The organism is Pseudomonas sp. MF09150, from assembly GCF_059862355.1.
Window position 1 is genome coordinate 170,461 of sequence record NZ_JCBCUS010000003.1, and the last position, 57,671, is coordinate 228,131.

Below are 57,671 nucleotides of genomic sequence, written 5' to 3' on the forward strand. Positions count from 1 at the left end.
TGTTACTTGTCGCTTGAAACTTGCCGCTGCCCTTAAAGCACTACCGTGCGGTTGGCGTTCAAGAACACCCGTCTTTCGATGTGATAGCCCACTGCGCGGGCCAGGGTCAGGCCTTCGATGTCGCGCCCCTTGGCGATCAGGTCCTCGGGATAATGGCTGTGGTCCACCACTTCCACGCCCTGAGCGATGATCGGGCCTTCGTCCAGGTCGTTATTGATGTAATGCGCCGTGGCGCCCACCAGCTTCACGCCTTTGTTGTAGGCCTGGTGGTACGGCTTGGCGCCCTTGAAACCGGGCAGCAACGAGTGGTGGATATTGATCGCCTTGCCGTCGAGCTTGCGGCACAGCTCCGGCGACAGCACTTGCATGTAGCGCGCAAGGATCACCAGCTCGGCGCCCGACTCTTCTATCACCTGCCACACCTGGCGCTCCTGGGACGGTTTGTCGTTAGGGTCGAGGGGGAAATGGTAGTAGGGAATCTGGTGCCAGTCGGCCAAAGGTTTCAAATCGGGGTGATTGGACACCACCGCCACCACGTCCATCGACAGTTGGCCGATGCGCTGGCGGTAGAGCAGGTCGTTGAGGCAGTGATCGGCCTTGGAGACCATGATCACCACTTTGGGCCGGTAATTGGGCGCGGTCAGTTCGAAGACCATGCCGAAGGCCTCGCCCCTGGCGGCCAGGCCGGCGCGAAACCCCTGCTCGTCAAAGGACTCGGGCTGGCGAAATTCAACGCGAATAAAAAAACGGCCCGAAAGCCGGTCATCGAAGGAGTGGTGCTCGGTGACGTAGCAACCCTGCTCGAACAGAAAGCGGGTCACCGCGTCCACCGTGCCGAGCACACTGGGGCAATCGGCGGTCAAAATCCATGTGTCTGGGACGCGGCTCATCGTTGACGACTCCTGAGTAAAGAAAAAACTGGTCGTGGACCGGGCGCCCCCTGCGGCGGGGGCGCCTGCCACCACGGCGCAGCATTCAGGCCTGGACGCTCAAGCCGTACTCGGCGGCGGCATCCTGCAGCCACAACCACCAGTAATCGGAGAAGCTGCGGCGGATCAGCAGTTCCCAGGTGTCTTCAGCGGTATGGCGGATCACCAACTGCGACTTGGCGAACACCGTGCCGACCGCCTTGCCCACCGGGAAGCTGTCCGGGTGCACGTCGTAGCTGGTGGACTTCATCAGCACCTGGCGCACATTGGGCCCCGACAACTCGAGGATCTGCTGGCCGCCGCTGACGTTGACGATCTGGATATGCAACTCGCCCAGGGCTTCGCGCAGGCTCTTTTCCGCGGCGAACTCTTCACCACCAGGCACGATCAGCAGCCACTCATCCGGGCCGAGCCATTGCAGGCTGGTTTCACCCTTGACGATCACCGCCAGGGCGCCGGGCAATTCGATGCCCAGGGCCTTGTGCACGCCGGCAGCAAAGGCCGGGTCATGGCCATCGCCACGAATCGTCAGGTGGCCCAGGAGTTTCTTTTCGCGCACGGTCACGCCGGCATTCTTGCGGCCCTTGCCCACAAGGCTGGCGAGGTCGGCGTGATGCAGCGACGACTCGGCCTTGGCCCCGGTGGTCGGGCGTTGCTGGTAAACATTGGCAGCGGTCATATGGAGCACCTGTGTTGAATTCTGTTGGAGCCTTGCCCGGCGAACCGGGCAAGGCTCACGGCTACACGTTCTGGCGATCGCCCTTGGGGTCGAAGAACACCGAAGACACGATTTCCGCCTCGATCACGCGACCATCGGCCAGGGGCGCGAAGACCCGCTCGCCCAGGCGCTTGAGGCCGCCCTTGACCACACCCAGGGCAAACGAATACCCCAGGGAGTTGTGGGCGTAGCTGGAGGTGACGTGGCCGACCATGCTCATCGGGATCGCCTGCTTGGTGTTGAACACCAGTTGCGCGCCCTCCGGCAGCCATTGGGTCGGATCGATCGGCTTGAGGCCCACCAGTTGCTTGCGCTGATCGCGCACGCAGTCTTCACGGTTCATCCCGCGCCAGCCGATCCACGAGAACGGCTTGGTCCGCCCCACGCACCAGCCCATGTTCAGGTCGTCCGGGGTCATGGAGCCGTCGGTGTCCTGGCCGACAATGATGAAGCCCTTCTCGGCCCGCAGCACGTGCATGGTCTCGGTGCCGTAGGGGGTCAGGTTGTAGGCCTTGCCGGCCTCGACGATTTTCTCCAGCACGCCCATGGCGTAGTCGGCCTGGACGTTGACTTCGTACGACAGCTCGCCGGTGAACGAGATACGGAACACCCGCGCCGGCACACCGCCGACCAGGCCTTCCTTCCAGGTCATGAACGGGAAGGCTTCGTTGCCCAGGTCAATGTCGGTGACCTGGCTCAGCAGCTTGCGGCTGTTGGGCCCGGACAGGGTCATGGTCGCCCAGTGGTCGGTGACCGAGGTGAAGTACACCTTGAGCTCCGGCCATTCGGTCTGCTGGTAGATCTCCAGCCACTGCAACACGCGCGCCGCGCCGCCGGTGGTGGTGGTCATCAGGAAGTGGTTGTCGGCCAGGCAGGCGGTCACGCCGTCGTCGAAGACCATGCCGTCTTCCTTGCACATCAGGCCGTAGCGCGCCTTGCCCACATCGAGCTTGGTCCAGGCGTTGGTATAGATGCGGTTGAGAAACTCGCGGGCGTCCGGGCCCTGGATGTCGATCTTGCCCAGGGTCGAGGCGTCCAGCAGGCCGACGCTGTCGCGCACGGCCAGGCATTCGCGCTTGACGGCGGCGTGCAGGTCTTCGCCGTTTTTCGGGAAGTACCAGGGGCGCTTCCACTGCCCGACGTCTTCGAACTCGGCGCCGTTTTTCAGGTGCCAGTGATGCAGCGCGGTAAAGCGTACCGGCTCGAAAATGTGCCCGCAGTGCCGACCCGCCACAGCACCGAAGGTCACCGGCGTGTAGTTGGGACGGAACATGGTGGTGCCCATCTGCGGAATGCTGACGTTCAGCGAGCGCGCGGCAATCGCCAGGCCGTTGACGTTGCCGAGCTTGCCCTGGTCGGTGCCAAAACCGAGAGCGGTGTAGCGCTTGACGTGCTCCACCGACTCGAAGCCTTCGCGGGTGGCCAGTTCGATGGCGGCGGCGGTGACGTCGTTTTGCAGGTCGACAAATTGCTTGGGCGCCCGCGAGGTGCCTTTTTCATGGGGCACCTGGAACAGCGCCAGGGTCGCTTCTTCGAGACGGGTCAGGGTTTTGGGCAACACCCCTTCCACGGTCTTGAACCCGGCTTCGCTGGCGGCGCGCACGCCCCCTTCAAAACCGTCGGCCAGGGAATCGCCCAGGCCGTAGACGCCATTGATGCCACCGACGCACACGCGCTTTTGCGGTGCTTCGCCGGGTACGAAACCCAGGATGTCTTCACGCCAGGTCGGCTTGCCGCCCAAGTGCGAGGCCAGGTGCACCACCGGGCTGTAGCCACCGGAGCTGGCGATCAGGTCGCAATCGAGCCACTCGCCGGGGCTGGTCACGGTGTGCGCCTTGACATCAATTGCCGCCACTCGCGCGGCCGTCACGTGCTTGCTGCCACGGGCTTCGATCACCGCACTGCCGGTGAGGATGCGAATGCCCTTGGCCCGGGCCTCTTCCACCAGCGCGCCGCGCGGGTTGCTGCGGGCGTCGGCGATGGCCACCACCTGCAGGCTGGCGTCGAGCCAGTCCAGGGCCACGCGGTAGGCATGGTCGTTATTGGTGCTCAGCACCAGTTTCTTGCCCGGGGCCACGCCGTAACGGCGAACGTAGGTCGACACCGCGCCGGCCAGCATATTGCCCGGCACGTCGTTATTGCCGTAGACCAGCGGCCGCTCGCACGCGCCAGTGGCCAGCACCACGCGCTTGGCGCGCACACGGTGGATACGCTGGCGCACCTGGCCGATGGGCGCGCGATCACCGAGGTGGTCGGTGAGGCGCTCGTGAATGGTCAGGAAATTATGGTCGTGGTAGCCATTGACCGTGGCCCGTGGCAACAGCAGCACATCCGGCAGCGCCTTGAGTTCGGCGATCACCGTGGCCACCCAATCCACTGCGGGCTTGCCGTCCAGGCTTTCGCGGCTGTCGAGCAGGCTGCCGCCGAATTCTTCCTGTTCGTCCGCCAGGATCACCCGCGCCCCGCTGCGCGCCGCGGCCAGGGCTGCGGCCAGGCCGGCAGGGCCGGCGCCGACGATCAGCACGTCGCAGTGCTGGTTCATGTAGTCGTAGCTGTCCGGGTCGTTCTCGGTCGGCGAGCGGCCCAGGCCGGCAGCCTTGCGGATGTACTTCTCGTAGGTCATCCAGAACGATTGCGGGTACATGAAGGTTTTGTAGTAGAAGCCCGGCGGCATCAGCTTGCCGCCGACCTTGCCGAGAATCCCCATCATGTCGTTGTTGACGCTGGGCCAGCCGTTGGTGCTGGTGGCGACCAGGCCCTGGTACAGCGCCTGTTGCGTGGCGCGCACGTTAGGGATTTGCGTAGCTTCGGTGGCGCCGATCTGCAGCACCGCGTTCGGCTCTTCGGCACCGGCGGCGAAGATGCCCCGTGGCCGCGAATACTTGAAGCTGCGACCGATGATGTCCACGCCATTGGCCAGCAGCGCGGCGGCCAGGGTATCGCCTTCAAAGCCTTTGTAGGTCTGGCCGTTGAAGGTGAAGCTGAGGACTTTGTTGCGGTCGATGCGGCCACCGTTGGACAGCCGATTGGTCTGGCTCATACCTTCTCTCCAGCAGCCTTGGCGGTGAATTGCGGCTTGGTGCCGATCTTGTAGGTTTCAAGAATTTCGTAGGTCAGGGTGTCGCGGGTGGCGTTGAAATACTGGCGGCAACCGGCGGCGTGAATCCACAGTTCGTGGTGCAGGCCACGGGGGTTGTCGCGAAAGAACATGTAGTCGCCCCACTCGGCGTCGGTGCAGGCGTTGGGGTCCAGCGGACGCGGGATGTGGGCCTGGCCCGATGAGTGGAATTCCTCTTCGGAGCGCAGCTCGCCGCAATGAGGACAGAAGATATGCAACATAGGGATTTCTCCTGTTAGTGGGCGACGGCCGCGGCGCCGTGTTCATCGATCAGCGCACCGTTGTGGAAACGGTCGATGGAGAAAGGCGCAGCCAGCGGGTGCATTTCACCCTTGGCCAGGCTCGCGGCAAACACGTTGCCGGAGCCCGGGGTGGCCTTGAAGCCACCGGTGCCCCAACCGCAGTTGAAGAACATGTTCGGCACCGGGGTCTTGGAGATGATCGGGCAAGCATCCGGCGTGGTGTCGACGATGCCGCCCCATTGGCGGTTCATGCGCACCCGGGACAAGACCGGGAACATCTCGACGATGGCCTGGATGGTGTGCTCGATCACCGGGTACGAGCCGCGCTGGCCGTAGCCGACCCAGCCGTCGATGCCGGCGCCGATCACCAGGTCGCCCTTGTCGGACTGGCTGATGTAACCGTGCACGGCGTTGGACATGATCACGCTGTCGATGATTGGCTTGATCGGTTCCGACACCAGGGCTTGCAGCGGGTGGGACTCGATCGGCAGGCGAAAGCCCGCGAGCTTGGCCATGTGCCCGGAGTTACCGGCGGTGACCACGCCGACACGCTTGGCGCCGATAAAACCCTTGTTGGTTTCGACGCCGATGCACACGCCGTTTTCCTTGCGAAAACCGATGACTTCAGTCTGCTGGATCAAGTCCACGCCCAGGGCATCCGCTGCCCGGGCAAAACCCCAGGCCACCGCGTCGTGCCGAGCCACGCCGCCACGGCGCTGGACGGTAGCGCCGAGTACCGGGTAGCGGGTGTTTTTCGAGCAGTCGAGGTACGGAATCTCGTCTGCCACCTGCTGGGTGTTGAGCAGTTCGCCGTCCACGCCGTTGAGGCGGTTGGCGCTGACCCGGCGCTCGGAATCACGGATGTCCTGCAGGGTGTGGCACAGGTTGTAGACGCCGCGCTGGGAGAACATGACGTTGTAGTTGAGGTCCTGGGACAGGCCTTCCCAGAGTTTCATCGCGTGCTCGTAGAGGTGCGCCGACTCGTCCCACAGGTAGTTGGAGCGCACGATGGTGGTGTTGCGCGCCGTGTTGCCGCCGCCCAGCCAGCCCTTTTCAACCACCGCGACGTTGGTGATGCCGTGCTCCTTGGCCAGGTAGTAGGCAGTGGCGAGGCCATGCCCGCCGCCGCCGACGATGACCACGTCATAGACCTTTTTCGGGGTCGGCGTGCGCCACATGCGCTGCCAGTTTTCATGGTGGCTGAGGGAGTGCTTGAAGAGGCCGAAGCCCGAGTAGCGTTGCATAGTCATTACTCCAAAACGGCGCTCAGCGATAAACCGGGAAATCAGCGCACAAGGCCGCGACCTGGCGGGCAACATTGGCCTCGACATCGGCATCGCCGAGGTGGTCGAGGATGTCGCAGATCCAGCCGGCCAGCTCAGTGCATTGGCTGACCTTGAAGCCGCGGGTGGTGACCGCCGGGGTGCCGATACGCAGGCCGGAGGTGACAAACGGCGACTGCGGGTCGTTGGGCACGGCGTTCTTGTTCACGGTGATATGGGCCCGGCCCAGGGCGGCATCGGCTTCCTTGCCGGTCAGGCCCTGGCGAATCAGGCTGACCAGGAACAGGTGGTTATCGGTACCGCCGGACACTACATCGTAGCCACGTTTGATAAACACGCCGGCCATGGCCTGGGCGTTGTCGATCACTTGTTGCTGATAGGTCTTGAAGCCGGGCTCCAGGGCTTCCTTGAAGCACACCGCCTTGCCGGCGATCACGTGCATCAACGGGCCGCCCTGGCCGCCGGGGAATACCGCAGCGTTGAATTTCTTTTCCAACTCTTCGTTGGCCTTGGCCAGGATCAGGCCGCCACGGGGACCGCGCAGGGTCTTGTGGGTGGTGGTGGTGACCACATCGGCGTACGGCAGCGGGTTCGGGTACAGGCCGGCAGCAACCAGACCGGCGACGTGGGCCATGTCGACGAACAGGTAGGCCCCGACCTTGTCGGCGATCTGCCGGAAGCGTGGGAAATCCAGGGTCTTGGAGTAGGCGGAGAAGCCGGCAATGATCATTTTCGGCTGGTGCTCGACCGCCAGGCGCTCCACTTCGTCGTAGTCGATCAGGCCGGTGTCGGTGTCGATGCCGTACTGCACGGCGTTGTAGAGCTTGCCGGAAAAACTGACCTTGGCGCCGTGGGTCAAGTGTCCGCCGTGGGCCAGGCTCATGCCGAGCACGGTGTCACCGGCCTGCAACAGGGCGAGGAACACCGCGGCGTTGGCCTGGCTCCCGGAGTGCGGCTGGACGTTGGCGTAATCGGCGCCAAACAGCTGCTTGGCGCGCTCGATGGCCAGGGCCTCGACCTTGTCCACGTGCTCGCAGCCGCCGTAGTAGCGCTTGCCCGGGTAGCCTTCGGCGTATTTGTTGGTCAGGCCGCTGCCCTGGGCCTGCATGACGCGCTTGCTGGTGTAGTTTTCCGACGCGATCAGTTCGATATGGTCTTCCTGACGCTGCTCCTCGGCATTCATCGCCGCCAGCAGCGCATCGTCATAACCCTGGATCTGGTCTTGCTTGCTGAACATCGCGTCTCTCCCAGCGGCGGCGGTGCGCCTTTCGTCTCGGTGAGGCCTGCCTCACGACAGTGCCCTTTGGATGCGATGGTAGGGCCGGCGCTGCCCGGCCAAATGCCTATGGACGCCACGCAAAGGTGCGTTTACGACATGGGCCCACCCGCCCCTGTAGCCGCTGTCGCCAGGCTCGGTCTGCGTTCGGATGTTGGCAGGAACTGGCGCCGAGGATCTGCCGGAAGAGTCGCGGCGCAGCATAGGGCCAGCGCAGCCTGACGGCAGCGGCTACAGCGCTTGGCGCAACGCCAGCAACAGCAGGAAGTGCCCGGGATACAGCAGGTAGGCCCAACGCCGCATCGGCGGCACGGAATGCGGGTGTACGCCGCGCAACAGGCCGATGCCCAGCAACGGCGCCAGCAGGCAGCTGACAATGCCCAGGCTCGCCGCCTGATTGCCCAGCAGCGCCGCCGGGAACAGGGTCTGCCATTGATTGGCTGCCAGGCACACAAGCCCGGGCAACAGGCTCCAGTACCAGGGCCGGCCAATCACCAGCAGCAACGCCAGGGGCAACAGCACGCCAAACACACCGAACATCAGTCGCTCGGAGAACAGTCCCGCCAGCGCCAAAGCCGCCACCCCCAAGTACAACGCCGTCCCCCGGCGTTGCTGCCAGCCGCGGGCCACCAACAGCCCCAAGGCCAGGGTCGGCAGTACGTTCAAGGTGTCGGGGTCGGGGATAAACAAGCGGTAAGGAATCTCGCTGACCAGGCTGAACACCAGCAACCATCCCAGATACCGCCACTGCCCGGTCACCTCGCCCCGGACCACGCCAACCCGCGCCAGATTGGCCGCCATCGCCAGGCAAAACCAGGGGAACGCAAGGCGCCCGGGCACATAGAGAACATCCACCTGCCAGCCCACATAGCGCAGGTGGTCGAGCACCATGCTCAGCAGCGCCAGCCACTTGAGCAGGTCCAGGGCACCGTCACGTCGGCCGGCAGGTGTGATCAGCGTGGGCCCAGGCATAAATCTCCATGCAATGTGCATTTTTCATGCATAAACAGAACGTGTGCACCCTCGCCAATCTTGGGTAAAGTGCCCACCACCAGGCGCTCGATAGTGCGGCGCCCTCTACGCAATGTGTGTTTCAACCGATCTTCAGTGCAGCACTCCTTACCCAGGAACGCCTTACCCGAGGCCCTTTACCCAAGGCGCCTCATTACGGACACCTATCACGGAAGCAGGCTATGACCGACAAGAGCCAACAATTCGCCAGCGACAACTATTCCGGTATCTGCCCTGAAGCCTGGGCCGCCATGGAACAGGCCAATCACGGCCATGAACGTGCTTACGGCGATGACCAATGGACCGCACGGGCCTCGGATCATTTCCGCAAACTGTTTGAAACCGACTGCGAGGTGTTCTTCGCCTTCAACGGCACCGCCGCCAACTCCCTGGCCCTGTCGTCGCTGTGCCAGAGTTACCACAGCGTGATCTGCTCGGAAACCGCCCACGTCGAAACCGACGAATGCGGCGCTCCGGAATTTTTCTCCAACGGTTCCAAGCTGCTGATTGCCGGCACTGAAAACGGCAAGCTGAGCCCGGAATCGATCCGCGAAATCGCCCTCAAGCGCCAGGACATTCACTACCCGAAACCACGGGTGGTCACCCTGACCCAGGCCACTGAAGTCGGCAGCGTCTACACCCCGGAAGAAATCCGCGCCATCAGCGCCACCTGCAAGGAACTGGGGCTGAACCTGCACATGGACGGCGCGCGCTTCTCCAACGCCTGCGCCTTCCTCGGCTGCTCGCCGGCCGACCTGACCTGGAAAGCCGGGGTCGACGTGCTGTGCTTTGGTGGCACCAAGAACGGCATGGCGGTGGGCGAGGCGATCCTGTTCTTCAACCACAAGCTGGCCGAAGACTTCGACTATCGCTGCAAACAGGCAGGGCAACTGGCCTCGAAAATGCGCTTCCTCTCGGCGCCCTGGGTCGGCCTGCTGGAAAACGACGCCTGGCTCAAATACGCCCGCCACGCCAACCACTGCGCGCAGCTGCTGGCCAACCTGGTGGCCGACATCCCGGGGGTGGAACTGATGTTCCCGGTGCAGGCCAACGGCGTGTTCCTGCAACTCTCGGAACCGGCCATCGCCGCGCTGACGGCCAAGGGCTGGCGCTTCTACACCTTCATCGGCAAGGGCGGCGCACGCTTCATGTGCTCCTGGGACACCGAAGAAGAGCGCGTGCGCGAACTGGCGGCAGATATCCGCACGGTAATGAGCGCCTGATACAACGCCGGACGTGGCGAGGGAGCTTGCTCCCGCTGGGGCGCGTAGCGGCCCCAATGGCGGCCCCCCCCATTTCTCCAGGAAGATCGCGAGCTCTGCGTTTACGGCCGCCGCGCGACCGAGCGGGAGCAAGCTCCCTCGCCACAGGGGGCAAGCTCCCTCGCTCTGCAATCAGTTCACAGATTCGTGAACTGATTATTTGCCGCCGCTGATTCAACATCCCCGGCAGATCCCGGACACTTCAAGGTCGACCTATAAAAACAAGGCAGCGACCCCATGACGAGCCTGGCCTCGGCTTCCGACAAAGCCCCTGCGTCAACCCTCAAGATCGAAACCCGCTCCATCGACTACGTCCCCCGCAACGAGCGGCACGGCAAAGTCTGGCACCAGGGCCCCTTCTGGTTCACCGGCAACTTCGTCCTCACCACCATGGTCACCGGCTTCACCGGGGCCGCCCTCGGCTTGAGCCTGCACTACGCGATCCTGGCGATTGTCATCGGCGTGTGCCTGGGCACCTTCTGCATGGCCTTTCACGCCAACCAGGGTCCGCGCATGGGTTTGCCGCAGATGATTCAGTCCCGGGCGCAATTTGGCCTGCGCGGCGCCATCGTGCCGTTTATCGCAGTGGTGTTTGTCTACATCGGCTTCAACGTGTTCAACGTGATTCTCGCCACCGACGCCATCAACACCGTGCTGCCCGGCGCCCGCGCGCCCTGGTACACGCTGATGATCATCCTCGCGGTGATCATTGCGGTGATCGGCCACGACCTGCTGCACACCGTGCAGCGCTGGCTGACCTACGTGATGATCAGCGTGTTCGCGGTGCTGACCATCAGCGCCCTGATGACCCTGCAGGCCGACGCCGCCGTGGCCAACGCGCACTTTTCCTGGTCGGCGTTCCTGATCCAGCTGTCGGCCGCCGCCGGTTACCAGATCAGCTACTCGGTGTACGTCTCCGACTACTCGCGCTACCTGCCGCACAAGACGCCGTCGCGCCAGGTGATTTTCTGGACGTACCTCGGCGCTGCCGGTTCGGCGCTGTGGCTGATGTCCCTGGGGGCATTCCTGGCGTCCGCCCTGCCCTCGCCGGACGCCATCGGCAGCGTGCGTGAAGTCGGCAACCAGGTGATTCCGGGCTTCGGCACCTTTACCGTGTTGATCGCGGTGCCGGCGCTGATCGGCATCATGGCGGTCAACTGCTACGGCGCCATGCTCACCGGCATCAGTGCCATCGACGGCTTCCTGCAGATCAAACCCAACCTCAAGAGCCGGGTGGTGGGGATCTCGCTGGTGGCGGTGGTGATCTTCCTGATCGCCCTGAATATCCCCGAGAGCTACCTGGGCAGCTTCAACACCTTCGTGCTGCTGATGCTGTATTTCCTGGTGCCCTGGACCGCGGTCAACCTCGCCGATTTTTATGTGGTGCGCAAAGGGCGCTACGCCATCGGCGATATCTTCAACCCGGCCGGGATCTACGGCCAATGGTCCAGTGCCGGCCTGGTGGCGTACTTCCTCGGTCTGCTGGCGATGGTGCCGTTCATGTCCCTGAGTTTTTACCAGGGGCCGGTTTCCCGGGCCCTTGAAGGTGCCGACATTGCCTTTGTGATCGGTCTAGCCGTGGCCGGGGTGGCCTATTGGGCGATGACCCGGCGGCTTGATCTGGCTGCCGAGCAGCGGGCCATTGCCGCCAGCGAGCACCTGCTGGAGGGCCCGAGCGCATGAACCCGGTACACACCCTGAAAGTCGCCTGCCAGCAACTGGCGCCGCGTGTCGGCGAGCTGGCCCATAACCGCGAGCTCAGCGCCGCCGCCATCCGCCAGGCCGCGGCCCAGGGCGCCCAGGTGGTGGTGCTGCCGGAGCTGATGCAAAGCGGCTACGTGTTCCACGACCTGGCGGAAGCCCTGGCACTGGCGGAAACCCTCGACGGCCCGGCCCTGAGCCTGTGGAAAAGCCTGGCCGAAGAACTGCAGGTGGTGATTGTCGCCGGCTTCTGCGAGCGCCTGACAGAAGACCAGGTGGCCAACAGTGCGGTGCTGATCGAGCCCGAAGGCAACCTGACGGTGTACCGCAAGGCCCACCTGTGGGATCGGGAAAACCTGATCTTCACCCCTGGCAATGAACCGCCGCCGGTGGTGGCGACACGCTTCGGGCCGATTGCGCTGATGATCTGCTACGACCTGGAGTTTCCCGAATGGGTGCGCCTGCCGGCCCTGGCCGGGGCCGCCCTGCTCTGCGCCCCGGTGAACTGGCCGGACGGCCCGCGCCCGGTGGGCGAGCGGCCGGGGGAAATGGTTCGGGTACAGGCCAATGCGGCGGTCAACCGGATGTTTATTGCCGCCTGCGATCGCAGCGGCGAGGAGCGCGGGGTGAATTGGGTCGGCGGTTCGACCATCGTCGATGCCGACGGCTACCCCCTGGCGGGCAAAAACCGCCACACCGGGGAGCAACTGCTGCTGGCCGACCTGCCCCTGGCCGAGGCCTGGCACAAGTCCATCAGTGAACATAACCATGTGCACCTGGATCGGCGCCCGAGCTTGTATTAAACCTCTGCGTGGCGAGCGAGCTTGCTCGCGCTGGGTCGGCCGGCGCTCCGGGGCGTAGCCGCCCTAATGGCTGCGCCCCATTTATTCAGATAGACCGTGCACTCTGGGTTTGCGACCGCTGCGCGGCCGAGCGGGAGCAAGCGCCCTCGCCACGGGGGGAGTGCCTGATCGGGTCCTTGGGATCAGAACTCGATGCGTACGTCGCCTTTTGGCACGCTGCAGCAGGAGAGGATGTAGCCTTCGGCTTCGTCCTCTTCGGTGATGCCGCCGTTGTGTTCCATTTCCACTTCGCCGCCGAGCTTGAGCACTTTGCAGGTGCCGCAGATGCCCATGCCGCAGGCCTTGGGGATCATCAGGCCAAGCTTGGCCGCAGCCGCGTGCACGGTTTCACCCGGGGCCACGCGGATGCTCTTGCCCGAGGCGGTGAATTCCACCTGGTGCAGGTCGGCAACGTCGATTTCCGGCGCGTCGGCCGCTTGTTCGGCTTGTTCCACCGCGTCGGCACGGGCTTCGGGCGGGGTCGCGCCGAATGACTCCTCGTGGTAGCGGGTCATGTCGAAGCCCGAGGCCTCCAGCAGGCGCTTGACCGCGGTCATATAGGGCGTCGGCCCGCAGCAGAACACTTCGCGCTCAAGGAAGTCGGGCGCCATCAATTCCAGCATCTTGTGGTTCAGGTAGCCGCGATAACCGGCCCAGGGTTCGCCCAGGCCGTGTTTCTCGCAGATCAGGTGCAGGCTGAAGTTGTCGATGCGCGACGCCATGTGCTCCAGCTCGCGGTGGTAAATGATGTCCTTGGGCGAGCGGGCGCTGTGGATAAACACCATGTCGACATTGGCGTTGGTGTCGTAGAACCAGCGCGCCATGGACATCACCGGGGTAATGCCGACCCCGCCGCTGAGGTAAAGCACCTTGGGACTGGGGAAGTCGATGGCGTTGAACAGCCCCACCGGCCCGTGCACCGCCAGCTCCTGGCCTTCGTGCAGGGTGTCGTGCAACCAGTTGGAGACCTTGCCCCCCGGCACGCGCTTGATGGTCACCGAAAAGCTGTAGGGCACCGAAGGCGAGCTGGAAATGGTGTAGGAGCGCATGATCGGCTGGCCGTCGATTTCCAGCTCCAGGGTCACGAACTGCCCCGGCTTGAAGAAGAACAGGATCGGCTGGTCGGCCATGAAGCAGAAGGTGCGCACGTCCCAGGTTTCCTGGATGACTTTGACGCAACGGACGATATGCCGACCATTGGCCCAGGTCTGGGTCGTTACCGGATTCAGGAAGCTGTTGGACATGCTGTTCTCCATAGCCGTGTGCTCGGCTTCATGGTGGCGATTCTGCGTAACGCACGAAGCACCCATTTACCTATCTGCGACATTCACATGCTTATCGCGACCAGCCCCCAATCACCGGGGGTTGCGCGTCGGGAACAGGTTGGGCCATGTCGCCCATGGATAAGGTTCGGGGCGCTGGCGACCGCACACTCGGCGCAACGACAACAGCCGTATTTCGTGCCTTGCGTAGCACCAACCGTAGCCACTTTTCGCCGGCCGCACAGAACGGCCATGAGGACTTTAACGATGGACGTCACCGCAACCCTGAGCTTGGGCGATCCGCTGGAACCTGCACGCAAGGCCACTGCACAGATGCTGCAGGAGCGCGAGCGGACCTTTTCCCTGCCGCAGCCGTTTTACTCTGACGAGCGACTGTTCGATATCGACATGCAGGAGATCTTCCAGAAGGAGTGGTTGATCGCCGGCATGACTTGCGAGATCCCGACCAAAGGCAACTACCTCACGCTGCAGGTCGGCAAAAACCCGATCATCGTGATTCGCGGCGCCGAGGGCGTGGTGCACGCCTTCCACAACGTCTGCCGTCACCGTGGCTCGCGCTTGTGCACCAGCGAAAAGGGCAAGGTGGCCAAACTGGTGTGCCACTACCACCAGTGGACCTACGAGCTGGACGGCCGCCTGCTGTTCGCCGGCACCGAGATGGGCGCCGACTTCGACATGAAGCAGTACGGCCTAAAGCCGGTGAACGTGAAGACGGCCGGCGGCTACATCTTTATCTCGTTGTCGCAGAACCCGCCGGCGATCGATGACTTCCTGTCGACCCTGAGCCACTACATGGAGCCCTACGACATGGAGAACACTAAGGTGGCGGTGCAAACCACCTTGATGGAAAAGGCCAACTGGAAACTGGTGCTGGAAAACAACCGCGAGTGCTACCACTGCAACGCCTCGCACCCGGAGCTGCTGAAAACCCTGCTGGAATGGGACGACGTCACCGACCCTCGGGCCGATCAGGCGTTCAAGGACCACGTGGCCGCTTCGGCCGCCGCCTGGGATGCCGAGAAGATCCCCTACGCCCACGCCAGCTTCGGCCTGCGCAACCGTATCGTGCGCATGCCCCTGCTCAAGGGCACCGTGTCCATGACCATGGACGGCAAACAGGGCTGCGCCAAACTCATGGGCCGGATCAAGAACCCGGACCTGGGCTCGATGCGCATCCTGCACCTGCCGCACTCATGGAACCACTGCATGGGCGATCACATCATCGTGTTCACGGTCTGGCCGATCAGCGCCCAGGAAACCCTGGTCAGCACCAAGTGGATCGTGCACAAGGACGCGGTCGAAGGCGTGGACTATGACGTCGAGCGCATGCGCAAGGTGTGGGACGCCACCAACGACCAGGACCGGCGCCTGGCGGAAGAAAACCAGCGCGGCATCAACTCCACCGCCTACCAGCCCGGCCCGTACTCCAAGACCTACGAGTTTGGCGTGGTCAACTTCGTCGACTGGTACAGCGAGCGCATGTTGAGCAACCTGGGCGCGGAGCCTGCGCCTTACCTCAAGGGCGTGCCGGTCCAGGGCTGAACGTTGCCACTCGCCGCAAGCCGCAATACAAGAGCCCGGGGGCGAGGTAAGCCGGCCCCCGGGCTCTTGTATTGCAGCGGGTCCCATCAAGCAAGCGGCCAACTGACGGCGCCGTTCTCGCCCACAAACGCTTCGGTGATCGTTGCGCCCTGCAACGTCACTCTCACATAGCCATTGCGCACCCGCTGCGGGTAGTCAGGGTCGTCCGCGGACAGGGTTTCCGACCATTGCACGCGGGGGTTGCCTTTGACCTCGCGGGTGGGGCCATAGGGGATCGCCCCGTGGCCGATGCAGCGTCCGTACATGCCGCCCTGGGGCGCATAGCAGATGCCATTGTGCAGGTGCCCCCAATACCAGTAGTCCGGCGCACGGCCCAAGGCCGCAACCACTTGCTGATAGAGCGCGGTCTGGGTCTGGCCGGTGATGTCCAGCCCCTGGTGATGGCTGAGCAGCATGATCTTGCGTCCCTGCCCCTTGCTGGCGACCAGGTCCTGGAGCCATTGCTGCTGCGCCGGGGCCAGGTTGCCGTCCATATAGAGGCTCATCTCGTCAGCCGCATAGGCCGAGTCCAGGCCGACGATCAGCCAATGGGTATTGAACAGGGCGAAATAGCTGGTGCTCTGCTGCTTGGGAAACAGCGCGTCGATCTCGGCAAAATAGCCATGGGCGCCGCTGTACATCTCATGGTTGGAGTTGAGGCTGAACGAAGCCTGGGTGCCCTGGGGCCAGTTCTTGAGGTCAGCGCCCTCCTCGCTGCCGGTCCCGGCGTAATACACATCCCCCAGGTGGATGGTGTAGTCCGGCTTGTCCTGGAGCATCAGCTCCGCCACCCGCTGCGCCGCCGACGCACTGTCGAAATACCCGGTGCCCCAATCCCCGGCCATGTCCAGCAGCACGTCATCGGCCATTTCGATCAACGCCGGGGTCGTGCCGAAGGGTGCATGATTACGCAGGTTTTCGATCCAGTTGAGCAGGGCCTCGCTCCAGCGCAGGTCCAGCAACTCCCATTGGCGACAGCCCAGCAGGGTGCCGTCCTTCATCACCTGGGTCTGCAGCTCGGCCTCCGTTTGCGGCAGGCGCGCGGCGTTACCAAAGTGCAGCAACGACAGACCATGGGCCAGCTCCCACGGCACCGGCGCCTGGCCCGGCGGCAGCTCGCCGTGAATGATTGCGTACTGAGCCTGGTCGTGGGCGCGCTGCAACAGGTTGACCAGCGCCTGCAGTTGTTCGGCGTCGAGCTGATTGCTGAGTTTTTTCCAGGCCAGGTCGAGCCTGGCGAGCAGGCCGTCGACCCGGGTTTTCACGCGGTCGTACTCATGTTCCAGATGACTGACGAATGACATTCCGTTATCCCTCTTGATCGTCCATTGGGGCAGGCGCCTCACCGGGATCGGCCGTTGAGGCGCAAGTCGAATAGCCCGTGACGCGATTCGATGTGGCCTTGTGGTCAGGCAGTCGCAACTCGTCGGTGGTGCTGACCAGGGGGTTGGGGCGGTCGCCGGGGGAGAGAAACGCGGATCGGGGAACCCTGGGATAAACGACAATCCATTGTCTGCACTCCTGAAAGCAGGTGTGGATAAGTAATCATGCTGTCCTGGTGGCATCAGTGAAGACAGGCCCCTGATCCCTGTCAAGCAGGCCATTAGAACTGTACGAAGTTTGATCTATTGCCTTGTATGCTATGTATTACAAGGCGTCCAGGGTTCGGCCAACATCTTATCCACAGCTTGGCCCACAGCAATTGTGGGCAAGTGCGCCGGGTACCGGGACAGCTCAGCGGAATAAGGCGAGAAAAACCGTGACTTATGGAGAAACAGCGGTTTCAGCGGTAACTGATCAATTTTTGAACAAAACCCTGAAGCCCTTTAATTAAAAGGGCTGCAGGGTAAGGCAAACACCTTATCCACAGAACCGCCAACAGACTTTGGGGGCAACTTGCACACAGCCCGTGGCCGGTGTGGAAAACCCGCTCCACGCCGCGAAAATCGAGGCTTTGCGCAGGCACGTACGGGTAAAATCTCGAAATCGATCAATAATTGAACAACTCTCTGCAAGCAGCTAACGGCGTGGCCTACAGCCGACAGCAAACATCTTATCCACAGAAGCGCCAACAGAGATTGGGGGCAACTTCAGGGGATGAAGGAGCTCAAGGCCTGGGAAAAAGCTCGAAAAAACAACAGCTAACGCTGGTCATTTTTTATACAGGGGGCTGCAGGGCCTGCTGCACGTGGGCTGTAGCGAGGGGCGAACATGTTATCCACAGAAACGCTAACAGGGATTGTGGGTAACCTTATGCGGCAGCAACCCGGACCGGTCGCTGCCGCATGAAAGTCTGTCAGCGGACGACGCCTTCCTCGATCAACAGCTTGAGGATGGCGTCGGCGCCGGCCTCGGCCGTCACGCCCTTGAGCACCTGGCCGGTGCCACCGCTGGCCTTGGCCGTGGCGGCTTTCATGCGGTCGGCACCGCTCTTGGCCTTGATCACTTTCAGGCGCTTGGGCCGGGGCTTGGCCGGTTGCAGGGTCGAGGCTGTGAGTAACTCGTCGTCCACCACCGTGACCTGGTCTGCCTGCAACACGCCGCGCTGGGCCGGGCCGTAGGCGCTTTGTCGGGGTTTGGGCGCAGCGTTATCCACAGTGGCGAGAAATGGCAGGCGCACTTTCAGGCGCCGCCGCTGGCCACGGGGCAAGGCTTGCAGCACCAGGGCCACCCCAGCGTCGATGGACTCGACCTGGGCCAGCCCCACCACCAGCGGCCATCCCAGGTTCTCGGCCAGCAGAAACGGGAGCATGCCCGAGCCTTCGCCGGTTTCCGCCTGGCTCCCGGTCAGCACCACCTGGGCCCCGGCGTCGCGCAGGTAGTCGGTCAGCGCCGGCAAGGCATCGGCACCGGACGGCTGTTCCAAGACATGCAACTGTTCCAGGCCCATGCCCAGGTAGGCCCGCAGCGCCGGTTCGTGGATGTCGCCGGCGTGCAGCACCTGTAGTTTGTCCCCCGCCAGTTGCAGGCCCAGCTCCACTGCGCGCGCGTCTTGATCAGCGCGTCGTGGGCGGCCGGAAGTGGGGTGGGCGCCGATGGATACCAGGCTGATTACGTTACTGTTCATGGTCGTCCCCTTAAGCCGCGTCGCGCTTGGCGCCGTTGCGGTAAGCCGCTACCGCCGCGATCAAGGCTTGAAGAATCTCGGCGCTCTCGCCAATCACCGACAGGTCGGCACGCTTGATCATGTCGCAACCGGGGTCGAGGTTGATCGCCACCACCTTGTCGCAGGCACCGATGCCCTGCAGGTGCTGGATCGCCCCGGAAATCCCCACCGCGACATACACCCGCGCCGTGACCCAGGTGCCGGATGCCCCGACCTGCCGGTCCCGGGCCATGAAACCATCGTCCACCGCCACCCGCGACGCGCCTTCAGTGGCACCCAGGGCAGCAGCGGTCTGGTGAAACAGTGCCCAGTCCTTGACCCCGTTGCCGCCGGAGAAGATGAACTCGGCTTCAGCCATGGGAATGGCGGCCGGGTCCACCGCCACCGCGCCCAGGTCTTCGATCCGCGCCAGGCTGCGGGCAACGCTTGTGGATAACTCCACGGGCAGCGCTTCATGCCGGGTTTCGCTGACCGGCTCGGCGCATTCGACGGCGCCCAGGATCAGCCGTGCCAGAGGCCGGGCCAGATCCTGCAAGCCGGCACCGGCACGTCCAATACACTGCTCGTCCTTGACCTGCCAGACCCGGGTCGCCGGGCGCTCGCCCAGGGCCGCGGCAAAGCGCCGGCCCAATTCGGCGCCGCCACTGCGGCTGTCAGGCAGCAGCCAATGGCGCGGGCTGAACTGGTTATCCACAGCCCGCAGGCCCTGGACCCGTTGCTCCGGTGCATAACCTTCGAACTCATGGCCTTGCAGCACCAGCAGGCGATCGACGCCGGCCTGGGCGAAGGCGGTTTCCTTGTGCTCGCCAAACACCACCGTCAGCACCGCGCCGTCTTGGCCGGCCAACTGGCGGGCCAAGCCCAACAGGTCGCGGTCGTGGCTGCCGAGACGGCCACCGACCATGTCCGGCACCACGCCGATGTAAAACGCCGGTTGCGGCACCTGATGCAGCGGCAGTTGCACCTCGACCGCGGCGCTGCGCTTGCTCATGCCGCCCTGCTGGGCACCGCTGCGGTCGATGCGCTTGATCCCGTTGGGGCCGATAAAACCCTGGCCATGGGGATTCTTGCGCAGCAGGCCATTGGGCCCCATCCAGCTGTGGGTCAGCGGTTGCATGGCGGCATGCAGCGGGTGCAGGCGGTTACGGGCGATCCACTCGGCCCGTGGATCGCGGCGAATAATGTCGCTCATCAGTGCACCTCCGCAGGTTCGCGCTTGGCCGGAGCCTTGCCTGGCGCCGGTTCTTCGAGCAGGGCATCGGCCACCAACTCGGCAATGTCCTTGATCTGCGGCCGGGGCTCGACCACCCCTTCGAGCATCGCCGTGCACTGTGGACAACCCACCGCCACCAGCTCGGCGCCGGTTTCGCGGATGTCCTCCATGCGCATATCGGGGATACGCTGCTTGCCAGGGATGTCGGTAATCGGCGCACCGCCGCCGCCACCGCAGCAGCGGGAGCGGAAACCCGAGCGCTGCATCTCTTTGACCTCGATCCCCAGGGCACGCAGCACCTGGCGCGGAGCCTCGTATTCGCCGTTGTAGCGGCCCAGGTAGCACGGGTCGTGATAGGTCACGCTGCTACCCTTGTGCTGGCCGAGGTTCAAGGCCCCCTCGCCAATGATCTGAGCCAGATAAGTGCTGTGGTGCTGCACCTGATAGTTCCCGCCAAATGCGCCGTATTCGTTCTTCAGTACATGGAAGCTGTGGGGGTCGCAGGTGACGATGCGCTTGAAGCTGTACTGGGCCAGGGTCTGGATATTGCGCCTGGCCAGTAGCTGGAAGGTCGCCTCATCCCCCAGGCGCCGGGCCACGTCGCCGCTGTCCCGTTCTTCGAGGCCGAGCACGGCAAAGTCGACGCCGGCCGCCTTCAGCACTTTGACGAACGCACGCAGGGTGCGCTGGTTGCGCATGTCGAAGGCGCCGTCGCCGACCCAGAACAGCACGTCGGTGGTTTTCTTCTCGCCGAGCAGGGTCAGGTTCAGGTCCGCTGCCCAGTTCATCCGCCCACCGGGGTTGAAGCCGCCGGGGTTGTCGGTGGCGATCAGGTTTTCCAGGACTTCGGCGCCCTTGTTCGGGGTCGCGCCTTTTTCCAGGGTCAGGTGCCGCCGCATGTCGACGATGGCATCGACGTGCTCGATCATCATCGGGCATTCCTCGACACAGGCGCGGCAGGTGGTGCAGGACCACAGGGTCTCGGCGTCCACCAGGCCGTTGACGATCGGTTGATGGGGATTACCGCCATGCTCGCCAATCGGTTTGCCAGGGTAAGGGCTGCCGGCGAACTGGGCGTCGGTGCCTCCGGCGAGGCCGACCACCATGTCTTGAATCAGCTTTTTCGGGTTCAGCGGCTGGCCGGCGGCGAACGCCGGGCAGGCCGCTTCGCATTTGCCGCACTGCACGCAGGCGTCAAAACCCAGCAGTTGGTTCCAGGTGAAATCCTTGGGTTTTTCCACCCCCAAAGGCGCCGAGCGGTCGCTCAGGTTCAGGGGCTTGAGCCCGGTGGAGCGACCGCCGCCAAAACGCTCGGCGCGGCGATGCCAGGCCAGGTGCAGGGCACCGGCGAAGGCGTGCTTCATCGGCCCACCCCAGGTCATGCCGAAGAACAGCTCGGAAACGCCCCACAGCACACCGACCGCGAGGATCAGCGCCAGCACCCAGCCACCGAAATCTTCCGGCAGGATGCCCGCCACCGGCAGGGTCAGGACAAAGAACGAGGCCGAGAACGCCAGCAGGCTTTTCGGCAGGCGCATCCACGGGCCTTTGGACAAGCGCGCGGGCGGGTTGCGCCGGCGCAGGAAGACAAAGACCGCGCCGACGAACATCACCGCCGTCATCAACAGCAAGGCGTAGCCGAGGATGCGGTTGTGCAGGCCGAAACCGTGCACCAGCAGCGCCAGCACAATCGACGCCACCGCGCCGCCGGCCGTGGCCACGTGGGTATTGGCGATGTATTTGTCCCGCGCCACCACGTGGTGCAGGTCGACCATATAGCGCCTGGGCATGGCCAGCAGGCCGCCGAGCAGGTCAACCTTGGAGGCTCGCCCCCGGCGCCACAGGGATGCACGCCGCAGCGCGCCGAGGACTGCAAGGCCCAGGGCGGAGAAGAGCAGGATGGGAATAATGACGTTGAGCATGGTGAAGCTCCCGCAAGGATCTTGTCGGAGCTGGCGGGTGTGGCGAGGGAGCTGGCTCCCTCGCCACAACAAGCCGGCTCCTATCAGCAACTGTTGTTAAAAATCCTTGCACAAGCGCAGGGCGTCATAGATGGCGGCATGGGTATTGCGCTGAGCCACGCAGTCGCCGATCCGGAACAGCAGGAAACCCTCGCCCGGCTCGCCCAGGCACGGCTGCGGCTTGATCGCGAACAGCGCCTCGACATCGATCTGGCCCTTGTTGCGCGAGTCTTGCTTGAGCCCGTAATACAGCTCTTCATCCGGGCGCACGCCGTTCTCCACCACCACCTGGTCCACCACCCGCTCTTCCTTGGCCCCTGTGTATTCGTTTTCCAGCACGGCAATCAGCTTGTCGCCCTCGCGGTAGACCTTCTCCAGCATCATGTCGCCGGTCATGATCACTTCCTTGGGGTACATGCTGCGGTAGTAGGTCGGGAACGACGTCCCGCCAATCGCCACCCCAGGCTTGATGTCATCGGTGACGATTTCGACCTGACTGCCTTTGTCAGCCAGGAAATCGGCCACCGACATACCGGTGAATTCGCAGATGGTGTCGTAGACCAGCACATTCTTGCCCGGCGCCACCTTGCCATCGAGCACGTCCCAACTGCTGACCACCAGGCCTTCGGCAGCGCCCCAGTGTTCGTTCTGCTCCAGGTTCGGGTGCCCGCCCACGGCCAGTACCACGATGTCCGGACGCAGGTCGAGGATGGTGGCGATATCGGCAGCGGTGCCCAGGCGCAGGTCGACTTTCAGTCGTGCCAGCTCCAGCTGATACCAGCGGGTGATACCGGCGATCTGATCCCGTTGCGGTGCCTTGGAGGCCGTGGTGATCTGCCCGCCGATGGCGTCCTTTTTCTCGATCAGGGTCACGTCATGCCCGCGCTCGGCGGCCACGCGTGCGGCTTCCATCCCCGCCGGGCCGGCTCCGACCACCACCACCTTGCGCTTGACCCCGGTGCTCTTCTCGATGATGTGCGGCACGCCCATGTATTCACGGGAGGTCGCGGCGTTCTGGATGCACAGCACATCCAGCCCCTGGTACTGGCGGTCGATGCAGTAGTTGGCGCCGACGCACTGCTTGATCTGGTCGATCTGGCCCATCTTGATCTTGGCGATCAGGTGCGGGTCAGCGATGTGCGCACGGGTCATGCCGACCATGTCGACGTAACCGCCTTCGAGAATGCGCGTGGCCTGGTTCGGGTCCTTGATGTTCTGCGCGTGCAGCACCGGGACCTTGACCACTTCCTTGATCCCGGCCGCCAGGTGCAGGAACGGCTCCGGTGGGTAACTCATGTTGGGAATGACGTTGGCCAGGGTGTTGTGGGTGTCGCACCCCGAGCCCACCACACCGATAAAGTCGAGCATGCCGGTGTCGTCGTAGTACTTGGCGATCTGCTTCATGTCCTCGTGGGACAGGCCGTCCGGGTGGAATTCATCACCGCACAGGCGTATGCCGACGCAGAAATCGTCACCGACTTCGGCACGCACCGCCTTGAGCACTTCCAGGCCGAACTTCATCCGGCCCTCAAAACTGCCGCCCCATTCGTCGGTGCGCTTGTTGACGCGCGGGCTCCAGAACTGGTCGATCATGTGCTGGTGCACCGCCGACAGCTCGACGCCATCCAGGCCACCGGCCTTGGCCCGGCGCGCGGCCTGGGCGTAGTTGCCGATCACGCGCCAGATTTCTTCCGGCTCAATGGTCTTGCAGGTGGCGCGGTGCACCGGCTCGCGCACACCGGATGGCGACATCAGGGTCGGCCAGTTGAAGCCATCCCAGCGTGAGCGACGACCCATGTGGGTAATCTGGATCATGATCTTGGCGCCATGCTTGTGCATGGCATCGGCCAGGTTCTGGAAGTGCGGAATGATGCGGTCGGTGGCCAGGTTGACCGAGGCCCACCACTCCTGCGGGCTGTCGATGGCCACCACCGAGGAGCCGCCGCAGATCGCCAGGCCGATGCCGCCCTTGGCTTTCTCTTCGTAGTACTTCACATAACGGTCGGTAGTCATGCCGCCATCGGTGGCATAGACCTCGGCGTGCGCGGTGCTCAGCACACGGTTGCGGATGGTCAGTTTGCCGATCTGGATCGGCTGGAACATCGCTTCGAAAGCCATTTTCTAAACTCCGCCTACAACGGTTTGACGATGAACAGGCCGTCGTCGTGGCCTTCTTCGGAGCCACCGTAGACCTGCTCAGCCACGGTCCGAATCGAACTGCCCCGGGCTTGGAGGATCTGGTCCATGGCGCCGGCGAACCAGCCGGTGAACATGTAGTCGACCTTGCGCCCGACCTTGCCGTAGACGTAGACGAACGCCGAGTGCTCGAGCTTGACGCTGGCGGTGCCTTGATCCAGGTCGATGTCCTGGATCTTGAACAGGCCCCAGCCGCGCTGCGACAGGCGCTTCATGTAGTGCTCGAACACCGCCACGCCTTCCAGGCCGTGGCATTCGGCTTCTTTCTCGCACCAGTGCCAGGCGGATTTGTAGCCGGCCTTGTACAGGATCTCGGCGTAGGCCTCGGCCCCCAGCACGTCTTCGATGCCCATGTGGTTGTTGACGAAAAAGTGCCGTGGCACGTAGAGCATCGGCAGGGCATCGGAGGTCCAGACACCGGTCTCGCTGTCGACTTCGATGGGCAATTGCGGGGCGATTTTGGCCATGGAAACTTAACTCCAGAAAATTCGTTTTCAGTGCTTAGCAAAGCTTTTGCCTTGCTCTAATAAACAAGCCGTGTGAATGACTTTGGAGCCGTAGCGAGCACGTCGAGGACGTGACGCAGCTATCGGCGAGCGGAGTAGGCTCCGCAGGCATTCATTCGCCCCAGACGTCCTTCAGGACATTGACCCAGTTCTCGCCCATGATCTTGCGCACCACACGCTCGGGGTGGCCGCGCTTGAGCAGGGTCTCGGTGAGGTTGGGAAACTCGCCCACGGTGCGGATCCCCAGGGGGTTGATGATCTTGCCGAAGCTGGTCAGGCGGCGGGCGTAGCCCTTGTCGTGGGTCAGGTACTCGAAGAAGTCCTGGCCATGGCCCTGGGTGAAGTCGGTGCCGATACCGATGGCGTCTTCGCCCACCAGGTTCATGGTGTATTCGATGGCTTCGGCGTAGTCGTCGATGGTCGAGTCGATGCCCTTGGCCAGGAACGGTGCAAACATGGTCACGCCGACGAAACCACCGTGATCGGCGATGAACTTCAGCTCCGCATCGGACTTGTTGCGCGGGTGTTCCTTGAGGCCCGACGGCAGGCAGTGGGAGTAGCAGACGGGTTTCTTCGATTCGAGGATGACTTCCTCGGACGTCTTGGAACCGACGTGGGACAGGTCGCACATGACCCCGACGCGATTCATCTCGGCCACGATTTCGCGACCGAAACCCGAGAGCCCGCCATCACGCTCATAACAGCCGGTGCCCACTAGGTTCTGGGTGTTGTAGCACATCTGCACAATGCCCACGCCCAGCTGCTTGAACACCTCGACATAGCCGATCTGGTCTTCATAGGCATGGGCATTCTGGAAACCGAAGAGGATGCCGGTCTTGCCCTGTTCCTTGGCCTTGCGGATATCGGCGGTGCTGCGGACCGGCATTACCAGGTCGCTGTTTTCGCGCATCAGCTTCTGGCTTTTGCAGATGCTGTCGATGGTGGCCTGGAAGCCTTCCCACACCGACACAGTGCAGTTGGCTGCGGTCAGGCCGCCCTTGCGCATGTCCTCAAACAGCTCGCGGTTCCACTTGGCAATGATCAGCCCGTCGATAACGATGCTGTCGGCGTGCAGTTCGGCTGGGCTCATCAGGCTGTCCCCTTATTGGCGATTCATGCGCCGAATCGTCTGCCGGCGCTTTGGGGCCAGCATATGCCGCGTGGGCAAGGGAGCCGGATGCAAAAGCGACAGGGGAATTGCCGAAAGCGTCAAGGCGCGACAAAGGGTCGGCAGCCGGGCATCGGCGTCATCTGTTCTTTGCCCGGCGCTTGCGCCAGAATCCGCCGCTTTACTGGATGCTTCACTGGATTTAGGGGCGGCGACGCAATGAAATCGATCTTCCTCGCTTTGGCACTGATGGCGACCGGCGTACAGGCGGCTGAAGAAGCCGACAACTCGCCTTGCGATGCCGTCGAAAACGACGTGCAGACCCTGGAATGCGCGACCTACAACCGCACCACCGCCGAACAGTTGCTCAAGGACAACGTCCAGGGCCTGCTGGAACGCTTCGCCAACCTGTACGGCAGCGACAAGGCCAAGCTCGCCGACATCACCGGCAAGCTCAACAACGCCCAGCAACTGTGGCAAAAACAGCGCGAAGCCGATTGCGCCGTGGAAAGCTTCCCCGCCAAGCCGGGCAGCAAGGCCTACACCATTGCCCAGAACGACTGCATGGCGCGCATGAGCGATGAACGGTCGGAGTTTCTGGAGTCGATTGCACAGGAGTGAACCGCGACGACAAAGCCCTGCGGGCGGCAACATTCAGTGAAGGTTCAAGGCTTGGCGACACAGCTTTTATAAGCAAATATCGAGTTACCTTATAAAAAGCTTATTTTCACCATGAACAGTATCCAGTGGACCCGCTAGGCCGTGAAGCAGCTGCTCAGGCTGCAACGCGAACATCAGGTTCAAGTCCGCGATGCCATCAGCCTGTTGGCCGACATGCCCGATGTGGCTCAGGTCAGGGCATTGACCGGTCACGGCTACGCCTATCGACTGCGCGTCGGTCATTACCGAGTGTTGTTCGATTGGGACGGCGCGATTCACGTGATCAGTATCCAAGAGGTCAAAAGACGTGACGAACGCACCTACTGATATTCAGATCATCAACGACACGGACGGCAAGCCGGCGTTCGTGGTCATTCCCTATGCCCAGTACCTGGCCCGGTACAACAGCGCCGAGCTGATTCCCCATGATGTGGTCAGCCGTATCGTCGACGGCGCCACGCCGATCCGGGCCTGGCGCGAACACCTGCACCTGACCCAGGGTGAAGTCGCCCAGCGCCTGGGCATTTCCCAGCCGGCCTTCGCCCAGCAGGAAAGCGTCGCCAAGCCGCGCCGCGCCACCCGCGAGAAAATTGCCCGGGCGTTTGGCATTCGCGCCGACCAGCTGGAGCTGTAAGCTGCACGCCATTACCGGATCAAAGGAACGCTCATGAGCATCTGTGGCATCGAAATCAAAGGCAGCGAAGCCATCTTCGCCATCGCCTCCCTGCAGGGCGACGCCCTGCAGCACGTGGCCATCGCCACCAAGAAAATCGCCCTCGAAGACGACGATGAAGCGGCCAACGTCAAAGCCTTTGCTGCCCAGGTGGCGGCCTTTGTCCGTGACAACGGCATCAGCCGCATCGCCATCAAGAAGCGCAGCAAAAAAGGCGAATTCGCCGGCGGCCCGACCACCTTCAAGATCGAAGGCGTGTTTCAGCTGCTGGAAAACTGCGACGTGACCCTGCTCTCGCCGCAGACCATCAACGCGCAGAACAAGAAGCACAGCTTCGAGCTGCCAGGCACCCTCAACAAATACCAGCACGAGGCCTACAAAGCCGCCTGCTCGGCCCTCCTGAAAAAATAAAGGTTTGGCGTATTGGCGTTATGCGCTCTGGTGTTGTCGCCGATCCTCACGCGGGCACTTGGCAAACCTGGCGCGGTAACTGCGGGTGAAGTAGGACGGGGATTCAAAACCGCAGGCGATGCTGACTTCCAGCACGCTGAGGTCGGTCTGGCGCAGCAGTTGCCGCGCCTTATCCAGGCGCAGGCCGAGGTAGAAGTTGCTCGGTGTGTCGTTGAGGTGCAGGCGAAACAGGCGCTCCAGTTGCCTGCGGGTGACGTTGATTGATTCAGCCAGGGCCAGGGTGCTCAGCGGCGGTTCGCTGTGCTGTTCCATCTCGCCAATCACCTGCACCAGCTTCCGATTGCTGATGCCGTAGCGGCTGGCGACCTCCATGCGCTGGTGATCCTGGCGCGGGCGGATGCGGCCAAGCACGAACTGCTCACTGACCTGGACCGCCAGCGGCGCGCCATGGGCCTGGCCAATCAGGTCGAGCATCATGTCGATGGACGCGGTGCCGCCCGCCGAGGTGATGCGCCGTCGGTCGATTTCGAACAGCTCCTGGGTCACCCACAGCTGTGGATAAGACTCCTTGAACGCCTCGATGGCTTCCCAATGCAGGGTCAGGCGATGGCCTTCCAGCAGGCCGGCTTCGGCCAGGACCACGCTGCCGGTATCGATCCCGCCCAACGTCACGCCTTCCAGGTCGAGACGGCGCAACCAGTGCACCAGAGGCGCGGTCAGCGACTTCAACGGCTCGAAACCGGCCACCACCCATAGCGTTGCGCCCTTTTTCAAGGGTTCCAGCGCCGCATCGGCATTGACCGACATGCCATTGCTGGCCAGCACCGCCCCGCCGTCTGCGCTCAGCACGTGCCAGCGATACAGCTCGCCGCGAAAGCGGTTGGCCACCCGCAGCGGCTCGATGGCGGAAATAAAGCCAATGGCGGAGAAGCCCGGCATCAGCAGAAAGTAAAACTCCTGGGACATGAAACGCACTCGCAAGACGGGTGGCGTGGGGGCCTGTGATACGCCAATTGCCGGCTCCCGACAAGGGTCCAGGTCGCTGCAGTGCAAGAGCGGGTCGCCGCTGTGCGCTTTCCCTGGGCAGCAGCTGCGTACCTTGGCATTACCGGCGCACAAAGACCCCGGAACCCACAATAACGACCTGCCGAGGGAACCTCCATGAAACGACTGATCAGCAGCTGTGTTCTTGCACTCAGCGGTACCGCTTTCCTGAGTTCCGGCGCCATTGCCGCGGACGCCGCCAGTTGCCAGAACGTGCGCCTGGGCGTGGTCAACTGGACCGACGTCATCGCCACCAGCGCCATGACCCAAGTGCTGCTCGACGGCCTCGGCTACAAGACCAAACAGACCAGCGCCTCCCAGCAAATCATCTTCGCCGGCATCCGCGACCAGCGCCTGGATCTGTTCCTCGGCTACTGGAACCCGCTGATGACCCAGACCATCGCCCCCTTCGTCGAGGCCAAGCAGGTCAAGGTCCTGGCCGAACCCAGCCTCAAGGACGCCCGCGCGACCCTGGCGGTGCCCACTTACCTGGCGGACAAGGGGCTGAAAACCTTCGCCGACATCGCCCGTTTCGAAAAAGAGCTGGGCGGCAAGATCTACGGCATCGAGCCCGGCTCGGGGGCCAATACCCAGATCAAGGACATGATTGCCAAGAATCAGTTCGGCCTCGGCAAGTTCCAACTGGTGGAGTCCAGTGAAGCCGGGATGCTGTCGGCGGTGACCCGTGCGGTCAAACGCAACGAAGCCATCGTCTTCTTCGGCTGGGCGCCGCACCCGATGAACGTCAACCAGAAGATGACCTACCTCAGCGGCAGCGACGATGCCCTGGGCCCGAACGAAGGCATGGCCACGGTCTGGACCGTGACCGCGCCGAACTACGCCGAACAATGCCCGAACGTCAGCCGGCTGCTGAGCAACCTGACCTTCAGCGCCGAAGACGAGAGCCGCATGATGCAACCGCTGCTCGACCACAAGGACGCCCTGGAATCGGCCAAGCAATGGCTCAAGGACCATCCGCAGGACCAGCAACGCTGGCTTGAAGGCGTCACCACCTTCGATGGCAAGCCCGCCGACCAGCACCTGCAACTGACCAGTCAATAACCCCGATGCCCCGCTGCCTCGCAGCCGCTTCCCGGCTGCGAACGGCAGCGTCACGCCCACACATCACGCCTGCAAGGAACCCGCACCATGAACCACGACGTCATCATCACCTGCGCACTCACCGGTGCTGGCGACACGACCGCCAGGAGCCCCCACGTCCCGGTCACCCCCAAGCAGATCGCCGCCGCGGCGGTGGAGGCGGCCAAGGCCGGCGCCACCGTGGTCCATTGCCACGTGCGCGACCCACAGAGCGGCAAGTTCAGCCGTAACGTGGCGCTGTACCGCGAAGTCATGGAGCGCATTCGCGAGGCGGACATCGACATCATCGTCAACCTCACCGCCGGCATGGGCGGCGACCTGGAGATCGGCGCCGGGGAAAACCCCATGGAGTTCGGCCCTAACACCGACCTGGTGGGCCCACTGACGCGCCTGGCCCACGTCGAGGCGCTGCTGCCGGAAATCTGCACCCTGGACTGCGGCACCCTGAACTTCGGCGACGGCGACACCATTTACGTTTCCACCCCGGCGCAGCTGCGGGCCGGCGCCAGGCGCATCCAGGAACTGGGGGTGAAGGCCGAACTGGAAATCTTCGACACCGGGCACCTGTGGTTCGCCAAGCAGATGATCAAGGAAGGCCTGCTGGACAACCCGCTGTTCCAGCTGTGCCTGGGCATCCCCTGGGGCGCCCCGGCCGACACCACCACCATGAAGGCCATGGTCGACAACCTGCCGGCCGATGCGGTGTGGGCAGGTTTCGGCATCGGCCGCATGCAAATGCCAATGGCCGCGCAGGCGGTGTTGCTGGGCGGCAATGTGCGGGTCGGGCTGGAGGACAACCTCTGGCTGGACAAAGGCGTGCTGGCGACCAACGGCCAACTGGTGGAGCGCGCCACGCAAATCCTCAGCCGCCTCGGCGCGCGGGTCCTGACCCCGGCCGAAGGGCGGGCCAAGATGGGCCTGCCCCAGCGCCGCTGACCCGCCTCCCGACAAAACCGGCTTGCACAGCCCCTCGCACCCTTTTTTCAGGAATTTGCCATGCGTTTTATCACCGACATCAAAACCTTCGCCGCCCTGGGCAGCGGTGTCATCGGCAGCGGCTGGGTGGCTCGCGCCCTGGCCCACGGCCTGGACGTGGTGGCCTGGGACCCGGCCCCCGGCGCCGAAGCAGCCCTGCGGCAACGGGTGGCCAATGCCTGGGGCGCCCTGGAGCAACAAGGCCTGGCACCGGGCGCCGCGCAACAGCGCCTGCGTTTTGTCGCCACCATTGAGGAGTGCGTGAAGGACGCCGACTTCATCCAGGAAAGCGCCCCGGAGCGCCTGGAGCTGAAGTTGCAGTTGCATAGCCAGATCAGCGCCGCAGCCAAGCCCGATGCACTGATCGGCTCCAGCACCTCGGGGCTGCTGCCCAGCGAATTCTACGAAGGCGCGACCCACCCGGAACGCTGCGTGGTCGGCCACCCCTTCAACCCGGTGTACCTGCTGCCGCTGGTGGAAGTGGTGGGCGGCAAACACACTGCGCCCGAGGCGGTGCAGGCGGCAATGCGGGTCTATGAATCCCTGGGCATGCGCCCGCTGCATGTGCGCAAGGAGGTCCCGGGATTTATCGCCGACCGCCTGTTGGAAGCCCTGTGGCGCGAGGCGCTGCACCTGGTCAATGACGGCGTGGCCACCACGGGTGAAATCGACGACGCGATCCGCTTCGGCGCCGGCCTGCGCTGGTCGTTCATGGGCACCTTCCTCACCTATACCCTGGCGGGTGGCGATGCCGGCATGCGCCACTTCATGGCCCAGTTCGGGCCGGCGCTGCAACTGCCCTGGACCTACCTGCCCGCCCCGCCACTGACCGACAAGTTGATTGACAACGTGGTGCAAGGCACCAGTGAGCAGTTGGGCGAACGCAGCATTTCGGCCCTGGAGCGCTATCGTGATGATTGCCTGCTGGCGGTACTCGATGCGGTCAAGACCACCAAGGCCAAGCACGGCATGAACTTCAGCGACTGACCCGACGTGGCGAGGCCGCTGCGCCTCGCCCGATTTTCTTCGCCCCCTGGAACCCAGCCCATGCCCGCACTGCTCACCTACAGCACCCCCGTCCTGCCTGAGTGGGTCGACTACAACGGCCATCTGCGCGACGCCTTTTACCTGCTGATTTTCAGCTACGCCACCGACGCCCTGATGGACCGCCTGGGCCTGGACAGCGAGAACCGCGAAACCAGCGGCCACTCGCTGTTCACCCTGGAGCTGCATCTGAATTACCTGCATGAAGTGAAACTCGGCACCCAGGTCGAGGTGCACACCCAACTGATCGCTCACGATCGCAAACGCCTGCACCTCTACCACAGCCTGCATCAGGTCGGTGACCCGCAGATGCTGGCCGGCAACGAGCAGATGCTGCTGCATGTCGACCTGGCCGGCCCACGCTCGACACCGTTCAGCGAGGCTGTACTGGAACGCCTGCAAGCCATTGCTGCCGAGCAGTTGGAACTGCCGGCCCCGGCGTATCTGGGGCGGGTCATGGCCTTGCCGGCGGAAAAATGAACCCGGGCGAAGGATCGCCCGCCGCTCAAGCCACGCCTTTTCGCGCAGACAAAAAAAGCCCCGATCAAGCCGTGACAGGATCGAGGCAGGGAGTGCTTTGCCAAGGAGCTGTAGTAAGAGGGTGACCAAACCGTCGTGACATCAGCTGGGGTTCAGTCTGCCTGCTCGGCCCTGGCGCTGGTTAGCTGAATGCGACCTGTTCATAGGTAAACGGGCCACTGGGCGACCTTCAGACGTCCTCGGTGTACAGCACCACCGTCACATAGAAATAGCCGATCTTGTGCCACCGCTCCCGGCGGTTATGGGGCGTCTCTTCGGACCCCATGCTGAGTTGATAGGTGCGGCCGGCTCTTCGATCCAGGTAGTAGGTCATACGCGTTGTTTCCCAGCCACAGCAGACAAACTTCAAGTAATTTGTCTCCCCCGAGATGAGCCGCAAATAGCTCTCCACCTCTTGGGCATGCCGGCCTTCGACGCGATAGGTCGCGGTCAGCGGCGCGCCTTGCTGCTGCGGCGTGTATTTACACTCGACAAACTCGAGGACCTGGGGTGGATCGGCGCTGGCCCGAAGAAAGTCGGCACACTCCGGAGCAGCCCAGGCTCCGCTGGAAAACAGCCACAACACACCGGCCAGGGTCCCTCTGAACAGCACTTTCATCGACTACAGCTCCTTGGTTTCCAAGTGGGCGGCCGTCCCTGTCGAACACCGACCGCCGGCGCAGAATACCTTGGGCGCCAGGACCGGTGATGCGTTATCTGCGACGCAGGCGGCGCCCTGGAAAGCAGGCCCGGGGACTGCACTTAGTCGAAAACGACCTGTTCATAGGTAAACGGGCCATGGCGACGATTTGCCCTTGCCGACTCCCGGGCGGCCTACCAGAATCGATCCACCACCCCGCTCCCTGAATAAGGATAAGAGTCATGATGCACGCGGATCTGATTGATCAGGATGACCTGCTCGGCCAACTCCGGGCCCTGGGTTTCGAGATGCCGGCTGGCGCCACCGCCGACCAGGCGTGTGAGTACGCGGTGCGCGGCTTGAGCGATGCGCGGGTCCGGGCGCTCAAGGGCATGGTCGAGCAGATGCTGACCGGCAACGCGACCATTCTTCCGGCCGTGCGCCAGGCCATCGACCAACAGTTGCTGCCGGCCCTGGCCCAGTACCGCAACAGCCACGCCTGAGCCGTCGCCGGCAAAGGATCCGAGGGTGTAGAGTGCGGGTCCTTTCAGCCCTCTGGAACCCGCCCCATGCCGCGAATCGAACACTGTCAGTCAGCCCGACAACCGGGCTGGCTGGAGTTGCGCCAGGCGCTCTGGCCGGACAGTTCGCGCCAGGAGCACCTGGACGAAATCACTGATTTGCTGAGTGACCCGCGGCGCTATATCAACCTGCTCGCCTACACCGCCGATGGCCAACCCGCGGGCCTGGCCGAAGCCTCGCTGCGCCGCGATTACGTGAATGGCACCGAACATTCGCCGGTGGTGTTTCTGGAAGGCTTGTATGTGGTCGCCGAACAGCGGCGCCAGGGGATTGCCGAGCAATTGATCAACGCCGTCGCCCAATGGGGACGAGATCAGGGCTGCGGGGAAATGGCGTCGGATACCGGCCTGGAAAACCTGTTGAGCCAGACCGTGCACAAGGCGCTCGGTTTCGAGGAAACCGAGCGCGTCGTGTACTTCAAGAAAACGCTGTGACTACAGGCGCACGCTGGCGAATGTCGACTCGTTGCGCGCCTGGCTCAGGGCCGACAGCGGGCCCGAGAGTGGCGCCAGCACCAGCGCCTGGGGGATCGGCATCATCGCTACCTGCTGGGTGGTGTTGGAACCGACGCGCTCATCCCGCGGCGGAATGCCGAAGTATTCGCGGTAGCACTTGGAGAAATGCGGCGTGGAGACAAAACCGCAGACCGACGCCACTTCGATGATCGACATCGGCGTCTGCTTGAGCAGTTGCCGGGCGCGGATCAGCCGCAGCTTGAGGTAATAGCGCGACGGCGAACAGTGCAGGTACTTCTGGAACAGCCGCTCCAGCTGACGCCGCGAAACAGCGACGTACACTGCCAGCTCGTCGAGATCGATCGGCTCTTCGAGGTTGGCTTCCATCAACGCAACGATTTCCTGGAGCTTCGGCTGGTTGGTGCCGAGCATGTGCTTGAGCGGCACGCGCTGGTGATCCTGCTCGTTGCGGATACGTTCGTAGACGAACATTTCCGAGATCGCGGCGGACAGTTCACGGCCGTGATCGCGGCTGATCAAGTGCAGCATCATGTCCAGCGGCGCAGTGCCACCGGAGCTGGTGAAGCGGTTGCGGTCGAGGGTAAACAGGCGGGTGCTCATGGCGACCCGGGGAAAGGCTTCCTGCATCGACGCCAGGCATTCCCAGTGCACGCTGCAATCGAAACCGTCGAGCAGGCCGGCGCACGCCAGGGCCCAGCTGCCGGTGCACACGGCACCCAGGCGTCGTGACTGGCGGGCCTGGCTTTGCAGCCAGGACACGTGTTCACGGGTTACGGTGCGCTGGATACCAATGCCGCCGCAGACAATCACGGTGTCGAGGACGGGCGCTTTGTGCATGGAGGCGTCGGGGGTGATCTGCAGGCCATCGCTGGCCCAGACTTGCCCGCCATCGACGCTGAGGGTGGTCCAGCGATACAGCTCGCGACCGGACAGCTGGTTGGCCATGCGCAGCGGTTCGACTGCGGAGGCCAGAGAAATCAGCGTGAAATTGTCCAGCAGCAAAAAGCCGATGGATTGAGGCGCACGGTTCTGGGGTTGAGCCCCGGAGTTGAACGACGTCATCGCGGTATCTCCTCACACAAAGCGGGTGATGGCCTCAGGCGGAGGCTCTTGTTATTGCCATCATTCTCTTGCAGAGAAGGGCTTTGTCATGACAGAGCAATTGCCATGCCTAAAGTTGAATGGCCATTCAATAACTCCTGAAAACGACATCGCGGGGTGTCTATATAAGCCACGCGCGCAGTGGGGGTTATAAGCACCGGCAATTGCCCCCAGCGCCCTCGCCCGGGGCCTGTGAGCAGTTCGGTAGCACTTGTGGGAACTGCGTCGCGGGGCCCTGGCGGGGAGTGTCACCACAAGCACGGGTGACAGGCGGTCAGGGCCGGATTGGATTCCGGCCCCGGGAAAGGGGCTTATCTGTTTGCGACGCGCTAAAAGGTGGCGCGGTGTGGGTGGCGTGTTCCTTTAGCGCGCAGCGGCGAGCGGCGGAAAAATGAGCATGTGCCTGACTCAGCACTCCACCGCACTCACCGCCAGGCCACCGCGCGAGGTCTCCTTGTATTTGTCGTGCATGTCGGCGCCGGTATCGCGCATGGTGCGGATCACCCGGTCCAGGGAGATAAAGTGCTGGCCGTCGCCGCGCAGGGCCATTTGCGCGGCATTGATCGCCTTGACCGCGGCAATCGCGTTGCGCTCGATGCACGGCACCTGCACCAGGCCGCCGACCGGGTCGCAGGTCAGGCCGAGGTTGTGCTCCAGGCCAATTTCAGCGGCGTTGCACAATTGCTCCGGGGTCGCGCCGAGGATCTCCGCCAACCCGGCCGCCGCCATGGCGCAGGCCGAACCGACTTCGCCCTGGCAACCGACTTCGGCCCCCGAGATCGACGCATTCTTTTTACAGAGGATGCCCACCGCCGCCGCGCCGAGGAAATAGTCGACCACGTTGGCCTCGGTCACCACTTCGCTGAACTTCATAAAGTAGTGCAGCACCGCCGGGATGATCCCGGCCGCGCCGTTGGTGGGTGCGGTGACCATGCGCCCGCCGGCAGCGTTCTCTTCGTTGACTGCCAGGGCGAACAGGTTGACCCATTCCATGGCCGACAGGGTCGAGCCAATGACGTTGGGCTTGTTCAGTTCCTGCAAGCTGCGGTGCAGGCGCGCCGCACGGCGCCGCACATTCAGCCCGCCGGGCAGGATGCCTTCGTGCTTGAGGCCCTGCTCGACGCAGTCCTGCATGGCCCGCCAGAGGGTCAGCAGGCCACTGCGAATTTCCTCCTCGGAGCGCCAGACTTTTTCATTGGCCATCATCAGTTCCGCGACCCGCAGGTTGTGGGTCTGGCACAGGCTCAGCAGCTCCACCGCGCTGGAGAAGTCGTAGGGCAATTCGGTGCGATCCAGGTCGACCACGCCGCTGCTGGCCTGGGCCTGGTCGACGACAAACCCGCCGCCGACCGAATAGTAGGTGTCGCGATGCACCTCGGCGTTTGCGCCGATCGCGACCAGGGTCATGGCATTGGGGTGGAACGGCAGGTTTTCGTCGATCAGCTGCATGTCCCGGGCCCAGATAAAGGGGATCGGCAGGCGGCCGTCCAGCAGCAGGGTCTGGGTTTCACGCAGCCGGTCGATGCGCGGACCGATCTGCGACGGGTCGATCGCGTCCGGCCACTCGCCCATCAGGCCCATGATTACCGCGTTGTCGCTGCCGTGGCCGATACCGGTGGCTGACAGCGAACCAAAGAGTTGCACCTCGACCCGCTGCACCTGCTCCAGTAGCTGCTTTTCCCTGAGCGATTGCACGAACAAGGCGGCGGCGCGCATGGGGCCGACGGTGTGGGAACTGGAAGGACCGATGCCGATTTTGAACAGGTCGAAAACACTGATAGCCATGACAGCAAAACTCCTCGAATGAGCACACTCCGGGCGGCGCGGCGCCCGCTGACGGAGCTGCTACGCTCAAGCTGCAATCCGCCGAGATGGGCGCATCATCAGGCTTTTTCCACGGTGCTCGACGTCTGACACCGACTCACCCATGCCCAGCAACGCCGCAACCCGATAACCAAGGGTTTTGGCCGCTTTTTGCGGTGCAGAGCGGCAAAAAGTCCTGAAAAAAGCTGTAAACGACCTCACTGACACTGGATGCGACCCTCCCTGTACTGGATACGACGCACCCTGTAGGCGTCAGATTTTCACTGGTACATGATCAGTCTCGACTCGATTGCAAGGCACCGTGGCACAGCTGTCCCACGCGCCCCAACCGCCACGCTTATAAGTGCGGTAAGAACGCCGCCAAAAAGAAGACACCCAGGAGTCCCCCCCGATGAAAGGTTCCCCCTCGTTGTTGTTGGCCGCCATGCTGAGTCTGCCGCTTCTGGCACAAGCCGCAGAACCGGCGCAATGCAGTACCGTTAACTTCTCAGATGTTGGCTGGACCGACATCACCGTGACCACCGCCACCACCAGCGTGGTCCTCGATGCACTGGGCTACAAAACCAAGACCACGATGATTTCCGTACCGGTGACCTACAAGTCCCTGGCCGACGGCAAGAACATGGACGTGTTCCTCGGCAACTGGATGCCGACCATGGAAAACGACATCAAGGCCTACCGTGATGCCGGCACCGTCGACACCCTGCGCGCCAACCTGGAGAACGCCAAGTACACCCTGGCGGTCCCGGAAGAGCTGTACAACAAGGGGCTCAAGGATTTCGCCGACATCGCCAAATTCAAGAAGGAGCTGGACGGCAAGATCTACGGGATCGAGCCCGGCAACGACGGCAATCGCCTGATCCAGAGCATGATCGATAAGAACGCCTTCGGCCTCAAAGACGCCGGGTTCAAGGTGGTCGAGTCCAGCGAAGCCGGCATGCTGTCCCAGGTCGATCGTGCCCAGCGGCGCAACACCGCCGTGGTATTCCTGGGCTGGGAACCGCACCCGATGAACACCCGTTTCAAGATGAAGTACCTCACCGGGGGTGACGAGTTCTTCGGCCCCAACTTCGGCCAGGCCACCATCTACACCAACACGCGCAAGGGTTACGCCCAGGAATGCAGCAACGTCGGCCAGTTGCTGAAGAACCTCTCGTTCACCCTGAACATGGAAAGCACCCTGATGGGCAACGTGCTGGACGACAAAATGAAGCCGGATGTGGCCGCCAAGGCCTGGCTGAAAAACAACCCGCAAGTGCTGGATACCTGGCTCGCCGGGGTCACCACCATTGATGGCAAACCCGGCCTTGAGGCGGTCAAGGCCAAGCTTGCACAGGCTGCTAACTAAGTCACTCGCTTACGCCGGGCGGGCCAGTTCCGCCCGGGCTGTTTTTTCCTTGCATGCGGACGTTCACTACCATGCTGACTGATCATAAAATCCCTCTAGGCCAGTACATCGCTGCCTTCGTTGAATGGTTGACGCAACACGGCGCCAGCACATTCGATGCGATCGCCACGACCCTGGAAACGATGATCCACGGCGTGACGTTTGCGCTGACCTGGTTCAACCCGCTGGCATTGATCGGGCTGATCGCCTTGCTCGCGCACGTCATTCAACGCAAATGGGGCCTGACCGCCTTTGTAGTGCTGTCGTTTCTGCTGATCCTGAACCTGGGCTATTGGCAGGAAACCATGGAAACCCTGGCCCAGGTGCTGTTCGCCACCCTGGTCTGCGTGGTCATCGGCGTGCCGTTGGGCATCGTCGCCGCGCACAAGCCGATGTTCTACACCATGATGCGTCCGGTACTCGATCTGATGCAGACCGTACCGACCTTCGTCTACCTCATTCCTACCCTGACCCTGTTCGGTCTGGGGGTGGTGCCCGGGCTGATTTCCACGGTGGTGTTCGCGATTGCCGCGCCGATCCGCCTGACCTACCTGGGTATCCGCGATGTCCCGCAAGAGCTGATGGACGCCGGCAAGGCCTTTGGCTGCTCGCGGCGCCAATTGCTGTCGCGTATCGAATTGCCCCACGCCATGCCGAGCATCGCCGCCGGGATCACCCAGTGCATCATGCTCTCGCTGTCGATGGTGGTGATCGCCGCCCTGGTCGGCGCCGATGGCCTGGGCAAGCCGGTGGTCAACGCACTCAACACCGCCGATATCGCCCTGGGCTTCGAAGCCGGGCTGGCCATTGTGCTGCTGGCGATCATGCTCGACCGGATCTGCAAACAACCCGACGCCAAAGTAGGGAGCGACGCATGAGCATTATTCGCTTCGATAACGTAGACGTTATCTTCTCCAAAGATCCCCGCGAGGCCCTGAAACTGCTGGACCAGGGCATGACCCGCAACGAGATCCTGAAAAAGACCGGCCAGATCGTCGGCGTGGAAAAAGCCAGCCTCGATGTGGAAAAAGGCGAGATCTGCGTGCTGATGGGCCTCTCCGGCTCCGGCAAATCCAGCTTGCTGCGCTGCATCAACGGCTTGAACACCGTCAGCCGTGGGCACCTGTTCGTCGAGCACGAAGGCAAACAGATCGACATCGCCGCCTGCACCGCCGCCGAACTGAAGATGATGCGCACCAAGCGCATCGCCATGGTGTTCCAGAAGTTCGCCCTGATGCCCTGGCTGACGGTGCGCGAGAACATCAGCTTCGGCCTGGAAATGCAGGGCCGCCCGGAAAAGGAACGGCGCAAGCTGGTGGAGGAAAAGCTCGAGCTGGTGGGCCTGACCCAATGGCGCAACAAGAAGCCCGATGAGCTCTCCGGCGGCATGCAACAGCGTGTGGGCCTGGCCCGCGCCCTGGCGATGGACGCCGATATCCTGCTGATGGACGAACCCTTCTCGGCCCTCGACCCGCTGATTCGCCAGGGCCTGCAGGACGAGTTGCTGGAACTGCAACGCAAGCTGAGCAAGACCATCGTCTTCGTCAGCCACGACCTCGACGAAGCGCTGAAACTGGGCAGCCGCATCGCCATCATGAAAGACGGGCGGATCATCCAGTACAGCAAGCCGGAGCAGATCGTGCTCAACCCGGCCGACGACTATGTGCGTACGTTCGTTGCCCACACCAATCCGCTGAACGTGCTCTGCGGGCGCAGCCTGATGCGCACCCTGGACAACTGCAAACGCATCAACGGCTCGGTATGTCTGGACCCGGGCGGCGACTCCTGGCTCGACCTGGCCGAAGGCAACACCATCAAGGGCGCACGCCAGAACGGTGCCAGCCTCGACCTGCAGAACTGGGCACCCGGCCAGGCGGTGGAAGGCCTGGAGCGCCGGCCGACCCTGGTGGACTCCAATATCGGCATGCGCGACGCCTTGCAAATCCGCTACCAGACCGGCAACAAACTGGTGCTGCACGACAACAACAAAGTGGTGGGGATCCTTGGCGACAGCGAGCTCTACCATGCGTTGCTGGGCAAGAACCTGGGGTAATCCCCCGGACATGAAAACGCCGCGAGGATCGCGGCGTTTTCATTGATGCAGCACTGAGTGTGTGTGTGGCGAGGGAGCTTGCTCCCGTTCGGGCGTCCGGCGTTCCGGGGCGAAGCAGCCGTAAAGCCCGGCTCCGCGATCCGACTGCTGGAGCCCGATTGCAGTCATCGGGGTGGCGGTGCCACCCAACTGGAGCAAGCGCCCTCGCCAAAGGGTCACACCGCCCTTTTCAACCCTCAGCTATAGACACGGCCAAGGAGCTGCCGATGGCTTTCAAACTGATCGAGCACGTCCCGGGTGATCTGCTCCGGGGTGAAGCCCATCAGGTCGTATTCCTGGCTGCCGTTGTGCAGGTAAACCTCGGCGCGGTAGTAGCGCGTGCGCTCTTCCTCGGCCTCGGTGGACTCGCTCGGCGTGGCCAGGTAGCCATCCAGGCTCACCTCGTAGACAAACGGGTTGCCCTCTTCCATCTCGATCCGCACGCCCATGCAGCGCTTGGATTTGCCCAGCAGGGTCTGCACGTCCAGACCCTGAGCACGCAGCAATTGCGCGGCTTCTTCCAGGGCCGGGGTGACTTTCTTGTCCATGAACCGCTGAACCACCGACTGGGTCGGTTGCAGGTCCAGGGCAGTCAGGCGCTCGCTGAAGCCACGACGCCCACGTTCCGCCAGTTGCGCCTGCTCCTGTTCGATCTGCACGTCCTGGCGCATGGCCTTGTGCAAGCCGAACATGAAGAAGATCAGCACCACCGAGAACGGCAGCCCCGCCAGCACCACCATGGTTTGCATGGCTTCGAAGTTGCCGGCGAACAGCAGGCCGATGGTCACCAGGGTGATCACCGCCGACCAGAAGATCCGCAGCCAGTGCGGCGCGTCTTCGTCAACATTGCCGCCTTTGCAGGACAGGTTGGCCATCATCACCGCGCCGGAGTCGGCCGGGGTCAGGAACAGCACGAAGCCGACGAAAATCGATACACCGATCACCACCTTCGACGCCGGGTAATGCTCAAGCAATTGGTAGATGGCCATGGACGGCTGTTCCAGCGCCGTCTTTCCAAGCTCCACCGCCCCATGGTTCATCACCAGGTCCAGGGCCGAGTTACCGAAGATCGACAGCCACGCCAGGGTAAAGCCCAGGGGAATCAGCAATACGCCCGCCACCAGTTCACGCACCGTACGGCCACGGGAAATACGCGCGATGAACATGCCGACAAAAGGTGCCCAGGAAATCCACCAGGCCCAGTAGAACAGGGTCCACAGGCCCAGCCAGCGATCGGATTTGGCGCTGTCGCCCTCATACACATAGAGGTCGAAGGTTTTCAGCACCACGCCGTTGAGGTAGTCGCCGATATTCTGCACAAAGCCGTTGAGCAGGTGCAGGGTCGGGCCGAACAACAGCACGAAAATCAGCAGGCCGCTGAACAGCACGATGTTCAGGTTGGACAGGCGGCGGATGCCGTTTTCCACACCCGATACCGCGGCGATGGTGGCCACGGTGCTCATGACGATGATCACGATCAGCAGGTTGGTGTTGCTGTGCTCCATGCCGAACAGGTTTTCCAACCCCGAGGACACCTGCATCGAGCCGATACCCAGGTTGGTCACCAGGCCCAGCAGGGTCACGAACATGCCGAAGCCATCCACCGCGTGGCCCGCCGCGCCCTTGACCCAACGCTCGCCCACCAGCGGATACAGCGCCGAACGCAAGGCCAGCGGCTGGTTGTGCCGGTACGCAAAATAGGCCACGGCCAGCCCGACCAGGGCATAGATCGCCCAGCCATGCAGGCCCCAGTGGAGGAATGTCAGCTGCACCGCCTGGCGCGCGGCCAGGTTGCTGCCGGCGACACCCTCGGGCGGGTTGAAGTAGTGATCCAGCGGCTCGGACGCACCGAAGTACAACAGCGAGATGCCAATACCGGAGGAAAACAGCATGCCGGCCCAAGCGCCGTAGCTGAAATCAGGGGTGTCGTCCTTGCTGCCCAGCTTGAGCTTGCCGTAGGACGAAAATGCCAGGCCCACCACGAACACCAGGTAGGCGGCGATCACCACCATGTAGTACCAGCCGAAGCTGCGGGACAGCCAGGCCTGGGCAATGCCCAGCATGCTGCCGGCCTCTTTCGGGGCGATGATCAGAATGGCGGTCAACAGCAGAATCAGCGCGGTAGAGGTGTAAAACACCCAACCGTTGACCCGCACCTTCTCTGGTGGGGTCTTTATAAGGGAGGCAGAACTCATGGCACAGATGCTCCAGGCAGTGCGAGAGAAGAACGCAAGGCAACGCGATACCCGACCAATCGGTTAGTTGGCAGCCGACCGGCGGGTGATATAAAGACACCCCGAAAAAAAACCGAAACCGCAGAAGTCACATTGAGCACCGGTATCCAAGGCTTGCCACGAGCTGTTCGTTCGTCACTGGCCCCAAGAGCGTCCCGCCCCGTCAACACGTCCTTTCCAGCCGGTTCTTGCCATGCCACCTGTCAGTTTTGGAGCTATTTCGGAGGTCGTTTTTCCGCCCTCTACACGCAGGAAAAACCTGTAGGCAGCGACGATTTGTCGCAGATCTTATTCTTTGTTGATTGAACGTTCAATCAAAACAAAATAGACTGGCCCCTACGCCGGTAGCCGTTCTACGTCTGCCGGCAGGCCTAAGGAGAGGTGCAAGATGCCCAAGGTCGGTATGCAACCCATACGCCGCCAGCAATTGATCGAAGCCACGTTACAGGCCGTCGATCAGGTCGGAATGGGGGACGCCAGCATTGCGCTGATCGCCCGTTTGGCCGGTGTCTCGAACGGCATCATCAGTCACTACTTTCAGGACAAGAACGGCCTGATTGCCGCCACCATGCGGTACCTGATGAACGCCCTGATAGAGAACGTCACCGAGCGTCGTCAGGCGCTGACAGATGACAGCCCGCGGGCCCATCTGCAGGTGATTATCGAAGGCAACTTCGACGCCAGCCAGGTCAATGGCCCGGCAATGAAAACCTGGCTGGCCTTCTGGGCCACCAGCATGCACCACCCGTCTTTGCACAGGTTGCAGCGGATCAACGATCACCGTCTGTATTCCAACCTGTGTTGCCAGTTCCGCCGTGTCCTGCCGCTGGATGAAGCACGCAGCGCAGCACGAGGCCTGGCAGCCCTGATCGACGGTTTGTGGTTGCGCGGCGCGCTGTCCGGAGACGCCTTCGACACCGCACAGGCGCAACAGATCGCTTACGAATACATGGATTTCCAATTGGCTAAGCAGGAGCGCTAGAGCACACAGAGACGCTCGGCCCCCTGAACTGCCGCTGACCCGCGATGCCCAAGCTACAAGGCCCGCCCAGCGGTTAACGCCAACCACTTATGCACTTGCGAGGACTATATGGCCCGTTTCGAACTGCAAAAACTCTACATCGACGGCGGTTATACCGACGCCAGCAGCGACGCCACCTTCGAAGCCATCAACCCGGCTAACGGTGAAGTCCTCGCACAAGTGCAGCGTGCGACCAAGGACGACGTCGAGCGCGCCGTGGTCAGCGCCGAAAAGGGCCAGAAAATCTGGGCCGCCATGACCGCCATGGAGCGTTCGCGTATCCTGCGTCGCGCCGTCGAGATCCTGCGTGAGCGCAACGACGAACTGGCCGCCCTGGAAACCCTGGACACCGGCAAATCGTTCTCCGAAACCAAATACGTCGACATCGTCACCGGCGCCGACGTGCTGGAATACTACGCCGGCCTGGTGCCCGCCATCGAAGGCGAGCAGATCCCGCTGCGTACCACCTCTTTCGTCTACACCCGTCGCGAGCCCCTGGGCGTCGTGGCCGGTATCGGCGCCTGGAACTACCCGATCCAGATCGCCCTGTGGAAATCCGCTCCAGCCCTGGCGGCCGGCAACGCGATGATCTTCAAGCCAAGTGAAGTCACCTCGCTGACCACCCTGAAACTGGCCGAGATCTACACCGAAGCCGGCCTGCCGGACGGTGTGTTCAACGTCCTGACCGGCAGCGGCCGTGAAGTCGGCACCTGGCTGACCGAGCACCCGCGCATCGAGAAAATCTCCTTCACCGGCGGCACCGACACCGGCAAGAAAGTCATGGCCAGCGCCTCCAGCTCCTCGCTGAAAGACGTGACCATGGAACTGGGTGGCAAGTCGCCGCTGATCATTTTCGACGACGCCGACCTCGATCGCGCCGCCGACACCGCGATGATGGCCAACTTCTACAGCTCCGGTCAGGTCTGCACCAACGGCACTCGGGTGTTCGTACCGAGCCACCTGAAAGCCGCTTTCGAAGCCAAGATCGTCGAGCGCGTTGCACGCATCCGCATCGGCAACCCAGAAGATGAAAACACCAACTTCGGCCCGCTGGTCAGCTTCGCCCACATGGAAAGCGTGCTCGGCTACATCGCCAAGGGTAAGGAAGAAGGGGCTCGCGTCCTGTGCGGCGGCGAGCGTCTGACCCAGGGTGACCTGGCCAAGGGCGCGTTCGTGGCGCCAACCGTCTTCACTGACTGCACCGACGAGATGACCATCGTCCGCGAAGAAATCTTCGGCCCGGTGATGAGCATCCTGACCTACGAAACTGAAGAAGAAGTCATCCGTCGTGCCAACGACACCGACTTCGGCCTCGCTGCCGGCCTGGTCACCAAAGACCTGAACCGCGCCCACCGCGTGATTCATCAGCTCGAAGCCGGTATCTGCTGGATCAACGCCTGGGGTGAATCCGACGCGAAGATGCCGGTTGGCGGCTACAAGCAATCCGGTGTGGGCCGTGAGAACGGCATCAGCTCGCTGAATAACTTCACCCGCATCAAATCGGTACAGGTTGAGCTGGGCGATTACGCCTCGGTGTTCTAAGACCCGATTGAGCCTGGCATGGCCCCCGTGGCGAGGGAGCTTGCTCCCATCGGGCTGCGAAGCAGCCCCATTCCAGGCACCGCCGTTCTTTCAGACCGAACTCGAGCGCTGACTTTGCGACTGCTGCGCAGTCGAACGGGAGCAAGCTCCCTCGCCACAAAAGCAGCCTGAACCAACTTTTACGAGGGTGCATTTATGTCCCAAGAATATGACTACATCATTGTGGGTGCCGGCTCCGCCGGTAATACCCTGGCGACCCGTCTGACTGAAGACGAAGGCGTCACCGTGCTGCTGCTCGAAGCAGGCGGCCCGGACTACCGTTTCGATTTCCGTACGCAAATGCCGGCCGCCCTGGCGTTCCCGCTGCAAGGCCGACGCTACAACTGGGCCTATGAGACCGACCCGGAGCCGCACATGGACGGCCGCCGGATGGAATGCGGTCGCGGCAAGGGCCTGGGTGGCTCGTCGCTGATCAACGGCATGTGCTACATCCGCGGCAACGCGATGGACTATGACAACTGGGCGAAACTGCCAGGTCTGGAAGATTGGGATTACCTCAACTGCCTGCCGTACTTCCGCAAGGCCGAAACCCGCGACATCGGGCCTAACGACTACCACGGTGGCGATGGCCCGGTCAGCGTGACCACGCCCAAGGCCGGCAATAACCCGCTGTTCCACGCCATGGTCGAAGCCGGCGTGCAGGCAGGTTACCCGCGTACCGAAGACTTGAACGGCTACCAGCAGGAAGGCTTCGGTCCGATGGACCGCACCGTCACGCCTAAAGGCCGTCGGGCCAGCACCGCTCGCGGTTACCTGGACACCGCCAAAAAGCGCTCGACCCTGACCATCGTCACCCACGCCCTGACCGACAAAGTGCTGTTTGACGGCAAGCGTGCGGTGGGCGTGCGTTACCTGATCGGCGCCGCCGAAGAGCGCGTTGAAGCCCGCGCCCGCAAGGAAGTGCTGGTGTGCAGCGGCGCCATCGCCTCGCCGCAAATCCTCCAGCGCTCCGGCGTCGGCCCGGCCAAGCTCCTGGAAAGCCTCGACATCCCGGTGGTCCACGACCTGCCGGGCGTCGGCGAAAACCTGCAGGACCACCTCGAGCTGTACCTGCAGTACGCCTGCACCCAACCGGTGTCGCTGTACCCTTCGCTGCTCTGGTACAACCAGCCGGCCATCGGTGCCGAGTGGCTGTTCAACGGCACCGGCATCGGCGCCAGCAACCAGTTCGAAGCGGGCGGTTTTATCCGTACCCGTGAAGAATTCGATTGGCCGAACATCCAGTACCACTTCCTGCCGGTAGCGATTAACTACAACGGCAGCAACGGTGTGAAAGAGCATGGTTTCCAGGCGCACATGGGCTCCATGCGTTCGCCAAGCCGTGGCCGGATCCAGCTCAAGTCGAAGAACCCGCGCGAGTACCCGAGCATCCTCTTCAACTACATGGCCACCGAGCAGGACTGGCAGGAATTCCGCGACGGCATCCGCCTGACCCGGGAAATCATGCAACAGCCTGCACTGGATGCGTTCCGTGGCCGGGAAATCAGCCCGGGCATCGACGTCCAGACCGACGAGCAACTGGATAAATTCATCCGCGAGCACGCCGAAACCGCGTTCCACCCGTCCTGCTCGTGCAAGATGGGCACCGACGAGATGGCCGTGGTCGATGGCGAAGGTCGCGTGCATGGCATGCAGGGCCTGCGGGTGGTCGATGCGTCGATCATGCCGATCATCACCACCGGCAACCTCAACGCGCCGACGATCATGATCGCCGAGAAAATCGCCGACAAGATCCGTGGCCGCCAGCCTCTGCCACGCAGCACCGCTGACTACTACGTAGCGGGCGACGCCCCGGTACGTGGCAAGCCGCTGCGTGACGTGAGCCGCACCGCGCAGTAAAACAGCCTGGCGCCGACCGCAACGGTCGGCGCCATCGCGGTCTCCCCGCTTCCCTCGCCACACCCCATCCAGCCCATTGCACCGACTGCGTCCTTGATCGCAGCCTTGGGCAGCGGCTACAGTTCTGCACCTGTCTCGCCCATCCCCATCGCACCGCGGACATTATCCCGAGCCCACCGTCGCCTGTAGCTAGCGCGGCCGGTTTGCTGGCGATAGGGCCCGCAGCGCGCCGCGCTTCACCAGGAGGTCACCCATGTTCGACTTTCACCCCCAGCTCAAGCAGCGCTTCGCTGCCTTGCGCACGGGCGGCGAATTTTTCTCGCTGCGGTATGTACGTGAATCCGGCCAGCACCTGTCGGTGCGCAAGAACGTGGCCGAACCACCCAGCCTGAGCCGTGATGAAGGCGCCATGCTCACCGTGCGGGTCAACGGCGTCGAAGCCTATGCCGCGACCAACGACCTGTCCCAGGCCGGCCTGCAAGCCGCACTGCAACGGGCCGAACAGCAAGCGCGACTGATCGCCGGGCATGCCCTGCTCGACTTGCGCGAGCAGGCGGTGTCCAGTGACCGCGGCGACTACTTTTCGCCGAACCTCGACCAGCCCTTCCCTTCCCTGAGCGATTGCTACCAGATGCTCGGCGACGAGTCCGCGGCCGTGCCCAAAGACGAGCGCCTGGTCAACTGGCAGGTGAGCATCGGCATCACCCAGGTCGAGCAGATCTACCTCAACAGCGCCGGCGCCGAGTTGCGCCAGGCCCAGCGCTTCGTCTACCCGGGCCTGGATGTGACCGCCTATGACGGCAGCGACAGCCAGACCCGGACCCTGGGCCGCGACAACTTCGGCCAGCAGGGCGGCGCCGATGTCATCAGCCGCTGCGGCCTGCTGGGCGCCGGCGCCCAAGTCGCCGACCAGGCGCTGCAATTGCTGCTGGCGCCCAATACCCCCCAGGGCCCGCGCGACCTGCTGCTGATGCCGGACCAGATGATGCTGCAGATCCACGAGTCCATCGGCCACCCGCTGGAGCTGGACCGGATCCTCGGCGACGAACGCAACTACGCCGGCACCAGCTTCGTCAAAGCCCAGGACTTCGGCAGCCTGCAATACGGTTCGTCGCTGCTCAACGTGACCTTCGACCCGGAGATCCCCGAAGAGCTCGCCAGCTACAGCCACGACGATGACGGCAGCGCCGCCAGCAAGCAGTTTCTGATCCGCGAAGGCTTGCTGCTGCGGCCCCTGGGCGGTGCGCTGTCGCAATTTCGCGCCGGCCTGAAGGGTGTCGCCAACAGCCGTGCCTGTGGCTGGAACCGGGCACCGATCGACCGCATGGCCAACCTCAATATCGAGCCGGGCGAGCAATCCCTGGAACAACTGATCGGTGGGATCGAGCACGGCATCCTGATGTCCACCAACCGCTCCTGGTCGATTGACGATGCGCGCAACAAATTCCAGTTCGGCTGCGAATGGGCGCAGTTGATCGAGAACGGCCAGCTCAAGGGCGTGGTGAAGAACCCCAACTACCGGGGGATCTCCGCGCAGTTCTGGCGCAACCTGAGCGCCGTTGGCGACCGCAGTACCTTCAAGGTGCTGGGCACGCCCAATTGCGGCAAGGGCGAGCCGAACCAGGTGATCCGCGTCGGCCATGCTTCGCCGGCCTGTGTCTTTAGCAACATTGATGTGTTTGGGGGAGATGCCTGATGAGCACCGATATGAGTCAGGCCGAACAGTTCAAGGCCCTGGTCGACTGGCTGCGCGACGCCCTGCGCGAGCCGGAGCAGTTCAGCCTGAGCTACGCCGCCGAGTCCTCGGCGTTCATTCGTTTCAACCACGCCCGGGTACGCCAGGCCGGGCACGTGCAGCAGGCCAGTCTGGAGTTCAAGTTGATCGACCAGGGCCGCCACGCCGACCTCAGCATCACCCTGGCCGGCGACCCGCAAGTGGATTTGCAACGCCTGGCCGAAGGCCTGCAACAACTGCGGGAAACCCTGCCGTTATTGCCCGCAGACCCGTACCTGCTGCTCAACCACAACGGCTGGCACAGTCAGAACGTGCAGGAGCGCCCACTGCCCGACACCGAGCAGGTGGTGGCGGAAATCGGCCGCGCCGCAACGGGCCTGGACCTGGTGGGGTTCTACGCCGCAGGTCCCGTCAGTCGCGGTTTTGCCAGTTCGGCCGGGGCCTTTGGCTGGCACCAGGCCAATAGCTTCAACTTCGACTTCAGCCTGTTCCACGACAACGGCCAGGCGGTAAAGGCCAGCTACGCCGGCGATCTGTGGAACAGCGCCGACTTCGCCAGGCGCTTCGAGCAGGCACGGGAGCAACTGGCGTTTCTCGGGCGGCCGCTGCGCACCCTGGCCCCCGGGCAATACCGCGCATACCTGGCGCCAGCGGCCCTGGAAGAAATCGTCGGCATGCTCAGCTGGGGCGGTTTCTCGGCCCAGGCCATCGCCAGCAAGCACAGCCCGTTGCAGAAGCTCTACGCCAATGAGGCCAGCCTGAGCCCGCTGGTGTGGCTCGACGAACAGGTCAGCGGCTCCTTGAGCCCGGCCTTCTCCGATGAGGGCTACCCGAGCCAGGACGTGACGCTGATCGCCGCGGGCGCCGCCAGCGGCCAACTGACCAGCTCGCGCAGCGCCGCCGAATACGGCCTGACCACCAACGGCGCCAGCGGCGGCGAATACCCCGGCGCATTGAGCATGCGCGGCGGGCAATTGCCGCAGCAGGAGATTCTCAAGCAACTCGGCACCGGCCTGTACATCAGTAACCTGTGGTACCTGAACTACTCTGACCAGCCCGCCGCGCGCCTGACGGGCATGACCCGCTTCGCCACCTTCTGGGTGGAAAACGGCGAGATCCAGGCCCCGGTCAGCACCATGCGTTTCGATGACAGTGTCTACAGTCTGCTGGGCACGCAGCTCGAAGCCCTGACCCAGGAGCGCGAGCTGCTGCTGTCGCCCAGTACCTACGGCCAGCGCCAGACCGCCTCGACGCATCTGCCCGGAGCGCTGATCAATCGCCTGACCCTCACTCTTTGAAAAACAGCTGCAAGCGCTAAGCTTCAAGCGTGTAGCTCAAAGCTTGGCGCTGCTCCTTTAGAGGTCCTATGCCCGAACGCCCGGTTCTAGATGCCACCACCGCCCGCTGGCTGCCTTGGGTGGTGGCCATCGCGTTTTTCATGCAGTCCCTCGACGGGACCATCCTCAATACCGCCCTGCCGGCCATGGCCCGGGACCTGGCGGAAAACCCGTTGCGCATGCAGGGCGTGGTCATTGCCTACATGCTCACGGTGGCGCTGCTGATTCCGGCTTCCGGCTGGATCGCCGACCGCTTCGGCACCAAGAAGATTTTCTTCGGCGCCATCCTGCTGTTCAGCATCGGCTCCCTGCTCTGCGCCATGTCCAACACCTTGAGCCAACTGATCGGCGCCCGGGTGATCCAGGGCCTGGGCGGCGCCCTGATGCTGCCGGTGGGCAGGCTGGTGGTGCTGCGCGCCTACCCGCGTTCGGAGCTGGTGCGGATCATGGGGTTTATCACCATCCCCGGCCTGCTCGGCCCGCTGATCGGCCCGACCATGGGCGGCTGGATGGTGCAGTACATGACGTGGCACTGGATCTTCCTGATCAACCTGCCGGTGGGTGCCATCGGCTGCTACGCGGTGTGGCGGTTTATCCCCGACCTGCGTGGCAGCGAACGCACGCGCTTCGACGGCCTGGGCTTCCTGCTGTTTGGCGCGGCGATGGTGCTGATCACCATTGCCATGGAAGGCCTGGGCGAGCTGCACCTGCCGCACCTGCGGGTGATGTTGCTGCTGTTTGCCGGCCTGGCCTGCCTGGCCGCGTACTGGCTGCGCGCCGGGCATATCGATAACCCGCTGTTTGCGCCTTCGCTGTTCAAGGTGCGGACTTTTGCCGTGGGCATTCTCGGTAACCTGTTCGCGCGCCTGGGCAGCGGCGCCCTGCCGTTCCTGGTGCCGTTGCTGTTGCAGGTGGCCCTGGGTTACTCGCCGTCCCAGGCCGGGATGAGCATGTTGCCCCTGGCCGCCGCGGCCATGCTCGCCAAGTCCGTGGCCCGTCCGTTGATCGAGCGTCTGGGCTACCGCGTGGTCCTCACCGGCAATACCCTGGCCCTGGGGCTGATGCTGGCAAGCATGGGCCTGGTCACCGAGCACACGCCTTATCCGCTGCTGCTGGGGATGCTGGCGGTGCTGGGGGCGATCAACTCGCTGCAATTCACCGCGATGAACACCGTGACCCTGATCGACCTCGACGACGCCTCGGCCAGCAGCGGCAACAGCCTGCTGTCGGTGGTCGCGCAGTTGTCCCTGAGCCTGGGCGTGGCCTGTGCCGGTGCCCTGCTCGGCGGCTTTACCGCCGAAGTCGGCAACGACGGGGTGGATACCGTGCTCGGCGCCTTCCAGCTGACGTTCCTCACCGTGGGCATCATGGCAACGCTGGCCGCGGCCATCTTCCTGCAGCTATCGCCCAAGGACGGCAAGCGCAACAAACCGGTGGAAGAACATATCGAGCATTGATCGGCAAATAGGCGACCCGCTGCACTCGACGCGATATGCCCGACGTACACCGGCGCCCATACCGACCAGCGCAGCCTTCGGCAGCGGCTACAGCCCGTAGCCGCTGCCGAGTAGCGCGAGGCTGCGCTGGCCCTCGCTGACAACGCGATACCTCCTGATGTACACCGGCACGCAGCCTGGCGGCAGCGGCAACGTCAATGGCTGCTCGTCCAGAATTTGCAGGTTCGGCGGGCGAGGCTGCTACACTGCGCGACATTTTGTTTTGCAGGCCAGTCCCGTGACCACCATCGCCACCGCTTTTAATACTTTGCCGCTGTCCGCCGCCATGCTGGCTAACCTCGACTCCCTCGGTTATGCCCAGATGACGCCGATCCAGGCGCAAAGCTTGCCGGTGATCCTCAAGGGGATGGATCTGATCGCCCAGGCCAAGACCGGCAGCGGTAAAACCGCAGCCTTCGGTATCGGCCTGTTGAACCCGATCAACCCGCGTTACTTCGGTTGCCAGGCCCTGGTGCTGTGCCCGACCCGTGAACTGGCCGACCAGGTGGCCAAGGAAATCCGCCGCCTGGCCCGCTCCGAAGACAACATCAAGGTCCTGACCCTGTGCGGCGGCGTGTCCCTCGGCCCGCAGATTGCTTCCCTGGAGCACGGCGCGCACATCATCGTCGGCACCCCGGGTCGCATCTCCCAGCACTTGCGCAAGGGCTCGCTGAAACTAGACGGCCTCAACACCCTGATTCTCGACGAAGCCGACCGCATGCTGGACATGGGCTTCTACGACCCGATCGAAGAAATCATCGCCCACACCCCCGAGCGCCGGCAGACCCTGCTGTTCTCCGCCACCTACCCGGTGGGCATCAAGCAACTGGCCTCCAAGTTCATGCGCGACCCGCAGCAAGTGAAGGCCGAAGCCTTCCATGCTGACAGCCAGATCGAACAGCGCTTCTTCGAGATTTCCCCGGAAGAACGCATGGACGCTGTGGTCAAGGTGCTCAACCACTTCCGCCCGCAGTCCTGCGTGGCCTTCTGCTTCACCAAGCAGCAAGTACAGGAAACCGTCGACCACCTGACGTCCAAGGGCATGTCCGCCGTGGGCCTGCATGGCGACCTGGAACAGCGCGACCGTGACCAGGTACTGGCGATGTTCGCCAACCGCAGTACTTCGGTACTGGTGGCCACCGACGTCGCCGCGCGCGGCCTGGACATCGATGCCCTGGACATGGTGATCAACGTCGAACTGGCGCGGGATTCGGAAATCCATATCCACCGCGTCGGCCGAACCGGTCGGGCTGGCGAGAAAGGCATTGCCATCAGCCTGGTCGCACCGTCCGAGGCCCATCGCGCCCAGGCCATCGAACAGTTGCAGAAGTCCCCGCTGAACTGGGACCAGCTGGACAACCTGCCTTCCCAGGGCGGCGGTCCACTGCTGCCAGCCATGAGCACCCTGTGCATCGGCGCCGGGCGCAAGGACAAAGTGCGCCCGGGCGACATCCTCGGTGCCCTGACCGGCGATGCCGGGATCCCCGGTGCCCAGGTCGGCAAGATCGCGATCTTCGACTTCCAGGCGTATGTGGCGGTCGACCGCACCATCGCCAAACAGGCCCTGCAACGCCTGAACGACGGCAAGATCAAGGGCCGTTCGCTGCGGGTACGGATTCTCTGATCCCGGCCCTCCTGTAAAGGGGGCCTCAAGATGGGAGCTTGCTGTGGCGAGGGAGCTTGCTCCCGCTCGAGCGCGCAGCGCTCGCAAAACCCGCGGCCACAGTTTGACTGACCCGCCGCGCTGCCCAGGCAAGCTCCCGCGCCACACACACGCTGTACTGCTCGACCCCAGCCTTTTAGAGGACACCGTTTTGCGCTCTACCGAAGTCGTGATCATTGGCGCTGGCGCCGCAGGCCTGATGTGCGCCCTGACCGCTGCCGGTCGTGGACGCCAAGTGATGTTGCTCGACCACGCCAACAAGGCGGGCAAGAAAATCCTGATGTCCGGCGGTGGCCGCTGCAATTTCACCAACATGTACACCGAACCTGGCAATTTTCTCTCGCAGAACGCGCACTTCTGCAAATCCGCCCTGGCCCGCTATACCCAGTGGGATTTCATCGCCATGGTGGCCAAGCACGGCGTGCCGTATCACGAGAAAAAACTCGGCCAGTTGTTCTGCGATAACAAGTCCAGCGACATCCTCGGTATGCTGCTCGACGAGTGCGACCAGGCCGGGGTCACGCTGCACCTGGACACCTCCATCGAGCAGATCGAAAAGCTCGAACACGGCTACCTGCTGCAAACCACCCTCGGCCCGTTGCAGTGCACGTCCCTGGTGATCGCCACCGGCGGCCTGTCGATCCCGACCCTGGGTGCCACCGGCTTTGGTTACCAGGTGGCCCGGCAGTTCGGCCACGAGCTGCTGCCGACCCGCGCCGGGCTGGTGCCGTTCACCATCACCGACCAGCTCAAGGAGCTGTGCGGCGAGCTGTCCGGGACCTCGGTGGATTGCCTGGTGAGCTGCAACGAACAGAGCTTTCGCGAGAACATCCTGTTCACCCACCGTGGCCTCAGCGGCCCGGCGATCCTGCAGATCTCGTCCTTCTGGGAACCGGGCGACACCGTGGAAATCAACCTGCTGCCGGACCACGATGCCCTCGACTGGCTGAATCAACAGCAGGCCGAACGCCCCAACAGCGAATTGAAAACCCTGCTCGGCGAAATCTTCACCAAGAAGATGGCCAACCTGCTGGCGGACAACTGGTTCGTCTCCAAGCCGATGAAGCAATACACCCACGCCGAAATCGCCGAGATCGCCGATAAACTGGCGAGCTGGAAACTGGTGCCGGCGGGCACCGAAGGCTACCGCACCGCCGAAGTGACCCTGGGCGGCGTCGACACCCGCGAAGTGTCGTCCAAGACCATGGAATCGCTGAAAAGCCCGGGGCTGTACTTTATCGGCGAAGTACTGGACGTGACCGGCCACCTCGGCGGCTTCAATTTCCAGTGGGCCTGGGCTTCGGGTTACGCGGCCGCGCAGTACGTCTGAGGCGGCGACGCTTGCCTCGGGAGGCGTGAGCGGTACAAGGAAGGAACAGATTTTGCTCCAGGATGTGACGACGCCATTGCGCCGTCGTCAATACTGGCTCAATTTACCCAGATCGCCCCGGAAGGCCCTCCCCACTTCATGTCCTCGACCTCTTTTCGCCACTCCCTGCGCCGTCTTTGGGCACTGGATAAATTCAGCTACAGCGTGCGGGTGTTTATCGCCCTGACCGGCAGCATGGCGCTGTGCTGGTACCAGGACGAGATGGGCTTGCTGATCCCACTGTTCCTGGGGATTATCGCCAGCGCCCTGGCCGAGACCGACGACAGCTGGCAGGGTCGCCTCAACGCCCTGGCCGTGACCTTGGTGTGCTTCAGTGTCGCGGCCTTCTCGGTCGAATTGCTGTTCCCCTACCCCTGGATATTCGTCATCGCCCTGGCGTTGGCCAGCTTCGGTCTGACCATGCTCGGTGCCCTCGGCGAACGTTACGGCGCGATTGCCTCGGCGACCCTGATTCTGTCGGTCTATACCATGATCGGCGTGGATCAGCGCGGCGGCGCGGTCACCGACTTCTGGCACGAACCGGTGCTGCTGGTGGCCGGCGCCGCCTGGTACGGCCTGCTCTCGGTGCTGTGGCAGGCGCTGTTCTCCAACCAGCCGGTGCAACAGAGCCTGGCCCGGCTGTTTCGCGAGCTGGGGTATTACCTGAAGCTCAAATCGTCGCTGTTCGAGCCGATCCGCCAGCTGGACGTCGAAGCCCGGCGCCTGGAACTGGCGCAACAGAACGGCAAGGTGGTGGCTGCACTCAACGCGGCCAAGGAAATAATCCTGCACCGGGTCGGCAATGGCCGGCCGGGGTCCAAGGTCAGTCGCTACCTGAAGCTGTACTTCCTGGCCCAGGACATCCACGAGCGGGCCAGCTCCTCGCACTACCCGTACAACGCCCTGGCCGATGCGTTCTTCCACAGTGACGTATTGTTCCGCTGCCAGCGCCTGCTGCGTCAGCAAGGCAAGGCCTGCCGGGCCCTGGCCGAGTCGATCCAGCTGCGCCAGCCGTTCGTCTACGACGCCAGCTTTGCCGAAGCCCTAAACGACCTGCACGCCTCCCTGGAGCATCTGCGGATCCAGAGCAACCCGGCCTGGCGCGGGTTGCTGCGCTCGCTGCGGGCGCTGGCGGCGAACCTCGGGACCCTGGACCGCTTGCTCAGCGATGCCAGCAACCCCGACGCCCTGGCCGACGCCACCGACAGCAGCCTGCTGGACCGTTCACCGCGCAACCTGAAGGATGTCTGGCTGCGCCTGCGCACCCAGCTGACGCCGACGTCGCTGCTGTTTCGCCATGCCCTGCGCCTGCCGCTGGCGCTGACCATCGGCTACGGCATGGTGCATTTGATTCACCCCTCCCAGGGCTACTGGATCATCCTCACCACGCTTTTCGTGTGCCAGCCGAACTACGGCGCCACGCGGCGCAAGCTCGGCCAGCGGATCATCGGCACCGCCATCGGCCTCACCGTGGCCTGGGCCCTGTTCGATCTGTTCCCGAGCCCGCTGGTGCAGTCGTTGTTCGCGATCGCAGCCGGCGTGGTGTTCTTTATCAACCGCACCACGCGCTACACCCTGGCGACGGCGGCCATCACCCTGATGGTGCTGTTCTGCTTCAACCAGGTCGGCGACGGTTATGGGCTGTTCCTGCCACGCCTGTTCGATACCCTGCTGGGCAGCCTGATCGCCGGCCTCGCGGTATTTCTGTTCCTGCCCGACTGGCAGGGCCGACGCCTGAACAAAGTGCTGGCCAACACCCTGACCTGCAACAGCATCTACTTGCGCCAGATCATGCAGCAGTACGCCGCCGGCAAAAGCGACGATCTGGCCTACCGCCTGGCCCGACGCAACGCCCACAACGCCGATGCGGCGCTGTCCACTACCCTGGCCAATATGCTGATGGAGCCCGGGCACTTCCGTAAGGAAGCGGACGTGGGCTTCCGCTTCCTGGTGCTGTCCCACACCTTGCTCAGCTACCTCTCGGGCCTCGGTGCCCACCGCGAGACCCAGCTGCCGGCCGAAGTCCGGGAACACCTGATCGAAGGCGCCGGGGTCAGCCTGGCAGCCAGCATCGACGAAATCGCCCAGGGCCTGGCCAGCAAAACCCCGATCGCCATCCAGAGCGATGCCGAAGAAGCCCTGGCCAATGAGCTGGAACAGATGCCGGATGAAATCGACGAAGGCCAGCGCCTGGTGCAAAGCCAACTGGCGCTCATATGCCGGCAGCTGGGGCCCCTGCGAACCCTGGCAGTCCACCTCATAAGAGCAGAGTGAAGCAGCGGCAAGCTGCAAGTGGCCCGCGGACTGCTTCCCGCTTGCCGCTGTCCCTCTCCTACATACCGTGTTCGCGCAAGAGCCGGTCGTAACTGCCATCGGCTTTCATCTTGGCGATTTCGCGGTCGAAGCCGGCGACGATCTTGGCGTGGTCCGGGTTTTTCAGGCTGACCAGGATATGCAGGCTGTTTTCGCTCAGGGGCTTGGGCACGAACTCCACGGCATTGCGCACTCGCGGTGATTCCCGGGCCAGGTAATAGCGGGCGACGTACTCGTCTTCCAGGGTCAGTTGAACCCGGTCGGCCGCCAGCATGCGCACCGCCATGGCGAAGTTGTGCACCGGGACTTTCTGCAACAGCGGGTCGTTGTCGAATTCGGGGGCGTAGGCGTAACCGCGAACCACGGCAATCGGGTATTCGTGCAACTGCTTGAGGTCCTGGTATTCCAGCGGAGCGTCCTTGCGCTTGATAAAGCGCACCCGGTTCAGCAGGTACTCGGCGGAAAACTGCCCCAACTGGGTTCGCGCATCGTTGTACCAGGCGTTGACCAGCACGTCGTAGCGGCCCTCGCCCACCCCCATCAGCGCCCGGGCCCAGGGCACCTGTTCGAACTCGCTGGGGTACCCGGCACGGGCCAGGGCGGTGCTGACGATATCCGTGGCCAGCCCGCCATTGACCAGCGTGGCATCGGTAAACGGCGGCCAGACGTCGGCCACCAGGCGCAATTTTTCCGCGGACGCGCTCTGGCCCAGCAACAGCAATCCAATCAAAGCAAACGCTCGATGCAATCGCGGCATGCTCAAAGATCCTTAGCGGGCGCGGAGCCCTGCGTGATTTCGGCGGAACCCGAGGTTCTGCTGGTCACTGCGTGACCACAACCCGGACCTAACATTAGCTCATGGGAGCCAATGCAAAGCGCTCGATTGCAGATTACACAAAGAAGACAGACCCCATCCAAGACAATGATGGCATTTTGATCCACCTCACATAAATCCTCGCCCCCACCGCCCCGCGCAAGACATCCTGGAGAGGGACGCTTAGTATCGCTGCACAGTTTTTGACAGGACGTGAACATGACAATCGATTGGGTCTGCAAACACCACACTGACCTGGGCAAGGAACAGTTGTACGCCATTCTGCAGCTGCGCACCGAGGTGTTCGTGGTCGAGCAGAAATGCGCCTATCAGGAAGTCGATGGCCAGGATCTGGACGGCGACACCTGCCACCTGATGGCCTG

48 protein-coding genes (1 of these 48 running past the window's edge) are annotated in these 57,671 nt (G+C 63.3%); 27 read left to right on the top strand and 21 right to left on the bottom strand.

Features of this window, described 5'->3' with window-relative positions:
• Window positions 1-32 precede the first annotated feature (32 nt).
• The 7 genes from purU to AC19YX_RS13675 all read right to left on the bottom strand — a co-directional run bounded on the left by purU (window position 33) and on the right by AC19YX_RS13675 (window position 8,538).
• Window positions 33-890 (bottom strand): formyltetrahydrofolate deformylase, encoded by an 858-nt coding sequence (gene purU / locus AC19YX_RS13645; RefSeq protein ID WP_020295383.1) that lies wholly within the window; start codon window positions 888-890, stop codon window positions 33-35.
• An 85-nt stretch (window positions 891-975) separates the two neighbouring features.
• On the bottom strand, window positions 976-1,608 hold the full coding sequence (locus AC19YX_RS13650; protein WP_078472801.1) for a sarcosine oxidase subunit gamma: 633 nt from the start codon (window positions 1,606-1,608) through the stop codon (window positions 976-978).
• 61 nt (window positions 1,609-1,669) lie between these two features.
• Entirely contained in the window at window positions 1,670-4,687 is a 3,018-nt protein-coding gene (locus AC19YX_RS13655) for a sarcosine oxidase subunit alpha (protein WP_500606457.1), read from the bottom strand.
• Window positions 4,684-4,986, bottom strand: coding sequence for a sarcosine oxidase subunit delta (locus AC19YX_RS13660; RefSeq protein ID WP_020295380.1), 303 nt, complete (start codon window positions 4,984-4,986; stop codon window positions 4,684-4,686). The genes AC19YX_RS13655 and AC19YX_RS13660 overlap by 4 nt, the downstream gene beginning before the upstream one ends.
• A gap of 14 nt (window positions 4,987-5,000) precedes the next feature.
• A complete protein-coding gene (locus AC19YX_RS13665; protein WP_078472799.1) occupies window positions 5,001-6,251 on the bottom strand; it encodes a sarcosine oxidase subunit beta family protein in 1,251 nt (416 codons plus the stop codon).
• A gap of 22 nt (window positions 6,252-6,273) precedes the next feature.
• A complete protein-coding gene (glyA, locus tag AC19YX_RS13670) occupies window positions 6,274-7,527 on the bottom strand; it encodes a serine hydroxymethyltransferase (protein ID WP_020295378.1) in 1,254 nt (417 codons plus the stop codon).
• 270 nt (window positions 7,528-7,797) lie between these two features.
• A complete protein-coding gene (locus tag AC19YX_RS13675; protein ID WP_201128335.1) occupies window positions 7,798-8,538 on the bottom strand; it encodes a TraX family protein in 741 nt (246 codons plus the stop codon).
• A 221-nt stretch (window positions 8,539-8,759) separates the two neighbouring features.
• Between AC19YX_RS13675 and AC19YX_RS13680 the strand changes: the two genes are divergently transcribed.
• From AC19YX_RS13680 to AC19YX_RS13690, 3 genes are all read left to right on the top strand, one after another.
• A complete protein-coding gene (locus AC19YX_RS13680) occupies window positions 8,760-9,800 on the top strand; it encodes a threonine aldolase family protein (RefSeq protein WP_078472797.1) in 1,041 nt (346 codons plus the stop codon).
• Between the two features lie 276 nt (window positions 9,801-10,076).
• Window positions 10,077-11,522, top strand: coding sequence for a purine-cytosine permease family protein (locus tag AC19YX_RS13685; protein WP_201128337.1), 1,446 nt, complete (start codon window positions 10,077-10,079; stop codon window positions 11,520-11,522).
• Window positions 11,519-12,343, top strand: a complete 825-nt coding sequence (locus tag AC19YX_RS13690; RefSeq protein WP_421549569.1) for a nitrilase-related carbon-nitrogen hydrolase — start codon at window positions 11,519-11,521, stop codon at window positions 12,341-12,343. The genes AC19YX_RS13685 and AC19YX_RS13690 overlap by 4 nt, the downstream gene beginning before the upstream one ends.
• A gap of 182 nt (window positions 12,344-12,525) precedes the next feature.
• Here the strand turns inward: AC19YX_RS13690 and gbcB are convergent, their stop codons facing one another.
• Window positions 12,526-13,626 carry a glycine betaine monooxygenase reductase subunit gene (gene gbcB / locus AC19YX_RS13695; protein ID WP_078472794.1) on the bottom strand — a complete coding sequence of 367 codons (1,101 nt, stop codon included), beginning with the start codon at window positions 13,624-13,626 and terminating at the stop codon, window positions 12,526-12,528.
• 285 nt (window positions 13,627-13,911) lie between these two features.
• Here gbcB and gbca point away from each other — a divergent pair, with 285 nt between their 5' ends.
• A complete protein-coding gene (gbca, locus tag AC19YX_RS13700; protein ID WP_201128340.1) occupies window positions 13,912-15,207 on the top strand; it encodes a glycine betaine monooxygenase oxygenase subunit in 1,296 nt (431 codons plus the stop codon).
• Between the two features lie 86 nt (window positions 15,208-15,293).
• Here the strand turns inward: gbca and AC19YX_RS13705 are convergent, their stop codons facing one another.
• The 7 genes from AC19YX_RS13705 to AC19YX_RS13735 form a co-directional block, all read right to left on the bottom strand.
• On the bottom strand, window positions 15,294-16,550 hold the full coding sequence (locus tag AC19YX_RS13705; protein WP_500606458.1) for a metallophosphoesterase family protein: 1,257 nt from the start codon (window positions 16,548-16,550) through the stop codon (window positions 15,294-15,296).
• Between the two features lie 992 nt (window positions 16,551-17,542).
• A complete protein-coding gene (etfB, locus tag AC19YX_RS13710; protein ID WP_078472791.1) occupies window positions 17,543-18,313 on the bottom strand; it encodes an electron transfer flavoprotein subunit beta in 771 nt (256 codons plus the stop codon).
• Between the two features lie 10 nt (window positions 18,314-18,323).
• The gene (gene etfA / locus AC19YX_RS13715; RefSeq protein ID WP_500606459.1) at window positions 18,324-19,544 is read right to left on the bottom strand and encodes an electron transfer flavoprotein subunit alpha; all 1,221 of its coding nucleotides are present in this window, start codon (window positions 19,542-19,544) and stop codon (window positions 18,324-18,326) included.
• A complete protein-coding gene (gene dgcB, locus AC19YX_RS13720) occupies window positions 19,544-21,487 on the bottom strand; it encodes a dimethylglycine demethylation protein DgcB (protein ID WP_500606460.1) in 1,944 nt (647 codons plus the stop codon). Before dgcB ends, etfA begins: the two co-directional genes overlap by 1 nt.
• Before the next feature lie 96 nt (window positions 21,488-21,583).
• Entirely contained in the window at window positions 21,584-23,644 is a 2,061-nt protein-coding gene (gene dgcA / locus AC19YX_RS13725) for a dimethylglycine demethylation protein DgcA (protein ID WP_078472788.1), read from the bottom strand.
• Between the two features lie 14 nt (window positions 23,645-23,658).
• Complete coding sequence (locus AC19YX_RS13730; RefSeq protein WP_078472787.1) at window positions 23,659-24,189, bottom strand: 4-vinyl reductase; 531 nt, start codon at window positions 24,187-24,189, stop codon at window positions 23,659-23,661.
• Window positions 24,190-24,340: 151 nt separating this feature from the next.
• Window positions 24,341-25,318 carry a dipeptidase gene (locus tag AC19YX_RS13735; protein WP_078472786.1) on the bottom strand — a complete coding sequence of 326 codons (978 nt, stop codon included), beginning with the start codon at window positions 25,316-25,318 and terminating at the stop codon, window positions 24,341-24,343.
• 237 nt (window positions 25,319-25,555) lie between these two features.
• On the opposite strand from AC19YX_RS13735, the gene AC19YX_RS13740 reads away from it, so the two are divergent.
• The 4 genes from AC19YX_RS13740 to AC19YX_RS13755 all read left to right on the top strand — a co-directional run bounded on the left by AC19YX_RS13740 (window position 25,556) and on the right by AC19YX_RS13755 (window position 27,080).
• On the top strand, window positions 25,556-25,957 hold the full coding sequence (locus AC19YX_RS13740; protein ID WP_078472784.1) for a lysozyme inhibitor LprI family protein: 402 nt from the start codon (window positions 25,556-25,558) through the stop codon (window positions 25,955-25,957).
• A gap of 141 nt (window positions 25,958-26,098) precedes the next feature.
• Entirely contained in the window at window positions 26,099-26,323 is a 225-nt protein-coding gene (locus tag AC19YX_RS13745; protein ID WP_500606461.1) for a type II toxin-antitoxin system RelE family toxin, read from the top strand.
• The gene (locus tag AC19YX_RS13750) at window positions 26,304-26,630 is read left to right on the top strand and encodes a helix-turn-helix domain-containing protein (RefSeq protein WP_500606462.1); all 327 of its coding nucleotides are present in this window, start codon (window positions 26,304-26,306) and stop codon (window positions 26,628-26,630) included. The genes AC19YX_RS13745 and AC19YX_RS13750 overlap by 20 nt, the downstream gene beginning before the upstream one ends.
• Before the next feature lie 33 nt (window positions 26,631-26,663).
• A complete protein-coding gene (locus AC19YX_RS13755; RefSeq protein ID WP_078472782.1) occupies window positions 26,664-27,080 on the top strand; it encodes a DUF3010 family protein in 417 nt (138 codons plus the stop codon).
• An 18-nt stretch (window positions 27,081-27,098) separates the two neighbouring features.
• On the opposite strand, the gene AC19YX_RS13760 is transcribed toward AC19YX_RS13755, so the two are convergent.
• Window positions 27,099-28,046, bottom strand: a complete 948-nt coding sequence (locus tag AC19YX_RS13760; RefSeq protein ID WP_201128359.1) for a GlxA family transcriptional regulator — start codon at window positions 28,044-28,046, stop codon at window positions 27,099-27,101.
• A 195-nt stretch (window positions 28,047-28,241) separates the two neighbouring features.
• Between AC19YX_RS13760 and AC19YX_RS13765 the strand changes: the two genes are divergently transcribed.
• The 4 genes from AC19YX_RS13765 (at window position 28,242) to AC19YX_RS13780 (ending at window position 31,724) form a co-directional block, all read left to right on the top strand.
• Entirely contained in the window at window positions 28,242-29,186 is a 945-nt protein-coding gene (locus AC19YX_RS13765; RefSeq protein WP_421549584.1) for a choline ABC transporter substrate-binding protein, read from the top strand.
• Window positions 29,187-29,273: 87 nt separating this feature from the next.
• Entirely contained in the window at window positions 29,274-30,161 is an 888-nt protein-coding gene (gene cdhC, locus AC19YX_RS13770; protein ID WP_500606463.1) for a 3-dehydrocarnitine:acetyl-CoA trimethylamine transferase CdhC, read from the top strand.
• Window positions 30,162-30,221: 60 nt separating this feature from the next.
• On the top strand, window positions 30,222-31,187 hold the full coding sequence (locus AC19YX_RS13775; RefSeq protein ID WP_500606464.1) for an L-carnitine dehydrogenase: 966 nt from the start codon (window positions 30,222-30,224) through the stop codon (window positions 31,185-31,187).
• Window positions 31,188-31,247: 60 nt separating this feature from the next.
• A complete protein-coding gene (locus AC19YX_RS13780) occupies window positions 31,248-31,724 on the top strand; it encodes a thioesterase family protein (RefSeq protein WP_421549586.1) in 477 nt (158 codons plus the stop codon).
• Window positions 31,725-31,953: 229 nt separating this feature from the next.
• Here AC19YX_RS13780 and AC19YX_RS13785 read toward each other — a convergent pair whose 3' ends face one another.
• On the bottom strand, window positions 31,954-32,382 hold the full coding sequence (locus tag AC19YX_RS13785) for a DUF4952 domain-containing protein (RefSeq protein WP_201128366.1): 429 nt from the start codon (window positions 32,380-32,382) through the stop codon (window positions 31,954-31,956).
• Window positions 32,383-32,645: 263 nt separating this feature from the next.
• Here AC19YX_RS13785 and AC19YX_RS13790 point away from each other — a divergent pair, with 263 nt between their 5' ends.
• Entirely contained in the window at window positions 32,646-32,906 is a 261-nt protein-coding gene (locus AC19YX_RS13790; protein ID WP_078472775.1) for a hypothetical protein, read from the top strand.
• A gap of 66 nt (window positions 32,907-32,972) precedes the next feature.
• A complete protein-coding gene (aac(6'), locus tag AC19YX_RS13795; protein WP_500606465.1) occupies window positions 32,973-33,419 on the top strand; it encodes an aminoglycoside 6'-N-acetyltransferase in 447 nt (148 codons plus the stop codon).
• Here the strand turns inward: aac(6') and gbdR are convergent, their stop codons facing one another.
• Window positions 33,420-34,523 carry a choline metabolism transcriptional regulator GbdR gene (gene gbdR, locus AC19YX_RS13800; RefSeq protein ID WP_020295353.1) on the bottom strand — a complete coding sequence of 368 codons (1,104 nt, stop codon included), beginning with the start codon at window positions 34,521-34,523 and terminating at the stop codon, window positions 33,420-33,422.
• A 447-nt stretch (window positions 34,524-34,970) separates the two neighbouring features.
• Entirely contained in the window at window positions 34,971-36,347 is a 1,377-nt protein-coding gene (locus AC19YX_RS13805; RefSeq protein ID WP_078472773.1) for an L-serine ammonia-lyase, read from the bottom strand.
• A gap of 430 nt (window positions 36,348-36,777) precedes the next feature.
• Between AC19YX_RS13805 and AC19YX_RS13810 the strand changes: the two genes are divergently transcribed.
• The 3 genes from AC19YX_RS13810 (at window position 36,778) to choV (ending at window position 39,826) form a co-directional block, all read left to right on the top strand.
• The gene (locus AC19YX_RS13810; RefSeq protein ID WP_078472772.1) at window positions 36,778-37,734 is read left to right on the top strand and encodes a choline ABC transporter substrate-binding protein; all 957 of its coding nucleotides are present in this window, start codon (window positions 36,778-36,780) and stop codon (window positions 37,732-37,734) included.
• 71 nt (window positions 37,735-37,805) lie between these two features.
• Window positions 37,806-38,651, top strand: a complete 846-nt coding sequence (gene choW, locus AC19YX_RS13815) for a choline ABC transporter permease subunit (RefSeq protein WP_020295350.1) — start codon at window positions 37,806-37,808, stop codon at window positions 38,649-38,651.
• On the top strand, window positions 38,648-39,826 hold the full coding sequence (choV, locus tag AC19YX_RS13820; RefSeq protein WP_078472771.1) for a choline ABC transporter ATP-binding protein: 1,179 nt from the start codon (window positions 38,648-38,650) through the stop codon (window positions 39,824-39,826). Before choW ends, choV begins: the two co-directional genes overlap by 4 nt.
• Window positions 39,827-40,062: 236 nt before the next feature.
• Here the strand turns inward: choV and AC19YX_RS13825 are convergent, their stop codons facing one another.
• Window positions 40,063-42,003, bottom strand: coding sequence for a BCCT family transporter (locus AC19YX_RS13825; protein ID WP_342032588.1), 1,941 nt, complete (start codon window positions 42,001-42,003; stop codon window positions 40,063-40,065).
• Window positions 42,004-42,487: 484 nt separating this feature from the next.
• Here AC19YX_RS13825 and betI point away from each other — a divergent pair, with 484 nt between their 5' ends.
• The 9 genes from betI (at window position 42,488) to yccS (ending at window position 56,435) form a co-directional block, all read left to right on the top strand.
• Window positions 42,488-43,081: a transcriptional regulator BetI gene (gene betI / locus AC19YX_RS13830; protein ID WP_078472769.1), complete on the top strand. Its 594-nt coding sequence runs from the start codon at window positions 42,488-42,490 to the stop codon at window positions 43,079-43,081.
• Window positions 43,082-43,189: 108 nt separating this feature from the next.
• Window positions 43,190-44,662: a betaine-aldehyde dehydrogenase gene (betB, locus tag AC19YX_RS13835; RefSeq protein ID WP_078472768.1), complete on the top strand. Its 1,473-nt coding sequence runs from the start codon at window positions 43,190-43,192 to the stop codon at window positions 44,660-44,662.
• Window positions 44,663-44,857: 195 nt separating this feature from the next.
• Window positions 44,858-46,561, top strand: coding sequence for a choline dehydrogenase (gene betA / locus AC19YX_RS13840; RefSeq protein ID WP_500606466.1), 1,704 nt, complete (start codon window positions 44,858-44,860; stop codon window positions 46,559-46,561).
• A 253-nt stretch (window positions 46,562-46,814) separates the two neighbouring features.
• A complete protein-coding gene (locus AC19YX_RS13845) occupies window positions 46,815-48,257 on the top strand; it encodes a TldD/PmbA family protein (RefSeq protein ID WP_500606467.1) in 1,443 nt (480 codons plus the stop codon).
• Window positions 48,257-49,594, top strand: a complete 1,338-nt coding sequence (locus AC19YX_RS13850) for a TldD/PmbA family protein (protein WP_201128374.1) — start codon at window positions 48,257-48,259, stop codon at window positions 49,592-49,594. Before AC19YX_RS13845 ends, AC19YX_RS13850 begins: the two co-directional genes overlap by 1 nt.
• Before the next feature lie 68 nt (window positions 49,595-49,662).
• Complete coding sequence (mdtD, locus tag AC19YX_RS13855) at window positions 49,663-51,090, top strand: multidrug transporter subunit MdtD (RefSeq protein WP_500606468.1); 1,428 nt, start codon at window positions 49,663-49,665, stop codon at window positions 51,088-51,090.
• Window positions 51,091-51,415: 325 nt separating this feature from the next.
• On the top strand, window positions 51,416-52,753 hold the full coding sequence (gene dbpA, locus AC19YX_RS13860) for an ATP-dependent RNA helicase DbpA (protein ID WP_238596211.1): 1,338 nt from the start codon (window positions 51,416-51,418) through the stop codon (window positions 52,751-52,753).
• Between the two features lie 190 nt (window positions 52,754-52,943).
• Window positions 52,944-54,122, top strand: coding sequence for a BaiN/RdsA family NAD(P)/FAD-dependent oxidoreductase (locus AC19YX_RS13865; RefSeq protein ID WP_500606469.1), 1,179 nt, complete (start codon window positions 52,944-52,946; stop codon window positions 54,120-54,122).
• A gap of 138 nt (window positions 54,123-54,260) precedes the next feature.
• Window positions 54,261-56,435, top strand: a complete 2,175-nt coding sequence (gene yccS / locus AC19YX_RS13870) for a YccS family putative transporter (RefSeq protein ID WP_078472761.1) — start codon at window positions 54,261-54,263, stop codon at window positions 56,433-56,435.
• Window positions 56,436-56,493: 58 nt separating this feature from the next.
• Here the strand turns inward: yccS and AC19YX_RS13875 are convergent, their stop codons facing one another.
• The gene (locus AC19YX_RS13875; protein ID WP_078472760.1) at window positions 56,494-57,231 is read right to left on the bottom strand and encodes a substrate-binding periplasmic protein; all 738 of its coding nucleotides are present in this window, start codon (window positions 57,229-57,231) and stop codon (window positions 56,494-56,496) included.
• Between the two features lie 276 nt (window positions 57,232-57,507).
• On the opposite strand from AC19YX_RS13875, the gene AC19YX_RS13880 reads away from it, so the two are divergent.
• On the top strand, window positions 57,508-57,671 hold the 5' portion of the coding sequence (locus AC19YX_RS13880) for a GNAT family N-acetyltransferase (protein ID WP_500606470.1). Its footprint extends 289 nt past the window's final position; the window shows 164 of its 453 coding nt (coding positions 1-164); the start codon lies at window positions 57,508-57,510; the stop codon falls past the right edge of the window.

Excerpts from the sequence above, each read along its gene's own strand:
- AC19YX_RS13755 (WP_078472782.1), top strand. The coding sequence starts at position 26,664 with ATGAGCATCTGTGGCATCGAAATCAAAGGCAGCGAAGCCATCTTCGCC.
- AC19YX_RS13760 (WP_201128359.1), bottom strand. The coding sequence starts at position 28,046 with ATGTCCCAGGAGTTTTACTTTCTGCTGATGCCGGGCTTCTCCGCCATT.
- AC19YX_RS13875 (WP_078472760.1), bottom strand. The coding sequence starts at position 57,231 with ATGCCGCGATTGCATCGAGCGTTTGCTTTGATTGGATTGCTGTTGCTG.
- AC19YX_RS13680 (WP_078472797.1), top strand. The coding sequence starts at position 8,760 with ATGACCGACAAGAGCCAACAATTCGCCAGCGACAACTATTCCGGTATC.
- cdhC (WP_500606463.1), top strand. The coding sequence starts at position 29,274 with ATGAACCACGACGTCATCATCACCTGCGCACTCACCGGTGCTGGCGAC.
- glyA (WP_020295378.1), bottom strand. The coding sequence starts at position 7,527 with ATGTTCAGCAAGCAAGACCAGATCCAGGGTTATGACGATGCGCTGCTG.
- AC19YX_RS13690 (WP_421549569.1), top strand. The coding sequence starts at position 11,519 with ATGAACCCGGTACACACCCTGAAAGTCGCCTGCCAGCAACTGGCGCCG.
- AC19YX_RS13805 (WP_078472773.1), bottom strand. The coding sequence starts at position 36,347 with ATGGCTATCAGTGTTTTCGACCTGTTCAAAATCGGCATCGGTCCTTCC.
- betA (WP_500606466.1), top strand. The coding sequence starts at position 44,858 with ATGTCCCAAGAATATGACTACATCATTGTGGGTGCCGGCTCCGCCGGT.
- AC19YX_RS13775 (WP_500606464.1), top strand. The coding sequence starts at position 30,222 with ATGCGTTTTATCACCGACATCAAAACCTTCGCCGCCCTGGGCAGCGGT.
- yccS (WP_078472761.1), top strand. The coding sequence starts at position 54,261 with ATGTCCTCGACCTCTTTTCGCCACTCCCTGCGCCGTCTTTGGGCACTG.
- betI (WP_078472769.1), top strand. The coding sequence starts at position 42,488 with ATGCCCAAGGTCGGTATGCAACCCATACGCCGCCAGCAATTGATCGAA.
- AC19YX_RS13845 (WP_500606467.1), top strand. The coding sequence starts at position 46,815 with ATGTTCGACTTTCACCCCCAGCTCAAGCAGCGCTTCGCTGCCTTGCGC.
- etfB (WP_078472791.1), bottom strand. The coding sequence starts at position 18,313 with ATGAACAGTAACGTAATCAGCCTGGTATCCATCGGCGCCCACCCCACT.
- AC19YX_RS13660 (WP_020295380.1), bottom strand. The coding sequence starts at position 4,986 with ATGTTGCATATCTTCTGTCCTCATTGCGGCGAGCTGCGCTCCGAAGAG.
- gbcB (WP_078472794.1), bottom strand. The coding sequence starts at position 13,626 with ATGTCCAACAGCTTCCTGAATCCGGTAACGACCCAGACCTGGGCCAAT.
- betB (WP_078472768.1), top strand. The coding sequence starts at position 43,190 with ATGGCCCGTTTCGAACTGCAAAAACTCTACATCGACGGCGGTTATACC.
- AC19YX_RS13810 (WP_078472772.1), top strand. The coding sequence starts at position 36,778 with ATGAAAGGTTCCCCCTCGTTGTTGTTGGCCGCCATGCTGAGTCTGCCG.
- AC19YX_RS13650 (WP_078472801.1), bottom strand. The coding sequence starts at position 1,608 with ATGACCGCTGCCAATGTTTACCAGCAACGCCCGACCACCGGGGCCAAG.
- AC19YX_RS13665 (WP_078472799.1), bottom strand. The coding sequence starts at position 6,251 with ATGCAACGCTACTCGGGCTTCGGCCTCTTCAAGCACTCCCTCAGCCAC.
- etfA (WP_500606459.1), bottom strand. The coding sequence starts at position 19,544 with ATGAGCGACATTATTCGCCGCGATCCACGGGCCGAGTGGATCGCCCGT.
- AC19YX_RS13655 (WP_500606457.1), bottom strand. The coding sequence starts at position 4,687 with ATGAGCCAGACCAATCGGCTGTCCAACGGTGGCCGCATCGACCGCAAC.
- AC19YX_RS13675 (WP_201128335.1), bottom strand. The coding sequence starts at position 8,538 with ATGCCTGGGCCCACGCTGATCACACCTGCCGGCCGACGTGACGGTGCC.
- AC19YX_RS13705 (WP_500606458.1), bottom strand. The coding sequence starts at position 16,550 with ATGTCATTCGTCAGTCATCTGGAACATGAGTACGACCGCGTGAAAACC.
- AC19YX_RS13730 (WP_078472787.1), bottom strand. The coding sequence starts at position 24,189 with ATGGCCAAAATCGCCCCGCAATTGCCCATCGAAGTCGACAGCGAGACC.
- dgcA (WP_078472788.1), bottom strand. The coding sequence starts at position 23,644 with ATGGCTTTCGAAGCGATGTTCCAGCCGATCCAGATCGGCAAACTGACC.
- AC19YX_RS13780 (WP_421549586.1), top strand. The coding sequence starts at position 31,248 with ATGCCCGCACTGCTCACCTACAGCACCCCCGTCCTGCCTGAGTGGGTC.
- AC19YX_RS13735 (WP_078472786.1), bottom strand. The coding sequence starts at position 25,318 with ATGAGCCCAGCCGAACTGCACGCCGACAGCATCGTTATCGACGGGCTG.
- AC19YX_RS13790 (WP_078472775.1), top strand. The coding sequence starts at position 32,646 with ATGATGCACGCGGATCTGATTGATCAGGATGACCTGCTCGGCCAACTC.
- AC19YX_RS13850 (WP_201128374.1), top strand. The coding sequence starts at position 48,257 with ATGAGCACCGATATGAGTCAGGCCGAACAGTTCAAGGCCCTGGTCGAC.
- choW (WP_020295350.1), top strand. The coding sequence starts at position 37,806 with ATGCTGACTGATCATAAAATCCCTCTAGGCCAGTACATCGCTGCCTTC.
- gbca (WP_201128340.1), top strand. The coding sequence starts at position 13,912 with ATGGACGTCACCGCAACCCTGAGCTTGGGCGATCCGCTGGAACCTGCA.
- AC19YX_RS13740 (WP_078472784.1), top strand. The coding sequence starts at position 25,556 with ATGAAATCGATCTTCCTCGCTTTGGCACTGATGGCGACCGGCGTACAG.
- AC19YX_RS13765 (WP_421549584.1), top strand. The coding sequence starts at position 28,242 with ATGAAACGACTGATCAGCAGCTGTGTTCTTGCACTCAGCGGTACCGCT.
- choV (WP_078472771.1), top strand. The coding sequence starts at position 38,648 with ATGAGCATTATTCGCTTCGATAACGTAGACGTTATCTTCTCCAAAGAT.
- AC19YX_RS13685 (WP_201128337.1), top strand. The coding sequence starts at position 10,077 with ATGACGAGCCTGGCCTCGGCTTCCGACAAAGCCCCTGCGTCAACCCTC.
- gbdR (WP_020295353.1), bottom strand. The coding sequence starts at position 34,523 with ATGACGTCGTTCAACTCCGGGGCTCAACCCCAGAACCGTGCGCCTCAA.
- AC19YX_RS13785 (WP_201128366.1), bottom strand. The coding sequence starts at position 32,382 with ATGAAAGTGCTGTTCAGAGGGACCCTGGCCGGTGTGTTGTGGCTGTTT.
- purU (WP_020295383.1), bottom strand. The coding sequence starts at position 890 with ATGAGCCGCGTCCCAGACACATGGATTTTGACCGCCGATTGCCCCAGT.
- mdtD (WP_500606468.1), top strand. The coding sequence starts at position 49,663 with ATGCCCGAACGCCCGGTTCTAGATGCCACCACCGCCCGCTGGCTGCCT.
- dgcB (WP_500606460.1), bottom strand. The coding sequence starts at position 21,487 with ATGCTCAACGTCATTATTCCCATCCTGCTCTTCTCCGCCCTGGGCCTT.
- dbpA (WP_238596211.1), top strand. The coding sequence starts at position 51,416 with ATGCTGGCTAACCTCGACTCCCTCGGTTATGCCCAGATGACGCCGATC.